48 protein-coding genes are annotated in these 40,965 nt (G+C 64.1%); 37 read left to right on the forward strand and 11 right to left on the reverse strand.

Annotation, left to right across the window (positions count from 1 at the left end; genetic code table 11):
* Positions 1–304: 304 nt before the first annotated feature.
* From CBW50_RS11465 to CBW50_RS11545, 17 genes are all read left to right on the forward strand, one after another.
* Positions 305–643, forward strand: a complete 339-nt coding sequence (locus CBW50_RS11465; RefSeq protein WP_086145668.1) for a flagellar hook-basal body complex protein FliE — start codon at positions 305–307, stop codon at positions 641–643.
* Between the two features lie 60 nt (positions 644–703).
* Entirely contained in the window at positions 704–2,440 is a 1,737-nt protein-coding gene (gene fliF / locus CBW50_RS11470) for a flagellar basal-body MS-ring/collar protein FliF (RefSeq protein WP_086145669.1), read from the forward strand.
* Complete coding sequence (locus CBW50_RS11475; protein ID WP_086145670.1) at positions 2,418–3,458, forward strand: flagellar motor switch protein FliG; 1,041 nt, start codon at positions 2,418–2,420, stop codon at positions 3,456–3,458. Before fliF ends, CBW50_RS11475 begins: the two co-directional genes overlap by 23 nt.
* Positions 3,455–4,144: a flagellar assembly protein FliH gene (gene fliH, locus CBW50_RS11480; protein ID WP_086145671.1), complete on the forward strand. Its 690-nt coding sequence runs from the start codon at positions 3,455–3,457 to the stop codon at positions 4,142–4,144. The genes CBW50_RS11475 and fliH overlap by 4 nt, the downstream gene beginning before the upstream one ends.
* The gene (gene fliI, locus CBW50_RS11485; RefSeq protein WP_086145672.1) at positions 4,141–5,451 is read left to right on the forward strand and encodes a flagellar protein export ATPase FliI; all 1,311 of its coding nucleotides are present in this window, start codon (positions 4,141–4,143) and stop codon (positions 5,449–5,451) included. The genes fliH and fliI overlap by 4 nt, the downstream gene beginning before the upstream one ends.
* 8 nt (positions 5,452–5,459) lie before the next feature.
* Positions 5,460–5,897: a flagellar export protein FliJ gene (locus CBW50_RS11490; protein WP_086145673.1), complete on the forward strand. Its 438-nt coding sequence runs from the start codon at positions 5,460–5,462 to the stop codon at positions 5,895–5,897.
* A gap of 89 nt (positions 5,898–5,986) precedes the next feature.
* A complete protein-coding gene (gene fliD, locus CBW50_RS11495) occupies positions 5,987–7,414 on the forward strand; it encodes a flagellar filament capping protein FliD (protein WP_086145674.1) in 1,428 nt (475 codons plus the stop codon).
* 51 nt (positions 7,415–7,465) lie between these two features.
* Positions 7,466–7,855 (forward strand): flagellar export chaperone FliS, encoded by a 390-nt coding sequence (gene fliS / locus CBW50_RS11500; RefSeq protein ID WP_071324102.1) that lies wholly within the window; start codon positions 7,466–7,468, stop codon positions 7,853–7,855.
* A 31-nt stretch (positions 7,856–7,886) separates the two neighbouring features.
* Positions 7,887–8,165, forward strand: coding sequence for a hypothetical protein (locus CBW50_RS11505; RefSeq protein ID WP_226935566.1), 279 nt, complete (start codon positions 7,887–7,889; stop codon positions 8,163–8,165).
* 2 nt (positions 8,166–8,167) lie between these two features.
* On the forward strand, positions 8,168–9,316 hold the full coding sequence (locus tag CBW50_RS11510; RefSeq protein ID WP_172404738.1) for a flagellar hook-length control protein FliK: 1,149 nt from the start codon (positions 8,168–8,170) through the stop codon (positions 9,314–9,316).
* A gap of 11 nt (positions 9,317–9,327) precedes the next feature.
* On the forward strand, positions 9,328–9,792 hold the full coding sequence (locus CBW50_RS11515) for a flagellar basal body-associated FliL family protein (protein ID WP_319017130.1): 465 nt from the start codon (positions 9,328–9,330) through the stop codon (positions 9,790–9,792).
* A 33-nt stretch (positions 9,793–9,825) separates the two neighbouring features.
* Entirely contained in the window at positions 9,826–10,569 is a 744-nt protein-coding gene (locus tag CBW50_RS11520; RefSeq protein ID WP_086145678.1) for a FliA/WhiG family RNA polymerase sigma factor, read from the forward strand.
* A 55-nt stretch (positions 10,570–10,624) separates the two neighbouring features.
* On the forward strand, positions 10,625–11,539 hold the full coding sequence (gene motA, locus CBW50_RS11525) for a flagellar motor stator protein MotA (RefSeq protein ID WP_034757817.1): 915 nt from the start codon (positions 10,625–10,627) through the stop codon (positions 11,537–11,539).
* Positions 11,523–12,527: a flagellar motor protein MotB gene (locus CBW50_RS11530; protein WP_253251929.1), complete on the forward strand. Its 1,005-nt coding sequence runs from the start codon at positions 11,523–11,525 to the stop codon at positions 12,525–12,527. Before motA ends, CBW50_RS11530 begins: the two co-directional genes overlap by 17 nt.
* Before the next feature lie 16 nt (positions 12,528–12,543).
* Entirely contained in the window at positions 12,544–12,834 is a 291-nt protein-coding gene (gene flgM, locus CBW50_RS11535; protein ID WP_086145680.1) for a flagellar biosynthesis anti-sigma factor FlgM, read from the forward strand.
* Entirely contained in the window at positions 12,831–13,271 is a 441-nt protein-coding gene (gene flgN, locus CBW50_RS11540; protein ID WP_086145681.1) for a flagellar export chaperone FlgN, read from the forward strand. The genes flgM and flgN overlap by 4 nt, the downstream gene beginning before the upstream one ends.
* Positions 13,258–14,013: a glycoside hydrolase family 73 protein gene (locus tag CBW50_RS11545; RefSeq protein ID WP_086145682.1), complete on the forward strand. Its 756-nt coding sequence runs from the start codon at positions 13,258–13,260 to the stop codon at positions 14,011–14,013. The genes flgN and CBW50_RS11545 overlap by 14 nt, the downstream gene beginning before the upstream one ends.
* 7 nt (positions 14,014–14,020) lie before the next feature.
* On the opposite strand, the gene flgA is transcribed toward CBW50_RS11545, so the two are convergent.
* Positions 14,021–14,617, reverse strand: coding sequence for a flagellar basal body P-ring formation chaperone FlgA (flgA, locus tag CBW50_RS11550; RefSeq protein WP_226935564.1), 597 nt, complete (start codon positions 14,615–14,617; stop codon positions 14,021–14,023).
* Between the two features lie 305 nt (positions 14,618–14,922).
* On the opposite strand from flgA, the gene flgB reads away from it, so the two are divergent.
* The 13 genes from flgB (at position 14,923) to CBW50_RS11615 (ending at position 26,062) form a co-directional block, all read left to right on the forward strand.
* The gene (flgB, locus tag CBW50_RS11555) at positions 14,923–15,285 is read left to right on the forward strand and encodes a flagellar basal body rod protein FlgB (protein WP_086145709.1); all 363 of its coding nucleotides are present in this window, start codon (positions 14,923–14,925) and stop codon (positions 15,283–15,285) included.
* An 8-nt stretch (positions 15,286–15,293) separates the two neighbouring features.
* On the forward strand, positions 15,294–15,710 hold the full coding sequence (gene flgC / locus CBW50_RS11560) for a flagellar basal body rod protein FlgC (protein WP_086145684.1): 417 nt from the start codon (positions 15,294–15,296) through the stop codon (positions 15,708–15,710).
* A gap of 3 nt (positions 15,711–15,713) precedes the next feature.
* The gene (locus tag CBW50_RS11565; protein ID WP_086145685.1) at positions 15,714–16,367 is read left to right on the forward strand and encodes a flagellar hook capping FlgD N-terminal domain-containing protein; all 654 of its coding nucleotides are present in this window, start codon (positions 15,714–15,716) and stop codon (positions 16,365–16,367) included.
* 57 nt (positions 16,368–16,424) lie between these two features.
* On the forward strand, positions 16,425–17,603 hold the full coding sequence (locus tag CBW50_RS11570; protein WP_086145686.1) for a flagellar hook protein FlgE: 1,179 nt from the start codon (positions 16,425–16,427) through the stop codon (positions 17,601–17,603).
* 25 nt (positions 17,604–17,628) lie between these two features.
* The gene (locus CBW50_RS11575; protein ID WP_086145687.1) at positions 17,629–18,357 is read left to right on the forward strand and encodes a flagellar basal body rod protein FlgF; all 729 of its coding nucleotides are present in this window, start codon (positions 17,629–17,631) and stop codon (positions 18,355–18,357) included.
* A gap of 42 nt (positions 18,358–18,399) precedes the next feature.
* Positions 18,400–19,188 carry a flagellar basal-body rod protein FlgG gene (flgG, locus tag CBW50_RS11580; RefSeq protein ID WP_170909686.1) on the forward strand — a complete coding sequence of 263 codons (789 nt, stop codon included), beginning with the start codon at positions 18,400–18,402 and terminating at the stop codon, positions 19,186–19,188.
* 11 nt (positions 19,189–19,199) lie between these two features.
* Positions 19,200–19,862 (forward strand): flagellar basal body L-ring protein FlgH, encoded by a 663-nt coding sequence (gene flgH, locus CBW50_RS11585; protein ID WP_086145710.1) that lies wholly within the window; start codon positions 19,200–19,202, stop codon positions 19,860–19,862.
* A 9-nt stretch (positions 19,863–19,871) separates the two neighbouring features.
* Complete coding sequence (locus CBW50_RS11590) at positions 19,872–20,984, forward strand: flagellar basal body P-ring protein FlgI (RefSeq protein ID WP_086145688.1); 1,113 nt, start codon at positions 19,872–19,874, stop codon at positions 20,982–20,984.
* Between the two features lie 18 nt (positions 20,985–21,002).
* Positions 21,003–21,398, forward strand: coding sequence for a rod-binding protein (locus CBW50_RS11595; protein WP_319017129.1), 396 nt, complete (start codon positions 21,003–21,005; stop codon positions 21,396–21,398).
* Positions 21,399–21,479: 81 nt separating this feature from the next.
* Positions 21,480–22,841 (forward strand): flagellar hook-associated protein FlgK, encoded by a 1,362-nt coding sequence (gene flgK, locus CBW50_RS11600; protein ID WP_086145689.1) that lies wholly within the window; start codon positions 21,480–21,482, stop codon positions 22,839–22,841.
* A gap of 10 nt (positions 22,842–22,851) precedes the next feature.
* Entirely contained in the window at positions 22,852–23,763 is a 912-nt protein-coding gene (gene flgL / locus CBW50_RS11605) for a flagellar hook-associated protein FlgL (protein ID WP_086145690.1), read from the forward strand.
* A gap of 5 nt (positions 23,764–23,768) precedes the next feature.
* Positions 23,769–24,812: a hypothetical protein gene (locus CBW50_RS11610; RefSeq protein WP_086145691.1), complete on the forward strand. Its 1,044-nt coding sequence runs from the start codon at positions 23,769–23,771 to the stop codon at positions 24,810–24,812.
* A 149-nt stretch (positions 24,813–24,961) separates the two neighbouring features.
* On the forward strand, positions 24,962–26,062 hold the full coding sequence (locus CBW50_RS11615) for a glycosyltransferase family 9 protein (RefSeq protein ID WP_157792479.1): 1,101 nt from the start codon (positions 24,962–24,964) through the stop codon (positions 26,060–26,062).
* Here CBW50_RS11615 and CBW50_RS11620 read toward each other — a convergent pair.
* Both CBW50_RS11620 and CBW50_RS11625 read right to left on the reverse strand, forming a co-directional pair.
* Positions 26,047–28,215 carry an EAL domain-containing protein gene (locus CBW50_RS11620; RefSeq protein ID WP_172404740.1) on the reverse strand — a complete coding sequence of 723 codons (2,169 nt, stop codon included), beginning with the start codon at positions 28,213–28,215 and terminating at the stop codon, positions 26,047–26,049. The genes CBW50_RS11615 and CBW50_RS11620 overlap by 16 nt on opposite strands.
* A 118-nt stretch (positions 28,216–28,333) precedes the next feature.
* Positions 28,334–28,786 carry a hypothetical protein gene (locus CBW50_RS11625; protein ID WP_086145693.1) on the reverse strand — a complete coding sequence of 151 codons (453 nt, stop codon included), beginning with the start codon at positions 28,784–28,786 and terminating at the stop codon, positions 28,334–28,336.
* A 194-nt stretch (positions 28,787–28,980) separates the two neighbouring features.
* Here CBW50_RS11625 and CBW50_RS11630 point away from each other — a divergent pair, with 194 nt between their 5' ends.
* Positions 28,981–29,460, forward strand: coding sequence for a PACE efflux transporter (locus CBW50_RS11630; RefSeq protein WP_086145694.1), 480 nt, complete (start codon positions 28,981–28,983; stop codon positions 29,458–29,460).
* On the opposite strand, the gene CBW50_RS11635 is transcribed toward CBW50_RS11630, so the two are convergent.
* Entirely contained in the window at positions 29,424–30,317 is an 894-nt protein-coding gene (locus CBW50_RS11635; protein WP_086145695.1) for a LysR family transcriptional regulator, read from the reverse strand. The genes CBW50_RS11630 and CBW50_RS11635 overlap by 37 nt on opposite strands.
* Before the next feature lie 94 nt (positions 30,318–30,411).
* Between CBW50_RS11635 and CBW50_RS11640 the strand changes: the two genes are divergently transcribed.
* Positions 30,412–30,615 carry a DUF3460 family protein gene (locus tag CBW50_RS11640; RefSeq protein WP_086145696.1) on the forward strand — a complete coding sequence of 68 codons (204 nt, stop codon included), beginning with the start codon at positions 30,412–30,414 and terminating at the stop codon, positions 30,613–30,615.
* A 49-nt stretch (positions 30,616–30,664) separates the two neighbouring features.
* Here CBW50_RS11640 and CBW50_RS11645 read toward each other — a convergent pair whose 3' ends face one another.
* Together CBW50_RS11645 and CBW50_RS11650 are read right to left on the reverse strand one after the other, a co-directional pair.
* Complete coding sequence (locus CBW50_RS11645) at positions 30,665–31,237, reverse strand: DUF882 domain-containing protein (protein ID WP_086145713.1); 573 nt, start codon at positions 31,235–31,237, stop codon at positions 30,665–30,667.
* Between the two features lie 426 nt (positions 31,238–31,663).
* Complete coding sequence (locus tag CBW50_RS11650) at positions 31,664–32,500, reverse strand: EAL domain-containing protein (protein ID WP_086145697.1); 837 nt, start codon at positions 32,498–32,500, stop codon at positions 31,664–31,666.
* 233 nt (positions 32,501–32,733) lie between these two features.
* On the opposite strand from CBW50_RS11650, the gene CBW50_RS11655 reads away from it, so the two are divergent.
* Positions 32,734–33,546, forward strand: a complete 813-nt coding sequence (locus CBW50_RS11655; RefSeq protein WP_086145698.1) for a class II glutamine amidotransferase — start codon at positions 32,734–32,736, stop codon at positions 33,544–33,546.
* A gap of 98 nt (positions 33,547–33,644) precedes the next feature.
* On the opposite strand, the gene CBW50_RS11660 is transcribed toward CBW50_RS11655, so the two are convergent.
* Positions 33,645–34,175: a GNAT family N-acetyltransferase gene (locus CBW50_RS11660; RefSeq protein ID WP_086145699.1), complete on the reverse strand. Its 531-nt coding sequence runs from the start codon at positions 34,173–34,175 to the stop codon at positions 33,645–33,647.
* Positions 34,176–34,476: 301 nt separating this feature from the next.
* On the opposite strand from CBW50_RS11660, the gene CBW50_RS11665 reads away from it, so the two are divergent.
* Complete coding sequence (locus tag CBW50_RS11665) at positions 34,477–35,532, forward strand: sulfate ABC transporter substrate-binding protein (RefSeq protein ID WP_301178809.1); 1,056 nt, start codon at positions 34,477–34,479, stop codon at positions 35,530–35,532.
* 221 nt (positions 35,533–35,753) lie between these two features.
* On the opposite strand, the gene CBW50_RS11670 is transcribed toward CBW50_RS11665, so the two are convergent.
* A complete protein-coding gene (locus tag CBW50_RS11670) occupies positions 35,754–36,239 on the reverse strand; it encodes a hypothetical protein (RefSeq protein WP_086145700.1) in 486 nt (161 codons plus the stop codon).
* A gap of 172 nt (positions 36,240–36,411) precedes the next feature.
* Between CBW50_RS11670 and CBW50_RS11675 the strand changes: the two genes are divergently transcribed.
* Entirely contained in the window at positions 36,412–36,630 is a 219-nt protein-coding gene (locus CBW50_RS11675) for a molybdopterin-binding protein (protein ID WP_034757699.1), read from the forward strand.
* Between the two features lie 57 nt (positions 36,631–36,687).
* Here the strand turns inward: CBW50_RS11675 and CBW50_RS11680 are convergent, their stop codons facing one another.
* Both CBW50_RS11680 and CBW50_RS11685 read right to left on the reverse strand, forming a co-directional pair.
* Positions 36,688–37,107 (reverse strand): DsrE family protein, encoded by a 420-nt coding sequence (locus CBW50_RS11680; RefSeq protein WP_216356346.1) that lies wholly within the window; start codon positions 37,105–37,107, stop codon positions 36,688–36,690.
* A 47-nt stretch (positions 37,108–37,154) separates the two neighbouring features.
* Positions 37,155–37,700, reverse strand: coding sequence for a LytTR family DNA-binding domain-containing protein (locus tag CBW50_RS11685; protein ID WP_172404741.1), 546 nt, complete (start codon positions 37,698–37,700; stop codon positions 37,155–37,157).
* 243 nt (positions 37,701–37,943) lie between these two features.
* Between CBW50_RS11685 and CBW50_RS11690 the strand changes: the two genes are divergently transcribed.
* Positions 37,944–38,822 (forward strand): serine hydrolase, encoded by an 879-nt coding sequence (locus tag CBW50_RS11690; RefSeq protein WP_086145702.1) that lies wholly within the window; start codon positions 37,944–37,946, stop codon positions 38,820–38,822.
* Between the two features lie 67 nt (positions 38,823–38,889).
* Here CBW50_RS11690 and CBW50_RS11695 read toward each other — a convergent pair whose 3' ends face one another.
* Positions 38,890–39,825 carry a DMT family transporter gene (locus CBW50_RS11695; RefSeq protein WP_086145703.1) on the reverse strand — a complete coding sequence of 312 codons (936 nt, stop codon included), beginning with the start codon at positions 39,823–39,825 and terminating at the stop codon, positions 38,890–38,892.
* Between the two features lie 119 nt (positions 39,826–39,944).
* Between CBW50_RS11695 and CBW50_RS11700 the strand changes: the two genes are divergently transcribed.
* Positions 39,945–40,844 (forward strand): LysR substrate-binding domain-containing protein, encoded by a 900-nt coding sequence (locus CBW50_RS11700; RefSeq protein WP_086145704.1) that lies wholly within the window; start codon positions 39,945–39,947, stop codon positions 40,842–40,844.
* The last annotated feature ends 121 nt before the right edge of the window (positions 40,845–40,965 follow it).

Here is a 40,965-nt window from a genome sequence, read left to right on the forward strand (position 1 = left end):
CAGATTTGCAGTGCGCCATTCCGCTTACCTGATTCCGGTTTTTATGGCAGTTTTCAGCCCCTCTTGATTGCCGCCTGTAGAAACTTTTATCAGTTATTTATTGTTTATCATGGCCATGTGAATCGATGCGCAGGTTTGCTGGGTTTGTTTCAATCTGCTTGCGGCGGATGGTGTGGCAACTGATAAAACTGATGGGCCCTGGGAATCGGGCTGGAGCGAAAGGCGTGCAGCGCCGATTTCGCTGGAATGGCAACACCAGTATTTCTGATTGATACGTCACCGCATATTGAAAGTAGAGGGCAAGATGAGCAACGAACTCGCAGGTTTGATCAAGGCCGATCTGGCAGCACTGAGCAACGACGCGCGCGCCCTGGGTGCCAGCATCGCGCCGGCGGCCCACTTCGGCGGGCCGGAACAATCCGGCTTTTCCTTTGCACAAAGCATGAAAGACGCCGTCGGCAAGGTCAACAACGATGACCGCATGGCCGCGCAAAAAATGAGCGACGTCGACAGCGGCAAGAGCGATGACCTGGTCGGCGCCATGCTGGCCAGCCAGGAAGCGGGCCTGTCCTTCTCCATGTTGATGCAGGTACGCAACAAGGTCATGGGCGCCGTCGATGAACTCATCAAACTGCCTCTGTAATCTTCACGTCCTGATCCACGCCCAGCCTCCCAGCGAAAGTTACCCCAAGTGATTACCCCCATGAAGTCCGCATTTGCGCGCTGGCGCCTTGGCGCCCAGCCCGCCATCCCGCCCGCCCTGCTGAAAAACCTGGTTCCCATCGTCGTGCTGGCCATCGGCATCACCGCCATGGTGACCATGTATGCCTGGCGCGACCAGGCCAACTACAAGCCGGTCTTCGGCGCGCGCGAAAAAGTGGCCGTGACGGACATGATGGCCACCCTGGACGCCGAGCACATTCCCTACCGTTTGCATCCGGACAGCGGCCAGGTGCTGGTGCCCGACGCCATGCTGGGCAAGGTGCGCATGCTGCTGGCCTCGAAGGGCGTGACGGCGCAGCTGCCGGCCGGCCTGGAGCTGATGGACAAGAATGACCCGCTGGGCGTGTCGCAATTCGTGCAGGATGTGCGCTTCCGCCGCGGCCTCGAAGGCGAATTGTCGCAAAGCATCATGACGATGGACGCGATCGCTTCGGCGCGCGTCCATTTGTCGATTGCCAAGTCGACCTCGTTCGTCGCCAGCGACGGCGACAAATCGTCCGCCTCCGTGGTCGTGGCCCTGAAACCGGGCCGTACCCTGGCGCCGGAACAGATCGCCGCCGTCATCAACATGGTAGCCGGCAGCGTGGCCAGCTTGGCGCCCACGCGCGTGAGCCTGGTCGACCAGGGCGGCAACCTGCTGTCCTCGCACATCGACCTGGCCGACGGCTTCGACGCCTCGGCGGCCGGTAATGAAGGTGCGAAACGTTTCCAGGATGAAATCCGCCGCAACGTCACGGGCCTGCTCGGCCCCGTCATCGGCGAAGACAACTTCAAGCTCAGCGTCACGGCCGCCGTCAACAACGACCGCGTGGATGAAACGCTGGAAAAATACGGCGAAGCCCCGAAAGTGACCAGCGAAGCGATGCGCGAAGAGCAGGAGCGCAACCGCACCGTGGCCGGCGTCCCCGGCAGCCTGTCGAACCGTCCGCCGGCCGCCGCCGTGCCTGCGCCCACCGATGCGGCGGGCAATCCGCCAGCCGATGGCGCACCGAAGCCGGCCGATGACGGTACGGCGCGCAAGAACGCCACCACGCGCCAGTACGCGTACGACCGCAGCATCACGCAGATCAAGCGCAGCCGTGGCCGCCTGGAAAAACTCAGCGTCGCCGTCGTCCTCAACAGCGCCGCCGCACCGAATCCGAAGACCGGCTGGACCCCCGCCGAACTGGGTAATATTGAAAAAATGCTCAGCAGCGGCCTGGGCATCAACGCCCAGCGCGGCGACAGCCTGAGCCTGACGGCCCTGGCCTTCCCCGCCAAGCCGCCCGTGGCGCAATGGTGGGAAGAGCGCGATACCGTCGTCGACTTCAGCAGCTGGCTGCTGTACGCGCTCGGCGCCGTGCTTGGCTACTTCCTGATCCTGCGTCCGCTGATGCGCCTGCTGACCTCGCGCCTGGCGCCGCCCGTACTGAAGCAGCTCGATCCCGCCCTGGCCCTGAACGGCGCCGGCGCCGGCGCCGCCGCTGCAAACGGCGCGGCCGTGGCCGGTGCGCCAGCCCTGGGCCTGAGCGGCTTGCCGGCCCTCGAAGGCGAAGCGGCCGCCGGCGGCGGCATGCCTGTCGTGCCGCTGCTGGAAAACTATGACTTGCCGCCGCCCGGCTCGGCGGTCGACGTGATGGTCGACCACCTGAAAGTGCTGGCGGAAAAAGAACCCGAGCGTGTCGCCGAAGTCGTCAAACAATGGATGCAGAAAAATGGCCGAACTCAACAACAATAATTTCCCGGACGACGCAGAAGTCGAAAACGTCAGCCTGAGCCCCGTGGAACAGGCCGCCATCGTGCTGCTGAGCATGGGAGAAGAACAGGCCGCCAATGTGCTGCGCTGCCTGTCGCGCGAAGAATTGCTCGAAGTCACGCAAGTGATGTCGCGCATGAGCGGCATCAAGGTCGAAGCCGTGAAAACGGCCATGCAGACCTTTTTCGACGACTACCGCCAGCAAAGCGGCGTGCACGGCGCCTCGCGCAGCTACCTGAAGCGCTCGCTGGACATGGCGCTGGGCAGCGATATCGCAAATAGCGTGCTCAACAACATTTACGGCGATGCCATCCGTCCCAAAATGGCGCGCCTGCAGTGGGCTTCGCCAAAATGGCTGGCCGAATACATCGTCAACGAACACGTGCAGATGCAGGCCGTCTTCCTGGCCTTTTTGCCGCCCGCGCTGGCCGGCCAGATCCTCGACGCCCTGCCCGCCGAAGGCCGCGACCTGGTGCTGCTGAACCTGGCGCGCCTGGACGAGATCGACCGCGACCTGCTGGTCGAGCTCGACGAGCTGGTGGGCCGCTGCCTGGGCACGCTCGACACGCAAAGCACCAGCGTCGAAGGCATCCGCCAGGCGGCCGAGATCCTCAACCGCATGCCGGGCAACCGCGCCGCGCTGGTCGAGCTGCTGCGCGCGCACGACCCGGACGTGGTGTCGGAAATCGAACTGAGCATGTACGACTTCCTGATCCTGGCCACGCAGAGCGACGTCACGCTCACGCGCATCCTGGAAGACGTGCCGATGGAACAGTGGGCCATCGCGCTCAAGGGCGCCGAGCCGTCGATCCGCGAAGCCGTGCTGAAAACCATGCCGCGCCGCCAGGCGCAAAGCTTCGAAGACATGATGCGCCGGTCCGGCCCCGTGCCGCTGTCGCGCATCGAACAGACGCGCCAGGAAATCATGGCCACCGTCAAGGGCCTCGCCGATGCGGGCGAGATCGAAGTGCAACTGTTTGCCGAAGCGGTGATTGAATGAAGCACTTCCGCTCGTATCGTTTCCCGCCCCTGTCGCAATTCATCGCCGCCGGCCAGCGCGCCGCCAGCGAGGACACGGACGGCCAGTGGCAGGCATCCATCTCGGAAGGCTTCGAACAGGGCCAGCGCGACGGCTACGAAGTGGGCCTGGTGCAGGGCCAGCAGGATGGCTACGACGCCGGCCGCAGCGACGGCGTGGCGCAGGGACGTGAAGAGGGCCGCAATGAAACCCTGGTGGCGCTGGACCGCCTGGCGCGCCCCGTCGACGCGATTTTGCGCGACCTGAAGAAAGTGCGCGCCGATTACCGCGAAGCGCAGCGCAAGGAAGTGGTCGACCTGGTGGCCAAGGTGGCGCGCCAGGTGATCCGCGCGGAACTGGCCTTGCAGCCGGTGCAATTGCTGGCCCTGGTCGACGAGACCCTGGCCTCGATGCCGCCCACGCGCGAGGAAATCGACGTCTTCCTCAATCCGGAAGAACTCAAACGCATCAGCGAACTCGATCCGAAGCGCGCCAAGCGCTGGAACCTGATCGCCGACGCCCGCCTCGACGCGGGCGAATGCCGCATCAAGGCCGGCGACAATGAAGTCGACGCGGGCTGCCATCAGCGCCTGTCGGCCTGCATGGAGCAGGTCAGCAGCCACCTGGCGCTGGCCGCCGAACACGCGGACCAGGGCGCGCCTGCATGATCGCCGACACGCTGCGCAGTTTCGAGATCGGCGATATCCCGGTCGCGACACCCACCGGCCGCCTGGTCGGCGCCTCCGGCCTGCTGCTGGAAAGCGCCGGCTGCCGGCTGCACACGGGCCAGCGTTGTCAAATTGAAACAGTCAATGGCGAATGGCTCGATGCGCAAGTCGTCGGCTTCCGCGAAAAACTCTCTTACCTGATGCCGTTCAAGAAGGCCACGGGCCTGACCACCGGCGCGCGCGTGCTGCCCCTGCCCGACAAGGCCAGCCTGCAGATCGGCCAGTCCTGGCTGGGCCGCATGGTCAATGGCCTGGGCGAGCCCATCGACGACCTGGGCCGCCTCGGCGGCGAACACATCCTGGAAGTGACGCCGCCGAAGATCAATCCCCTGAAGAAACAACCGGTGGTCGAGCCGCTGGACGTGGGCGTGCGGGCGATTAACAGCATGCTGACCCTGGGCAAGGGCCAGCGCGTGGGCCTGATGGCCGGCTCCGGCGTCGGCAAGAGCGTGCTGCTGGGGCTGATCACGCGCCAGACGGTGGCCGATGTCGTCGTCGTCGGCCTGATCGGCGAACGGGGGCGCGAAGTGCGCGAATTCGTCGAAAAATCGCTGGGCGCCGATGGCTTGAAGAAAGCCGTGCTGGTGATCGCGCCGGCCGACGAGTCGCCCTTGATGCGCATCATGGCCACCGAACTGTGCCATTCCATCGCCGCGCATTTCCGCGACCAGGGCAAGCACGTGCTGCTGCTGGTCGATTCGCTCACGCGCTACGCGATGGCGCTGCGCGAAGTGGCGCTGGCCCTGGGCGAGCCGCCGGCCACGCGCGGCTATCCGCCGTCCGTGTTTTCGAACCTGCCGCAGCTGGTGGAAAGCGCCGGCAACGGCGCCCACCCCGACGGCAGCATGAGCGCCATTTATACCGTGCTGGCCGAAGGCGACGACCAGCAGGATCCCGTGGTCGACACGGCGCGCGCGATTCTCGACGGCCATATCGTGCTCACGCGCGAACTGGCCGAGCGGGGCCACTACCCCGCCATCGACATCGCCGCCTCGATCAGCCGCTGCATGGCGCAGGTGATCACGCCCGAACACATGCAGGCGGCGCGCGCGCTGAAGGCGTCGATGGCGCGCCACGCGCGCGTGCGCGACCTGATCCCGCTGGGCGCCTACGTGCCCGGCGCCGACCCCGTCACCGACCGCGCCGTGCAACTGCACGCGCCGATCGAGGCCTTCCTGTGCCAGGGCACCAAGGAAGAGGCGCCGATGGGGCCGTGCATCGAACAACTTGAACAGATCATGGCCTAGGAGCAAACGTGAGCGACGCGCATACCATACGCAACCTGACCACCCTGGTCGGCCTGCGCAGCACCGAGGTGGAACGCCTGCAAGGGGAAATGGCGGCGCAGACGGCCGTGCGCGAGCGCTACCAGAAAAACCTGGAACGCCTGACGGGCCTGTACACGGATAGCGGCCCAAGCGGCGCCCTGCCCCTGGCCCTGTCCGTCAATTGCGGCAACTTCAAGCAGGCCGTCATGCAGATGGCCGACCAGCACCGCACCGATTTGCACCTGCACGAGGCCAACATGGCCATTTCGCAGCGCGCCCTGAACACGGCCTGGGCCAAGCGCGAGGTGCTGGACCAGGTGCTGACGCAAAAACAGAAACATGTTGCGAATGAGCAACAACGCGTTGATGCCAAGCGGCAAGATGAGCTGGCAACCCAATTCTGGTTCCGCGGGCAGGTAAAATAATGTTTGTGTAAGTTTCTTTCAGGAAAACTTCACAAAACGGGAATGGGGGTCGCCTTGTACCGGTATATCCCTTTATTCAGGAGTCTGGCATGGCAAACGTAATTACTGCACCGCAATACGATCCGCTCGTCACTGCAAAAAACCTGGCAACCAAATCGGTCGCGGCGCAGCAGGACAAATTGACTAAGCAAACCGCACTGGCCAATAACACGGCCGCGGCGCTGAACAACCTGAAGCTGGCCATGAGCGCCTTCCAGAGCACGATGACGACCATGAGCAGCAGCAACAAGTCGCTGCTGAGCCAGTCCGCCACCTTCAGCAATACCGCCTATGGCAGCGGCACGGCCGATGCCACGGCAGTCGCCGGCAGCTATTCCTTTTTCGTGCAGCAACTGGCCACAGCCAGCCAGACTTCGTACAGCGGCCTCGCCAGCAGCCCCGCCGCCGGCAGCGGCACGCTGGCCGTGCGGATCGGCGATCCGCTGGCCCCCGTCACCGCCGACAACAGCTTTGACATCGACCTGAGCGCCGCCGACAAGGATGCCGACGGCAACCTGACGCCGCAGGAAATCGCCGCCGCCATCAATGGCAACAGCAAGAACAACTCGCGCGTGACGGCTTCCATCGTCACCATCGGCAACCAGGCGCAGCTGGTATTGACATCGAACCTGACGGGCAAGGAAAACGCCGTCACGCTGGACGCGTCGAGCGTGACGAATACCGCGCTGACCAAGGCCCTGGTGACGGACGCGGCCACCAACATCAAGGAAGTCGTCAAGGCGCAGGACGCCATCGTCTGGCTGGGCGCAAAGGATACCGGCACACAAATCACGCAGGCGTCGAATACCTTTACCAACGTGACGGGCGTGAAGATGACCTTCACCAAGGCCATGAACACGGGCGACGCACCCGTGACGGTCACGGTGGCAACGGACAGCGGCGGCACGGCAACCAATGTGCAGGCATTCGTCGATGCCTACAACAAACTGAAAAGCGTGCTGGACGGCCTGGCCAGCTCCGGCGATCCGGACAAGAACGTCGCGGCAGGCATCTTTGCCCACGATTCCGGCCTCAATGCCCTGCGCAGCAATTTGAACAATCTGCTGCGCCAGAGCGTCGGCGGCGTATCGCTGGTCTCCTACGGCGTGACCGCCAACCGCGACGGCACGCTGAGCCTGAATACGGCCAAGCTGACGGCCAAGCTGGCGTCGAATCCGGGCGACCTGGATAAATTGTTCGGCAACAATAGTCTGTCGGCCCCATCAGGCGTATTAGGCAGCTTGGACAAGGCACTGGGCCAATGGAGCAACATCACCAAGGGCCAGCTGGTGCAGCGTCTCGATGCGAACACCAGCTTGCAGAAGTCGCTGAGCAAAAGCACCGACCTGCTGACGACCCAGTACAACACGGCCTACAAGCGTTTCCTGGATCAATATACGCGCCTGCAAGTGATGCAGGAACAGATGTACAAGACGGTCGACATGTTCGACGCCATGTTTGGCAACAACAAATCCTAAGGCGAGCGTGCCTGCCGCGCCGCCGCAAGTTTACACAGTGAGAAATAAGACATGTTAAACAATGAAGCTTACGGCAACTACCATGCAGTCAACCTGGATGCCCAGACCTCGCGCGCCTCGCCGGTGGAGCTGGTGCTGGTCCTGACGGACGGCCTGCTGGAAGAACTGGCGCGCGCGCGCGGGCATATCGTAGGCAAGCGCTACGAACAGAAGGCCATCAGCCTGGATAAATGCACGCAGATCATCAATGGCCTGTCGAGTTCGCTCGATTTCGACAATGGCGGCGAGGTGGTGGTCAACCTGGCGCGCCTGTACGACTATTGCGTGGCGCGCCTGTACACGGCCGGCATCAAGCTCGACCCCGCCCTGATCGACGAAGTGACGACCTTGATGACCACCATCAAGCGCGGCTGGGTGGGCGTCCAGGCCAACAATGCCTAGGCGCGCCGTACTGCAGCAGTTGAACCGGCAATTGAGCGCCGCCATCGCGCAAGCGGATTGGGAAGCAATGGGAAAACTGTCTGCCAGCCTGGCGAAAAACATCCCGCTGCTGGCCGAACGGGGCGCCTGGAATGCGCTGGAACAAACAGAATTGTTGCAATTGCGCAAAAATCACGCGCAAGCGGTTAAAATTTGCTCTGAGGAAAAAGAACGCCTGGGTTTGCACCTGGGTGCATTACAGGCAAATAAGGAAGGTTGGGTCGCCTACGCCGCGCTCGGCGAATACGACCCGGACGGGAATCAAGCATGATCATGAGTTTCAATACAACGCCGGCAGCGCCGGCATCGACAGGCAACGCGGCGCAGCCGCAAGCGGCATTGCTGCCTGGCCTGCCTGGCAATGCGGCGCCCGCGGGCAACGCGGCCGCGCCATCGGCCCTGCCGCTGTTTGCCCAGGTGCTCGACATCGCCGGCGCCGTCACCCCGGATACGGCCGCGCCCCCCGGCGACAGCCTCCCGCAGGGCACGGCCGGCAACGACAGCGACAGCAAGGCCGACAGCGACCTGCCTGCCATGGCCGCGCCCGTCATCGGCTTGCCGCTCGCCGCGATGCCCGTTCCCGTGCCCCCACAGACGGACGCGGCAGCTGCCGAAGCGCGCAGCGCCGCGGCGCAAACGCAGGTGCAGGCCAGCGCGGCGCAAGCCAATCCCGCACTCAATATCAGCCTGCATCCGGCAGCCATCACCCTCGCCGCCCAAGCTACGCCGCAGCCGGCGGGACGCGATACGCGCGAACCGGTGGCCGCCGCCAACCCGGTGCCCGCGGCCAAGGGTGGCGCGGCCAGTGCGCCGGCGCAACCGTTCGAATCGCTGCTGCAGCAAAGCGCTCCGGCAGCCGTGGCCGCCGTCCCGGCCGCCCGCGATGGCGAGCGTGCCGCGTCACCGGCACCGAACAACCTGGGCCTGACGGCTGCGGGCGCGAACACCGCCCCCGCAACGAACGGCGCCGACACCATCAAGCTCAACGGCCCGGCCCAGCAGTGGCAAGAACCGCTGCGCGAAGCACTGGGCGAACGCCTGCAGACGCAGATCGGACGCAACAGCGAACATGCGGTGATCCGCCTCGATCCGCCGATGCTGGGCCGCATAGAAATTTCCATCCGCCACACGGCCGGCGCGCTGCAGGTCAACGTCTCGGCGTCGAATTCGGAAGTATTGCGCCAGTTGCAAGGCATCGGCGAGAACATGCGCAGCGACCTGGCGCAGCGCCAGTACACGGAGGTAGCCGTGAATATCAGCGCCACCCCGCGCAGCCCGGCCGCCCAGGCGTTCGCCGAGGGCGACGCGCGCGGCCAGCGTCAGCCTGGCCGCCAGAATGACGACGCCGAGCCGGGGCGCGCCCTGTCCGACGGCAGCACCGCCGCTACCACTTACGCCATGCATGAGCGAGAGATTGCCTGATGAATATGAAAATGAAACTGTTAGCCGGCTTCGTCGCGGTAGCCGTGCTGGCCGCCGGCGCGGCCGGTGGCGCCATGTGGTACCTGGCCAAGCCCGTTGCCGCGCCAGGCGCTGTTGCCGAAGTGAAAGCCCCACCGCCACCGGCCACGGGCAAGAAGGCGCGCAAGTTCATCACGCTCGACAAGGTCATCGTGATGCTGCGGCGCGGCCCCGGCGAAGGTGAAACGCATTACCTGTCGGCCGACCTGGTGATCGCCACCACCGAGGAAAAGGAAAAGCTGACCAAGGACCACTTGCCGCTGATGCGCTCGATCGCCGTCAGCACCCTGTCGAGTTTCCCGCTGGACAAGGCGCAAACCATGACTGTGGAGCAATACGCCGAGCAGATCAACAAGGCATTCAATGTCAGCTATGAACGCGAACAGATGGAAAAGCCGTTCACGGAAGTCATGGTCGGTAAGCTGATCATTGAGTAAGCCAACACGCCAGCCGACCTAGTGGGAGATCCCTTGGCCTATGTAGAGCAATACCAGGAAGCGTATGGCGCCGGCGAATACGCCGCCGCCAGCGCTTGCGCGGCCGTGCTCAGCATTGCTGAAGAGCAACAACATCTGGTGGCGTATGCCCCCTTGGTGAAACGCATCGTGCGCCAGCTCAATTCGCAAGTATCGGGCGCCATCGACCGTGATGACATGGAACAGATTGGCCTGATGGGCTTGCTGGAAGCGCTGCGCCGCTACGGCGTGCCCGACCAGTCTTTCGGCAGCTATGCCAGCCTGCGCATCCGCGGCGCCATCCTCGATGAACTGCGGCGCCAGGACTGGCGCCCGCGCGCCGTGCGCCAGGAAAGCCACCGCCTGCGCGACAGCGTGCGCGCCCTCACCCGGCGCCTGGGCCGCGAACCGCTGGAAGCGGAAATCATGGCGGCCCTGAAACTGACGCCGGAAGCGTATCAGGAGTACCAGCTGGCGGAAAACGCCGAACTGATCGCCAGTTTTGACGAAGTGCTGCAGGAAAGCCTGGGGCAGGCTGACAGCGCGCCCAGTCCGGAAGAGCAATTGATGGTGCGGCGCAGCCTGGAACAGGCCCTGCGCGCGCTCGACGAACGCGAGCAGCGCGTGGTGCAGATGTATTACGAATTCGAACTGAGCTACAAGGAAATTGCCGCCGTGCTGGACCTGAGCGACGCCCGCGTCTGCCAATTGAACAAGGCGGCACTGGGCAAGATGAAAGCCATGCTGCAGGACGCATAAAGTTAAGCAACATCCATAAATTGACGCAGCACAATGACGCAGAAAGGCAGTTGACATGGTAATTATCGGTATCTTAATCGTGATGGGGTGTGTATTCGGAGGCTTCGCCCTGATGGGCGGCACCGTCCACGCGATCTGGCAACCGGTCGAGTTGATCATCATCATCGGCGCCGCCGTCGGCGCCCTGGTGCTGGGCAATCCGAAGCATGTACTCGGTGAAATGCTGCACCAGATGCGCAAGATCGTCACGCACAAGAAGCAGGGCTCGGAATTCCAGCGCCAGTTGCTGCTGCTCATGTATGAACTGCTGCAAACGGCCGCCGGCGGCCTGAAGGCGCTCGACGCCCACGTCGAGGCGCCGCGCGAAAGCGCCCTGTTCCAGCGCTATCCGCTGGTGCTGGAAGAGCCGAAGCTGCTTGCTTTCATTGTCGACAACTTCCGCCTGATGGCCATGGGAAAGATCAACGCGCACGAGCTCGAAGGCGTGCTGGAGCAGGAACTGGAAGCCATCCACGACGAATTGCTGCAACCGTCGAAGTCGCTGCACAAGATCGCCGAAGCCATGCCCGGTTTCGGTATTCTGGCGGCCGTGCTCGGCATCGTGATGGCCATGAATTCCGTGGCCGACGGCGCCGATGCGGCGGAAATTTCGGAAAAAGTGGGCGCCGCCATGGTCGGCACCTTCATCGGCATCTTCTTTTGCTACGGCGTGCTCGATCCGATGTGCAACATGATGAAACAGCTGGTGGGCGAGGAAGGCTCGACCATGGAATGCGTGAAGGTCGTGCTGGTCACGCACGTGGCGGGCAAGCCGCCCCTGCTGGCCATCGATGCGGGCCGCCGCCTGGTGCAGCTGAACATCAAGCCGAGCTTCGCCCAGCTGGAAAGCTGGATCAATGCGCTGGAAGATGGCGGCGCGGAACAAGAGCAAGGCCAAGGCCGGGGAGGCCGCCGTGCTAAAGCCGCATGAGAAACATGAACAGGCCATCATCAAGCGGGCCGGCCGCAAGCATGACGACGACGGCCACGGCGGCGCCTGGAAGGTAGCATTCGCCGACTTTTGCCTGGCCCTGCTGTCGCTGTTCCTCGTGCTGTGGCTGATGGCCGCGCGCGAGCAGCAGGCGATGAAGGAAATCATGATGGATGCGTCGGCAGGCAGCCGCCAGGGCGAAGGCCAGGGCGTCATGCCGGAACAGAAAGGCGGTCCGCGCGGCAGCCTGATCGAGCGCTTCCCCATGCCCCGCAAGGGTACGGGCGACACGCGCACGGAAGGCAAGCAGACGCAGGACGGCAAGGCCGGCGCGGCGCCGCAAAACCAGACCAAGGTCAGCTACCAGTCGCCGGAAGACCTGCTGGCCCTGTCGCGTGCGCTCGACAAGCTCAGCGACGAAGCTGGACTGAAGAGCAATCTGCAATCGGTGATCACGCCGTACGGCTTGCGCGTCATGCTGCACGATACGGACAAGCAAGGCATGTTCGTGCGCGGCAGCGCCGTGCCGACCGACCGTTTCCGCAAGCTGCTGCGCCAGATGGGCCCCGTTTTCGCCCAGATGGACAACCAGATGCTGATCGTCGGCCACACCGATTCGATGCAATACGCCAATACCGGCTATGAAGGCTATTCGAACTGGACCCTGTCGGCCAACCGCGCCATGTCGGCGCGCGCGCAATTGTTGATCGGCAGCATGAGTCCGGACAGCGTGCTGCAAGTGGTGGGCATGGCCGACCGCGCGCCGCTGGACGTAAAAAACGCCAGTGCCGGCATCAACCGCCGCATCGAGCTGTTAATATTGACGCGCGGCCAGGCCGACAGCATCGCCGCCATGTTCGGCATGGCGGGGCAACACGCGCAAGGCGAAGAACTGCAGGTGGGCGAGCCTGACTCCGGCACCTTGCAACGCCTGCGTGAAAAACTGGGCTTGCCCGCAAAGAAGGAACGGGATGAGCATGCAAATTAAAGGCAAGGGACAACGTATGAAAATCTCCTCCGGCAATACCGGCGCCACCGTGCGCAGCGGCGCCGTGGCGCCTGCCGAGGCGATCGCCGAGAACGCGGCCGCCGGCGCGGTGTCGCCCGGCTCCGCGGCAGGCGAGCAGATGCAGTCGGCCGTGCTGCAACCGGCCATGGCCGCCCTGCGCGCCATGCCCGAGATCGACCATGAACGCGTGGCCATGCTGCGCGACGCGCTGGCCAAGGGCGAGCTGCCGTTCGACCCGTCGAAACTGGCCGGCCTGATCCAGCGTTTCCATGGCAGTGAATCGTGACCGCGCCGCGCAAAGGCATCACGCGCCAGGAAGCCGTGCAGCGTGTCCTGCTGGGTATTGCGGATGATCAACAGGGCTATACTGCCCTGCTGGCCTTGCTGGAAGAACAATTCCAGGCCACCTTGCACCACCAGAGCGCGCAACTGACGGCGCTGGCCGACCGGGTCATCGCCGCCGTCGAGCAGCTCGATGCGCGCCGCCGCCAACGCGTCAGCCTCGTTACGGCCCTGCTGGGCCCAAAGGCGGAGATGGCGCAATTGTTTGCGCTGCTGCAAGACGATGCGCGCAGCAAGGCCGAGACCGACTGGGCCGCGCTGGAACAGATGGTGCTTGAATGCAAGCGCCTGAACAGCCGCAACAGCGAATTATTAACAGAGCAGTACAGCATCATGCAGCGCGTGCTGCATGGCGAGGAAGATACCTATGCGCCAGGCTGATTTCCTGACCACCCGCGCCACCGCGGCCACCCCGTCTACGGCGGCCACGTCCGCTGTGCAGAGCAATATGCGCGCCACCAGCGCCGCCACCTCCGCCGGCGGCAGCTTTGGCAGCGTGTTCCAGCAGGTACAGGGCGAAGTGGCCCGCTTCATCGAACAGGGCGGCGGCAGCGCCACGGCGCTCAGCCCGCAGGGCCGCGCCTACCTGGAGCAGAGCCAGCCCGTGAATGTATTGGGCAGCATCAGCCAGGGCGGCGAGATCGGCGAAGTGCAGCAGCAATTCCTCGCCTCGATCAAGCCGTGGACGCAAGAAGCCGGCGCCCGCCTGGGCGTGGCGCCGGAGATCGTCGCCGCCCACGCGGCGCTCGAATCGGGCTGGGGCCAGCGTCCCCTGCGCCAGGGCACGGGCGCGGACACGCATAATTTGTTCGGCATCAAGGCCGGCGGCAAATGGCAGGGCGACGTGGCCAGCAACCTGACCACCGAATACGAAGCGGGCAGCGGCACGGCCCTGAAGAAAACCGAGCGTTTCCGCAGCTACCCGGACCAGGCCAGCGCCTTCCGCGACTATGCGCAAGTACTGCTGGAAAACCCGCGCTACCGCGCCGCCCTGAACACGGGCGCCGATGCGGGCGCGTTCGCGCAGGGGCTGGCGCGCGGCGGCTATGCCACCGACCCGAATTACGCCGCCAAGCTGACGCAGCTGGCCACGCGCCTGCAGCGCACGGCCGCCGCCGACTAAGCCTGCCTCAACGGCCGGGAATCTCGGCCGGTTCCACCACGCCCGCATCGACCACCCTGGCACGTATCACCGTGCCGCTGGTGGCGTTGCGCACCCTGATCACCTCCCCTTGCGCGCCCGCGTCCAGCGCTTCGCCGGCCATGCTCACCTCCACCTGCTCCTTGCGCGCGACGATGCTGACCGCACTGCCCCGTTTGATCAGCACGGGCGACGCCAGCTGGCCTTGCCGCAGGACTTCCCCGGCGCGCAGGCTGCGCCGGCTTGACAGGCCGACAACACCAGGCAGCGAAGAGATACTGTCCGGCACCATCGTCACGTCGCGCCGCGCCAGCGCCAGGTCGCCCGCCTGCAGCGGTGTATTCGCCGTCACGGCGCTGCCGGTCACGGCGACCTGGGCCGTGATGGCGCCCCGCACCAGCAGCTCGTAACGCCAACCGTTGCTTCCAGGACACACTGCAACAAAACGCATGCGCTGCGCCGAGCGGCTGTCGGCCGCTTCCAGCGCCACCGGCGCCGCGCATGCAGGAATGGGGCGCGTGCTTTTCACGACGGTCACCTGGAACTGCGGTTCCAGCAGTCCAGCCGAGGCCGCCTGCTGTGCCAACTGCTCCCGCGCCAACTGTTCCACACGTGAAAATATATTGTCGGCTGGCAATTCTGCCCATCCTGCACTACTATATAGGCTGGTCAGTAAAAATAGGCCCGGAAGCAGCATGTGACGACGCGGCGCCTTGTTTCGGATCACGGTAATACTGTCGAAATGAATCATTGCTAACCTTAATCAAAGATACTGAAGCGGCATGACCTTACCATGCGTCAACATGACCAGGCTGGGATTTTACCTCTGCACTAACTATTTTCTGGCCTGAACTGCAAAAAGCACGATCGAATTCAACACAAAGGATGACCATGGGGATTAATTTCAAGGATGCGCTGGGCGTACATGCCGATGCACTCGCACTGCGTGCCGACCGTACCCGCGTACTGGCGGCCAACATCGCCAATGAAAACACGCCCGGCTTCCAGGCCATGGACATGGATTTCGGCAGCGCCCTGCAGCAATTGCAGGACAACGAAGCGGGCCTGCTGTCCACCGATGACGATGCCAGCGCCCTGTACCGCGTACCCTACCACCCCAGCCGCGACGGCAACACCGTCGAAATCGGCGTCGAACAGGCGGCCTTCTCGCAGAATGCCACCGAATTCCAGACCAGCCTCACTTTCGTCAACATGAAACTGAAGGGGCTGTCCAAGGCCATTTCCGGACAATAAGGAACAGCATGAGCTTCCAGGACATTTCCAAAATCGCCGGTTCGGCGATGGCGGCGCAAACCGTGCGCCTCAATACCATCGCCAGCAACCTGGCCAATGCCGATTCCGTCGCCGGTTCCGAAGGCGAGACCTATCGCGCGCGCAAGCCCGTGTTTGCGGCCGTCATGGATGGCAGCGGCGCCAGCGGTGCGGGCGGCAGGGTGCAGGTGCTTGACGTGGTGCAAAGCGACGAGCCGCTGCGCAAGGTCTACGAGCCGGGCCACCCGATGGCCAATGCCGATGGCATGGTGTACTACCCCAACGTCAATCAGGTGGCCGAGATGACCGACATGATGTCGGCCTCGCGCGCGTTTGAAACGAATGTCGAAGTTCTGGGTCGCATCAAGTCGATGCAGCAATCGCTCCTCAAATTAGGTGAAGCATAAGCCATGGAAACGAATCTCTTTACAAACAATACCAGCAACGGCGGCAACAGCAGCAATGCCGTCAAGTCGCAAAGCAACGCCACCCAGGACATGTTCACCAAGCTGCTGGTGGCGCAGATCAAGAACCAGGATCCGCTGGCGCCTACCGATCCGAGCCAGTTCGTCAATCAATTGACGCAGCAGGCGCAAACGGAAGCGATGCAGAACCTGTCGGCGCTGACCAGCGCCAATGCCAGCGTCTTGCAATCGATGCAAGTACTGGCCCTGGGTGCGCAAGTGGGCTCCGAAGTCATGGTCAACAGCGAAACGGTCCAGCTCGACAAGAGCAAGGTCAGCGGCAGCATCGCGCTGGCCGCCGGCACCACCAAGACCACCGTGACCCTGAAAGGGATCGACGACAAGGAATACAAGATCGAACTGGGCGCCAGGGCCGCCGGCACCGTGCCCTTCACCATCGACCCCGTGGCCTTGGGCTTGCCTGCTGGCACCTACAGCATGAAAGTCACCACCAACGGCGCCGAAAAGCCATCGGTCGACATCGCGGGCAAGCTCAACAGCGTGCGCCTGTCGTCCGGCGGCAGCATGATTCTGAGCGTATCGAACCTGGGCGAAGTCAACCCTGGCGCGATCACCGGCTTTAACGGCAAGACGGCCTGATCCGCTCGCCCCTTCGTTCCTGAACACTAATCTCGTCCTTCACTAAAGGAAGTCAACATGAGTTTCGACATCGCCCTGTCCGGTATCCAGTCCATCAACCAACAGTTGAACAGCACCAGTAACAATATCGCCAACGCCGGCACCTATGGCTTCAAGAGCAGCCGCGCCAACTTCTCGGCCATGTACGCCGGTTCGCGCGCCACGGGCACGGAAATCGGCTCACTGACGCAAAGCATGTCCCTCACTGGCGGCGTGCTCAACACGGGCCGCGCGCTCGACGCGGCCATCGATGGCCGCGGCTATTTCGTCACCCGCGATTCGCAAAACACCATGACCTACAGCCGCGTCGGCATCTTCTCGGCCAGCAATGAAGGCAAGCTGATCGATGCGAACGGCCGCCTGGTGCAGGGCTATGCCGCCGTCAAAGGCAGCACCACCCTGGGCGCCATGGGCGACATGCTCATTCCAACGGGCCAGATTCCCGCCGTCGCATCGACCAAGCTGGCGTATGCCGCCAACCTGTCGTCCGAATGGACCATCAAGACCGTTCCCTTCAACAAGGGCAGTGAATTGAGCTACAACAGCGCCAAGTCCTCGATCGTCTACGATTCGCTGGGCGGCAAACATGCGCTGGGCCAGTACTTCGTCAAGACGGCGGCGGGCGTGGACGTGCACTACACCTTGGACAACGTCGATCTGGCGCCTGTGACGAGCATGACGTTCGACACGTCCGGCAAGCTGTTGACCGGCACGCCGGTCACGCTGGCGCTGGGCACGCCGCCCGGCGCCGCGGCGCTCTCGATCGCCATCGACTACACGGGCACCACCCAGTTCGCCGGCGAAGCGACCACCTCGACCGACCGCGCCGACGGCTATGCCTCGGGCACCTACACGGGCGTGGAACTGGCCGATGACGGCTCCGTCGTGGCAAAATACACGAACGGCCAAAAGCAGAGCATCGGCGTGATCGCCCTGGCCACCTTCCCCGACGAAGGCGCATTGACTGCAGTCAACGATACGAGCTGGGTCTCCTCGACCACCTCCGGCACCGCCATGTACGACCGTCCGGGCGTGGGCATGGCCGGCAAACTGGTGACAAGCTCGCTGGAACAGTCGAACGTCGACATCACCTCCGAACTGGTGGGCCTGATGACGTCGCAGCGCAACTACCAGGCCAACTCGAAGGTCATCTCGACCGAGAACGCGATGCTGCAATCGCTGATGCAAGCGCTGTAATCGCCGATACGCAAGGGTAAAGCTAATGGATGCGCTGATTTATACCGCCATGAGCGGGGCCGACCGTGCCCTGCGGGCACAGCAGGTACACGCCAACAATCTGGCCAACATCGAGACGGGCGGCTTCCGCGCCAATCTCGAGGTGTCGACGGCCCAGCCGTTGCAGAACGGCTACGGCTACGACGACCGCCACATGACGCAGACGCAGTCGAGCGCCGTCGGCACGCGCACGGGCGCCATCAAGGAAACCGGACGCGAACTCGACGTGGCCGTCACCGGCAACGGTTTTCTCGCGGTGCAGTGGCAAAACGGCGAAGCCTACACGCGCGCCGGCGCCATGGACCTCGATGAAACGGGCGCGCTGACCATCAACGGCCGGCCCGTGCTGGGCGAAGGCGGTCCGATCACGATTCCCGAGCACACCAGCCTGGCTATCGGCGCCGATGGCACGATTTCCATCCAGGTGCCCGGTACGGCGCAGATGCAGACCGTCGACAAGCTCAAGCTGGTGAATGCGGAATCGGGCGAGCTGACGAAGAACGAGGCTGGCCTGATCGTGGCGCGCAGCGGCGAAGACCTGCAGGCCGACCCGACGGTGCGCCTGCGCGACCGCCACCTGGAAGGCAGCAACGTCTCGGCCGTCGAGGAAATGGTCGCCACCATGAGCCTGAACCGCAGTTTCGAGATGCAGATGAAAGTGTTCAAGGCCAGCGATTCCATGACGGAATCGGGCAACCGCCTGCTCGGCAGCTAAAAGCAAGCAGTCCTACGCGACGAAATATTCAAGGAGCAATACATGAATCCAGCAATGTGGATCAGCAAGACCGGCGTGCAGGCGCAAGACGCCAAACTGCAAGCCATCGCCAACAACCTGGCCAACGTCAACACGGTCGGTTTCAAGCGCGACCGCGTCGTCTTCGAAGACCTGTTTTACCAGGTCGAGCAGCAGCCGGGCACGCAGCGCGCCGACAACACCCTGTCGCCATCGGGCGTACAGCTGGGTAACGGCACGCACATGGTGGGCACGCAGAAAGTGTTTACCACCGGCAGCCTGCAAACGACGAGCCGCGAATTCGACGTGGCCATCACCGGCAACGGCTTCCTGCAGGTGCTGCGCCCGAACGGCGAAGCGGCCTACACGCGCGCCGGCCAGCTGGGCATCAATGAAAATGGCGTGATGGTCAACGCCCAGGGCCTGCCCCTGGTGCCGCAGATTACCGTGCCGAACAACGCCACGGCCATCACCATCGGCGAAAACGGCATGGTCACGGCCACCGTGCCGGGCAATGTCAACGGCACCCAGCTGGGCCAGCTGAACCTGACCAGCTTCGTCAACCCGACGGGCCTGCTGGCACTCGGTGAAAACCTGTTCCAGGAAACGGCATCGAGCGGCACGCCGACGGAAGGCCGTCCCGGCGAAGGCGCACTGGGCAAGCTGAAACAGTTCGCGCTGGAAGGCTCGAACGTGCAGGTGGTGGAAGAAATGGTCGACATGATCGCTGCCCAGCGCACCTATGAAATGAATACCAAGGTGCTGTCGGCCGCCGACAATATGCTGCAATACCTGGCGCAAGCGGCACGCTGATGACTGCCGCCATGAAAGCCACGGCGGCCCTGCTGCTGGTGTTGACGACCGGATGCGCCAGCCGTCCGACCACACCGGTGGCGCCCAGCTTTTCCGACACGCCGCTGCCCGTGGCGCCGCGCAGCGCTGCGCGCGGCGGCGTGGGCGGCGGCGTTTTCAATCCCGATGCGGGCCTGGACCTGATCTCGGACAGCCGCGCCTTCCGCGTGGGCGACGTCGTCACGGTAGCCCTGCAGGAAACCACGCAGGCCAGCAAGAAGGCCGGCACGTCGTTCAACAAGGGCTCCTCCGTCGGCGTGAAGGCGGCCAACATCCTCGGCAAGACTCTTCCCAAGACGGGCATCGACCTGTCGGCCGACCGCAACTTCGCCGGCGACGCGACCAGCACGCAGCAAAATGCGCTGTCCGGCGCCATCACCGTGATCGTGCAGGAAGTGCTGCCGAACGGCTTGCTGCGCGTGCAGGGCGAAAAGACGCTGACCCTGAACCAGGGCGAGGAATTCGTGCGCCTGCGCGGCTACCTGCGCGCCGCCGACATCGATTCAAACAACCAGGTGTCATCGTTGCGCATCGCCAATGCGCAGATCGCCTATTCCGGCCAGGGCACCCTGGCCGAAGCCAATACACCGGGCTGGCTGACGCGCTTCTTCGTCGGTCCGTGGATGCCGTTTTAAGGTCACATCATGAAATTTCGCTCCGCCCTGCCCCTCGCCGCCATGCTGGCCGTCCTGTCCGGCCTGTCCATGCCCGCCTCGGCCGCACAGGTGCTGCGCAACCTGGTCAGCATCGAGGGCGTGCGCGACAACCCGCTGGTCGGCTATGGCCTCGTCGTGGGCCTGAACGGCAGCGGCGACACCACCCAGGTAAAGTTTTCCAGCCAGTCCGTGGTCAACATGCTCAAGCAGTTCGGCGTGAAGATGCCGGACGGCGCCGAAGCGAAAAGCAAGAACGTGGCCACCGTCATGGTCAGCGCCGTATTTCCCCCCGGCTACCGCCGCGGCCAGGCCATCGATGTCACGGTATCGTCCCTGGGCGATGCGAAAAGCTTGCGTGGCGGCACCTTGCTGCTGACGCAGTTGCGCGCGGCCGACAATGAAATCTATGCGCTGGCGCAAGGCAACGTGGTTGTCGGCGGCCTCAACGCCACCGGCAAGAGCGGCTCGTCCGTGACCGTCAATACGCCCACCTCGGGCCGCATTCCCAACGGCGCCAACATCGAGCGCGAGATTCTCAGCGACTTTTCCACCAAGCCTTCCGTCACCCTGAACCTGCGCCACCCGCATTTCGAGACGGCCATCAATATCGTCGAAGCCGTCAACCGCCGCTTCGGCGCCGTCGCCACCACGCGCGACGCCACCAGCGTGGACGTGCTGGCGCCGGAAAACCCGACCCAGCGCGTGGCCTTCATGGCCAAGCTCGAAGCGCTGACCGTCGACGTCGGGGTCGACACGCCGAAAGTGGTGTTCAATTCGCGCACCGGCACCGTGGTCATCGCCGAAGGCTTGCGCGTGAAAGCGGCCGCCGTCACGCACGGCTCGCTGAAAGTGATCATTTCCGAAAGTTCCGCCGTCAGCCAGCCGGCGCCGTTCGGCCGCGGCCAGACCACTGTCACGCCGCAGTCGAAAGTGTCCGTCGACCAGGGCAACGGCAATATGTTCAAATGGCCTGCCGGCGCCAAGCTGCAGGCTATCATCGACGTGGTCAACAGCCTGGGCGCCTCGCCCGATGATATCATGGCAATTTTACAAGCCCTGGACCAGGCCGGCGCCATCGAAGGCGAACTGGTGGTGATCTAACGTGGCACTGAAAGCTGAATGAACATGCATATCAACGACAGCAGCGGCGCCCTGCCCTCGGCGCTGGACGACCGCTCGCCCGCGGCGGCCACCCCGGCCGATCCCCGCTACGCGGCCAAGGCCACCGAGGCGGCCGTCAAGTTTGAAGCCTTCTTCATCTCGCACATGCTGCGCCAGATGCGCTCGGGCACGCGCGAGATGGCGGGCGAGGACAGCGTCTTCAAGGACCCCGTCAACAGCGACATGCTGGAAATGGCCGACAACCTGGTGGCCGACAAGATGGCCGGCCAGCGCGCCTTCGGCATCGCCGACGCCATCCTGCGCCAGCTGCTGCCGGCGCCCAGCGCCCCCGTGTCCGCCCGCGGCGCTGTCAAAAGCGACAATATTGCGGCGCCGCTTAATAAATCCGTCTGAAGCGTCGCCTGTTGTAGCTAACAACGATACCAGGCCTGTCCTCCGGCACGCGCCCCACTCTTCACGAAAGAAACTTGCCCAATGAGCATCATCAGCAATGCATTGTCAGGCAGCATCGCCGCCCAGGCCGCCCTCACCGCCGCCAGCCAGAACATCGCCAACCTGCAAACGGCGGGCTATACGCGCCAGGGCGTGCTGCTGTCCTCGCTTGGCGCCGGCATAGGCGTGCGTTCGGCCGGCAATGGCGTGGAAGTGTCCGCCCTGCTGCGCTTTGCCGATGCCTACAAGAGCCAGCAAATGTGGCGGGCCGCGTCCGACCAGGGCGCCCGTTCGCAGACTCAGCCTTACCTGACGCAGCTCGAACGCGTGATGGGCGACGATGCGTCGAGCATCAGCAACGGCATCGACGGCTTTTTCGCCGCCCTCAACGCGGCCGCCGTCGATCCGACGTCGACACCGCTGCGCCAGCAGATCATCACCTCCGCCGACGCCATGTCGCAGCGCTTCAACAGCATCAGCACCGTCATGAGCAACCAGTTGCTGTCGGTGCAGCAGCAACGCGCAGCGATCGTGCCGCAAGCCAATACTACGCTGCAAAATATCGCCGCGCTGAACCAGCGCATCAGCACCTCCACGGCATCGGGCACGAATGTGTCGTCGCTGATGGATGCGCGTGACCAGCTGATCGACGGCCTGGCCTTGCAAATGGGCATCGAAGTCCTCGACCAGCCGGACGGCTCGCGCAATGTCGCGCTGAAATCGGGCCAGCCGCTGGTCATCGGCAGCATGGCCGGCACGCTGAGCAGCGCCATGACGAACACCGGTGAACAGACGCTGAGCCTGGATTTTGCCAAGTCGTCGTATACCCTCGATATGGTCGCCATCGGCGGCCAGATGGGCGGCCTGGGCGAATTCGAGAAAAATACCCTGAAACCGCTGCAGCAGTCGGTACAGGACATGGCCAGCCAGTTGGCTGCCAACGTCAACGCGCAACTGGCCCTGGGCAAGACCATGGCCGGCGCGGCGGGCGGCCCTCTGCTCGTCTACGCGAATAACAAGCTGAGCATCACCGCCGGCTTCAATGCCAAGGATCTGGCCCTGTCTCTGACGGGCGCGGCCGGCGACAGCGGCAACTTGCAGAAATTGATCGATATCAAGAATCAGCCGGTCACGGTGAACTGGGTCGGTTCAGTCCTGCTGAGCGACGCGGACACGCAGCTGGTCGGCAAGCTGGGCATCTACAGCCAGCAGAACCAGGCTTTGCTGAAGACGGCCAATACGGTGCGCGCGCAAGCGATCGACGACTGGAAATCCACCAGCGGCGTGAACAAGGACGAGGAAGCGATGAACCTGGTCGAATTCCAGAATATGTACCAGGCAAACATGAAGGTCATTTCCGTCGCGAACACCTTGTTTGATGCCACTTTGGCAATGATGGGTTAAGGAGAAGATCATGCGTGTCGCCACCAGCCAGTACCAATCGCTGATCAATATTTCGCTTCAGCAAAATCAGGAGCGCATCAATTACGTGACCCAGCAGATGGCGTCGGGCTTGCGCATCCAGTTGCCGTCGGACGACCCGATCGGCAATGTGCGCATTTCGCGCCTGACGCGCGAGCAAGCCATGGTCAAGCAGTACCAGGACAATATCGCCACCGTGAAAGTGCGCCTGCTGAAGAACGAGAACTATCTGTCGAGCATGGTCACCGACATGGGCCAGGCGCGCGACCTGCTGGTCTGGGCCGCCGACGGCGGCAATGCGCCCGACGACCTGAATGCGATGACGCAATCGCTGACCGCCATGCGCGACAGCGTGCTGTACACGGCCAACCTGAAGGACCAGGAAGGCCGCTTCATGTTTTCAGGCACGGATACCGACAAGCCGGCCATCGCCTTCAATTCCGCTGCGCCCGCCGGCTCGCGCTACAGCTATAACGGCAACACGGCCACGCAGACCGTGGTCGTGGGCAATGGCGTGACGCAGGCCGCCAACGTCGATGTCAGCAAGCTGGAGGTCTGGCTGAACAAGATCGACCAGGCCATCGATACGCTGAGCAAGCCCGGCGTGAGCCCCAACGATCCGGCCGTGCGCACCGTGGTTGGCGCCGCGCTCGATGGCACCGATGATGGCATGGACTTGCTTTCTGGCAAGATCGCCATCTTCGGCGGCGCGCAGAACATCCTCAGCACGCTCTCCGGCAATCTGGGCAATGTGTCGCTGTCGAACGACATGGCCTTGTCCGATTTGAAGAAAACCGACATGGGCGCGGCCGCTCTTGAACTGACCGGCTACCAGACGGCCATGCAGGCCACGTACAAGGCCTATGCCAAGGTTGGCACCATTTCCCTGTTTGATCTTCTCTGACCATCATGCAAATCGCTCAGACCTCCTCCTCTTCCGGCGTCAATGCCAAAGGCGCCGGCACCGCCCGCGTCGTCGATGACGCGTCCCCCGCCGTCAGCGGCAGCGCCAGCGCGCGCAGCGAGGCGCCGGCAGCGAGGAGTTCGACGGCGAGCCTGAAGCGCGGCCTGAGCAACTGGGATCACCAGTTGCAGGGGGAAATTTCCAACGCGCAGCAAACACTCGATTACCTGGAGCGCAGCAGCAGCCAGCTGCAGGCGCTGAAAAGCGAGCTGGCGGCCAAGCTGGCCGCGCGCCAAGGCCGCGAGGGACAGGTCGAAGCCAGGGTGCGCCAGTTCAGCAATACCTGGCGCCAGCGCGCCAGCGCCTCGGGCGGCACGCTGGACTCGCAGCTGAGCTACACCAGCCCGCGGCCGGCACAGCAGAACTTCAGCATCCGCGGCCTGACCATGGCCAGCCTGCAGGAAGGACCGCAGGAAGTGCTGGCCTTCTCCGTGGGCGGCGCGAACCAGGCCTTGCGTTCGGTCAATATCGAACCGGGTCTGAGCGAGAGCGAAATCGTGTCCCGCTTCGACCGTGCACTGATGCCATCCGGTATCGGCGTCAAGCTGGGCGAGAATGGCGAGCTGGTGTTCAGCACGTCGGAAGCGTCGTGGGCCAATGTGCGCGACAGCCTGTCCGTGCGCGGCAGCGGCATCCGCTATCCGACCGGCCAGATGAGCCGCGTGCGCACCGATGCGGAACCGGCCGCCATCGCGCCGGAAGAATGGAATACCGGCGACGTGGAAGCCCTGCGCGCCACCTTGCAGCAAGTGGTGCAGGCGCTGGCGCAGCTGCAGGCGGCGCGCAGCTCCGTCAGCCTGGCCCTGGCGCAAGCCACGGGCCGCGTGGCCCGCGCGCAACCGGTGCAAGTGAGCGTCAGCATGGATACGCTGGCGGAAAACTTCACAGAAAAGGCCAGCCAGCCCGGCTATGAATCGTTGCTGGCGATCAGTTCGGCATTGGTCGGCATCAGCCGCGAGCGCGTCGTCGCCCTGCTGGGCCTGGACTGACTCCCTGCCGCCGCGTGCGCCGCCTTGGCCACGCGGCAATAAATTGACACGCCCCCTAGCCCAGGACCGTGGAAATCCGTAAGATGCAGCGGTCGCTGACGCTTTCACCAGGACGCCAGCGCATTCCGTCATCCACCTCCGGAGTTCCCTTGATAAAAACCGCCGCCCGGCTGATCAGCTACGCCCTGCTGGGCAAATCCGACAAGCAGCCCCTCGATATCGCCAAGGTGCGCAAGGTATTGATTTTGCGCAATGATAAGATCGGCGACATGATCGTCACCACGCCGTTGCTGCGCGAGCTGAAGAAAAACTACCCGCACTGGCAAATCGACGTGGCCGCCAGCAGCGCCAACCGCGCCGTGCTGGCCGACAATCCGCATGTCAACGACATCATCATCTGGGACAAGCAGCCGCTGCTGCGCGACTTGCGCAGCACCATCGCCGACCTGCGCCGGCGCCGCTACGACGTCATCTTCAACCCCTACAACCGCTTTTCGATTCCCTTGCTGTTGCGCATCAAATGGCTGGGCGCGCGCTATCTGACGGGCTTCGCCATTCCCAAGTACGGCAGCTCGACGGCCAAACTGGGCATGTTCGACCACACGGTGCCGTGCGACCGCAGCCGCCATATCCTGCACAGCTTCTTCGCCACGTTCGCGCAGTTCGGCTTGCGCGATATCGACATGCGCTACGAACTGTTCGGCGTGGACGCCCACGCGGCGCGGGTTGACGCGGCCTGCGACGCCCTGCTGCGCGACTATGCGGGATTGTTTTGCCTCAATTTTCAAGGCAGCAATGCGCAGCGCACGGTCAGCGTGGCCGATGCCCGGCGCTGCTGCGCCGCCCTGGCGGCGCGCTATCCGCGCCATGCGCTGCTGGTGATCGCCGCGCCGGGCACCGAGGCGCGCGCGGCCGAGATCGTGGACGGCGCCGGCCACGCCAATGTGATGCTGGCGCCGCCCACCGGCCACGTCCTGGAGCTGGCGGCCCTGATACGGCGCTGCGAACTGGTGCTCTCGCCCGACACGTCGGTGATCCACCTGGCGTCCGTGTATGACAAGAAAATCGTCGGCTACTACATCCGTACCGACAACTACCGCTGGTTTTATCCGGCCAGCCGCCACTACCGCGTCATGGTGGCGCCCGGCCTGACCCTGGAAACGGTCAGCGCGGACGCCACCCTGGCTGCCGTCGACGAGCTGATGGCCGGCGATACGCCGCTGCAAGCGACCGTTCAAGCAGCGGGCTGAGCGGCTACCAGGGCCGCGAACTGCCCTGCCGGCAAGGCCCGGGAAAACACATGGCCCTGCGCATAATCGCAGCCGGCGGCCCGCAGCAAGTCGCGCTGCGTGGCCGTCTCCACGCCCTCCGCCACCACCTTCAGGCCCAGGCCCTGCGCCAGCGTGATGATGGCCACGCACATGGCCAGGTCCGCTTCGCCATGGCCCAGTTCCCGCACCAGCGAGGGATCGAGCTTGAGCACGTCGATATCGCCCCGCTTCAGGCATGCCAGCGAGGCGTTGCCGGCGCCAAAGTCGTCGAGCGCCAGCGCCAGGCCCATGCCGCGCAGCTGCCGCAGCCGCTCGCCCACCTGGCGGGCATCGTCGAGCAGCACGCCTTCGGCCATCTCGATGGCGATGGCGCCCGGCGCCAGGCCCGCCCGCGCCAGGGTCTCGCCCCAGCCCTCGTAGCAGGCGGCGTCGCAGTGAAATTCCAGCGCCGACTTGTTGATGCTGATCTGGAAGGCGGCGCCATACTCGGCTTGCCACTGCTGCGCCTGGCGCACGGCCTGGCGAAACACCCAGTCGCCGATATCGGTGATCAAGCCGTTGGCTTCCGCAAAGGCGATGAAATCGGCGGGACACAGCAGGCCGCGCTGCGGATGGCGCCAGCGCAGCAGCGCTTCGGCCCGCTCGATGCCGCCGCCCTGCAGCCCGATGATGGGCTGGTAATGCAATTCGAACTGATTTTGTTCCAGCGCAAGGCGCATTTCGCGCACCGTGCTGCGGCGCAGTTCTGCCGCCTGCTGCATGGCCGGCGTGAAGTAGCTGTAGCGGTTGCGCCCCGCGCTCTTGGCCGCATACATGGCCTGGTCGGCGTGGCGCAGCAAGGTGGCCGTCGCCTCGGCATCGGCCGGATACAGGGCCACGCCCACGCTGGCCGAGATCTGCGCGCTGTCGCCGTCAAGCGTGAATGGCGCGGCCAGCGCCGCCACCAGCTCCTGCAGCACCCGTTCGATGCCGCCCGGCTGCGCCACGCCGGCCAGGATGACGGTGAATTCATCGCCGCCCAGGCGCGCCACCGTGTCGGTCACGCGCACGCGCTCGCTGATGCGCCGCGCCGCCTGGCGCAGCAGCATGTCGCCCTTGGCGTGACCGAGGCGGTCGTTGACTTGCTTGAAATGGTCGAGATCGATGAACAGCAGGGCCAGGCTTTTGCCGTCGCGCCTGGCGCGCCGCGCCTCGTTGTGCAGGCGGTCGAGAAACATGTGGCGGTTCGGCAAGCCCGTCAGCTGGTCGACGTTGGCTTGCCGCCAGATGCGCTCGGACGCGATGCGCTGCGCCGTGATGTCGCTCACCAGCGCCAGCGCGCCCAGGTAGCCGCCGCTGGCATCGAAGATGGGATTGGTGGCCAGGGTGGCCCATAGGGCGCTGCCGTCGCGGCGCAGGAATTTGAATTCATGGCGTTCGGCGATGCCTTCCTCGCGCCGCGCGATATTGCGCTCGAGGATGGCGCGCCCCTCCTCGTCCATGAAGGAGGCCAGCGGCTGGCCCAGCATCTCCTCGATCTGGAAACCCAGCATGTGCGCCATCTTCGGGTTGACAAAGCTGGTCAGCGCCTGCGCATCGATTTCCCAGATGCCCTCTTCGGCACTGTGCACGATGCGCCGGAAGCGCTCCTCGCTGCGTTCGAGCGCGGCCAGCCTGCCTTCGGCCTGCTCGAGCACCAGGCGCAGCGCCTGGCCGCCGGGATCGGCGCTGCCAAGCAGACTCATCGGTAAACAGGGTTCCGGCGCACCCGGACGCAGCCTGATCTGCAGCTGGATGCGTTCCGGTTCGCTGCTGTTGAGCACGCCCTGCACGAACTGCTCGTAATCGTGGCCGAAGGCTTCGTGCACGTAGGCGCGGAACAGCACGTGGCCGGGCCGCTCGCGCTGCAGGCCGAACAGCTCGGCGGCCACGAGGTTCATTTGCAGGATCACGCCGTCGAGGCCCAGCACGAAATAGGCGACGGGCGCCAGCAGGTACAAATCGTTGAAATACGCCTGTTCGCGCTCGGCCTTCACCCGCTCCGGGCTGAAGACGCCATCGTCGAGCAAGGGCGCGGCCGGCCACGCCACGGGGTCGTAGCCACGCAGGGAAGAGGAATCCGGAGCAGAGACCGCATGCGGCGTAATGTCCATGGCTATCCTTTGCACCACCGCCCAGACAGTCTGGCGGATGCTGTCCCGAGACTAGCATGCGCAAGGCGCAGTGTCGAGCCACGCACGCCCGCCCGCACGTTTTACAACAGGGCCGGCCTCAGCGTCCCATGCCGCGCCGGCGCAGGCCGAAATCGTGTCCCACCACCAGCAGGGTGCTGGCGACCAGGCTGGACAGGCCCACTATGAGCTGGATCAATTTATCGTCAGGCAAGATCCACAGCGATGACGCCGGCGTCTCGCAGCCCGTGGCCGCGCTGATCAGGGGCGACACCCAGGCCGCGTCCGGCGTCACGTCGAGCACGACGGCGCCGTCGGCGCTCGTCTGCATATAGATGTCGCCCCCTTCGGCCAGGGTAAAGCAGATGCCCACGCCCGTTTCCGTGGCGCGGATATTGTCCTGCATGCTGCGGTTATGTTCCTCGATCCACACTTCCACGTCGTATGGCGTTTCCAGGTGCTCCCACGGGCGGGGGCGGAAACGCGGACGTTCGTCCGCGCTGGCGGGAGAATCCGCGATATCGGGATTGTTGCTGTCTGCTGCGCCTTGCATGCTCGTTGACCTTTTCTGCGGTGATGTTCTGCGGTGATGCGCGGGAGCGTTCGCCCGCCAGCCGCCATTATCCCCCGTTCGCGGCGCGCAGGGTATTCCCACAGCGAATCCATCAGAAAAACTGACAGCTATCAACTTTTAACATCAACATGTCTGACTTAAAATACGCGCCATCTCTTCTTTACAGGTTTTACATGCAAGGCATCAAACGCAAAATCGTCTACGTCACGGCCTTTGAAATCATCGGCATGGCCATTTCCACACTCTGGCTGACCCTGCTTTCGGGTGAATCGCCCACCAGCACGGGCCCGCTGGCGATCATGATCACCACCATCGCCGTGATCTGGAACCTGCTCTACAACACGGCCTTCGAATACTGGGAAATCCGCCAGGTGTCGCGCACGCGCACCGTCTGGCGCCGCATCCTGCATGCGATCGGCTTCCAGATCACGCTCGTCATCTACCTGATTCCGCTGATCGCCTGGTGGCTCAACATCAGCCTGTGGGAGGCCTTCGTGCTCGATTTCGCGCTGATGCTGATCATCCCGTGCTACAGCTTCATCTTCAATTACTTCTTCGACGGCCTGTTCGGCGTGCCCCTGTCGGCGCAGCAGCCGAAGGAAGCAGCGCCCGCTACTCAGGGCGCGAGAGTTTCCGACGCGGTCAGCAACTGAAGAAAGGACCGCGCCGCCATGCCCAGCGGCCGGTCCTTCATCCACACGAGGTGGATGGGCACGACCAGGCCATTGCCCGTGTTCTTGAAGGCCACGCAGCGCACCCTGCCCGCCGCCAGAGAATGGGCGATGGCCGAGGCGGCGAAATTGCCCCAGCCCAGCCCCGCCTCGACCATGGACAGCGCCATCGGCAGGCTGTCCGTGCGCCAGTAGGACAGTCCCACGACGGGACGCGCATCGGCCAGGTCGAGTTCCCGGCTGGCAACGATGATCTGGCGCAAATTGACCAGTTCCTCGATGTACACGGGCTGTCCCGCCGCGCTCGGTGGATGCTGCGTGGAAATAATCGCCAGCAAGGCGTCGCTGCCCACCAGCTGGAACTGTTCCTCGTGATTGATGCGCCCGCCGGCAAACGCCATGCAGGCGCTGATGCGGCCCCGGTGCAGCATGTCGAGCACGTCATCCTGCGGCGCCGTCAGCACTTCGATGTCGAGCAGCGGATGGCGCTGCGACAGGGCCTGCACGGCGGCAAGAAAAGGCGCATGGTCGAGTTCGGCCGCAATGCCCAGAGAAATGCGGCTTTCCAGCCCCTGCGACAATTGCTGCGCATGCAGGTGCAGCTGCTTGAGCTGCTCGGCAATCAGGCGCGCGTGGGGAATCAGGGCCGTGGCGGCCGGCGTGGGCACGGCTTCGCGCGCGCCGCGGTCGAACAGCACGATGCCCAGTTCCGCCTCGATGCTGGCAATGGCCATGCTGACGGCCGACGGCGCCCGCCGCAGGGCGCGCGCGGCGGCCGAGAACGAGCCGCCGTCGACGACGGCCAGGAACAGTTCGATGTTATGGCTGGACAGTTTCATGGGAAACGGAAAGAGGAAGCTGAAAGCGGGAAATGGGCGGCACGTTTCTGCCGCCAGCGATAAAATGGCAGAAATCTCGATAGCAGGAGGGGCCATGACTCATCCACTTCCCTACCGCCGCGGCGGCTATGTCTCGGAGTTTACCCGCTTTATCGACGGCTATCTGCGCAACCATCCCGAAGCGCAAACCAGCCAGCGCCGCGGCTGGCGCATCTGGTGGGAACGCCCCGTGAATTTCGACGAGTGGCGGCGCGCCGGCAGCGATAGCGTGCCGGAGCCGCCTTACCACTACGACTGATCAAACAAAGGCCCGGACAAACGGATTTATCCGGCGTTTGTCCTGTCGTTCAGCCTTTCCAGGTGCGCTGCAGACCGGTATCGGCATGGATCCAGCCGCCGCGCGGGCCGGAGCGGTAATAAAATCCCACGCCGCCCTGCTTGAAGCTGCGCACGAGCGAGCCGAGCACTTCCGCGTTCAGATTCGCCACGCGGATGTCGGCGGCGCGCCCCGAAATGTGCAGCGACTGGCGCGCGGCCGGCACGCCCGCTTCGCGCAGCTTGCCGTTCGATTCGGCCGTGCGGTAGCCCGACAAAATCTCCAGCGGCTGCTCGATGCCGTAGCGGGCCACGAACGCTTGCGTGCCCCACAGGGTTTCCAGCAGTTTCGGGTCGATGGGCGCCGTCTTCTTGCCGTTCACGTCGCGCAGCAAGTGGCACAGTTCCTGGTAGGCCGAATCGATGACTTCGCCATCTTTCCAGTACAGCAGCTTGGCCTTTTCATTGCTGGCCGGACGCACCACTTCCAGGGTGCGGGGCTTGAGCCAGAATTCCAGGTCCAGCGCCTGCGCGTCGAAGATGTCGGGCGGCGGTTCGAGTTCCGTGATCGGCTGGCGCGACTGCGAGGTGAGCGAGCGGTCCACGCTGGCCAGCTGCGTCGGCTGGGGCGGCACGCCCGTGCGCGGGGCGCGCGGCCTGGCGCTGGCCGAAGCCGCGGCGGGAGCGGCCGTGCGCGAGGCGCAGCCGATGAGAGGGGTAGCTACCAGGCCCAGCGCGGCCAGGCCCCTACCGTGGTGTAGAAAATTTCTGNGGCTGGGGCGGCACGCCCGTGCGCGGGGCGCGCGGCCTGGCGCTGGCCGAAGCCGCGGCGGGAGCGGCCGTGCGCGAGGCGCAGCCGATGAGAGGGGTAGCTACCAGGCCCAGCGCGGCCAGGCCCATACCGTGGTGTAGAAAATTTCTGCGCGATGCCATAGTCAGTCCAATGTAACGATGGGAATACTATAGCGTATTGTGCTGCGAAGAAAAACCCTCCATGCCTATCGTACGGGCCTGATTGCCCGCTTTTTGCGTCAGGCGGCGGCAGCGACGGGCGCGGCGCCCTCTTTCGCCTGCGCCAGCACCGTCAATGGCTTGTCAAGCAGATAACCCTGGGCTGCGATGGGCAAGCCCGTGGCGGCGGCGATGCGCTGCAGCGCGGCCAGCGCGGCCGGCGTGTCGAGGCGCTTGAAGACGACGCGGATTTTCGCCGCATGGCACACGGTGACGAAGCTGGCGACGGCCTGCTCGTCGCTGAGGTTGCCCGCGTCGAGCTTGAACGCGTGCGGGTGCAGCCGCTCCAGCATGCCTGTCGCTTCCTGCACGCTGGCCACGTTGATGGCCAGGCGAAAACCGTTGCGGCGGTAATTGTCGGCCACGTAATTGAGCAGCCAGCCCTGGTTTGGCGTGACGGCCGGCAATTGCAGCACGATGCGCTCGATGGGCAAGCCCAGCGCGTCGAGGATGCGCTGGAAGGCGTGGCCGTGATTGCTGCTGACGGCGCTGAGCAGGCGGTCGTGCACGTTCAGGTACAGGTCGGACTGCTCCGCCTCGCTCTGGCGGAAAAAATTAATCGCATGCAACATGCGGCACAGCCGGTCCAGCTCCACGGATTCGTCGTCGCTGGCCGCGTGGTCGAGCAAGCGCCACAGCGACAGGCCCTCGTCCGCCTTCGACACGCTGCGCGCCAGGCCCTCGAACGCCAGCAGCTTGCCGCTGCCCAGTTCGCGCAGCGGCTGGAAGGCGCTGGTCATGGTGCAATTGAAAAAGCGTCCCAGCGCCCTGCCCTCGTCATCGAGCCAGACGCTGGTGCCGGCCTGGGTCTGATGCGACAGGCGGGCCAGATAATTCTTCAGGACGGGAAATGGCATGGATGCTCCTTCGTAAGGCTGCGCCAGGCTGTCCTCGCGGGAAAAGCGGCGCCAAAGCGTGCAGACTAAGGCAAGGCGAACCAAAGGAGAACGAATGGTTTCGCCATTTGATATGCGCCCAGCATATAAAGAATGCGGCGGCCGGCGCATAACGATAGTCGGAAACATTCGTTCCAGCGGTCCGCCCCGGCCTTTACTGTGGGCGTGTACCGATATCGTCAGGAAGGGCCGCCATGTGCCAGTTACTCGCAATGAACAGCAGCAAGCCCGCCGCGCTGGGGTTTTCCTTTGCCGGCTTCGCCGAACGGGGCGGACGCACGGACGAGCACCGCGACGGCTGGGGCATCGCCTATCATTCCAGTAGCGGCTGCACCCTGCTGACGGACCACCTGGCCGCCGTCGACTCGCCGCTGGCCGCCACGGTGCAGCGGCACCCCGTGAAGGCAAGGAACATCGTCGCGCACATCCGCAAGGCCACGCAGGGCCGCATCGCCCAGGAAAACACGCACCCGTTCGCCCGCGAACTGTGGGGCAAGACCTGGTCCTTCGCCCACAATGGCGACCTGAAAACGTGGCGCGCGCCCGTCAACGCCCACTACCGCGCCAGCGGCGACACCGACAGCGAACAGGCGTTCTGCCACCTGCTGGCCAGCCTGCGCGCACGCTTTCCCCTGGGGGAACCCACGCGCGCCGCGCTGCGCGCCGCCATCGCCGACGTGGCCCGCGAAATCGCCGCGCACGGCAGCTTCAACTTCATCCTGTCCGACGGCGAACTGCTGTTTGCCCACTGTTCCACGCATCTGCACTATGTGATCCGCGAATATCCATTTTCCGTGGCGCACCTGATCGACTGCGAGCGCAGCATCGATTTCCGCCAGCACAACCACCTCGACGACCGCATCGCCGTCATCGCCACGCATCCGCTGACGCAGAACGAGGACTGGCTGGCGTTCGCGCCAGGCGAACTGAAGCTGTTTGCCCGCGGCGCCTTGCTGCCGCCGAACGAGACGGCGCCGCAAGGCGTGTACATCCAGATCAGTTACTGAGCGGATACTGAGCTGATACCGAGTCGTTACGAGGGAACATGTTCAAACGGAGGGAAGGGCCCGCCGCCGGATGGGCGGGCTGAAATGCAGGATAGCCGTCAGGCCGAATTGCAGTTGCAAAAGCGCTTGCGCTTGGGGTCGCCGCTAGCGATACCCGCGGGGTCAATCTGTTTCCAGCAAAAAATCGTTTCCACGCCATACGGCGAGCGCACATTGCCCGCCTCGACATAGCCCTGCTTGACGAAGAATTCCTGGCTCGTTGCCGTGCTGTGCAGCTGCAAGGCCTTGATGCCCCACTCCCTGGCCTGCACTTCGAGCCGCTCGACGAGGGCCTTGCCCGCGCCGCGGCCTTGCGCCTCCGGCAACAGGTAGCACAGGGCCAGCTTGCCGGCGCGCGTCAGCAGGCCCACGCCGACGACGGCGCCCGCCTCGACGGCGACGAGCGAAAAATTGGTGGGCGACGCGAACCAGCACGCCACCATCTGCGGTGTTTTATTGCCCAGCCAGGCTTCCAGGATGGCCGGATCGTCCCGATGATCGAGGCTGCAGCATTCGACGATGGAGCGTCGTAATACATTGCACGCCTCGAAAGCGTCGGTCGATGTTGCAATACGAATTTCAAGACTCATGTACGCTCACAAAATATTCCAGTTGCCGATGCAGGCGGTTTCACCGTGTATCGCGCGATTCGACTATACACCAAGCAGCGCGATCGGGTTTTTTCGCGCCACGCCACGGGACGGATTTGCCCATGACGGAAGCATTGCAGGCTAAGCCTTGACTGTCGTCTTGCCCACGAATCATTTCAAAAATCGATATCTGTTTTTTAGTGCAAACGGGAATGCGATCTAAGCATATTACGAAAAATTCGTTTCTTTTCCGGCCGGAATTTTAGACTATGTCTATCTGTTTTCACAACAAGAGAAGAATATGTCCCGACACAACGCCGCACCGACCGCCGTCCTGACGCTCACCCAACGCTCGCGCCGCTGGTTCCTGGCCGGCGCCCTGGCCGCCTCGGCCGCCGCCATGAGCCTGCCCATGGCCGCCAGCGCGGCCGAACCGGTGGTCTTGCTGAACGTTTCCTACGACGTCATGCGCGAACTGTTCAAGGACGTGAATCCCGCATTTATTGCAGAATGGCAAAAGAAAACGGGCGAAACCATTACCATCAAACAATCGCACGGCGGCTCCAGCAAGCAGGCGCGCTCCGTCGCCGATGGCCTGGAAGCGTCCGTCGTGACCATGAACCAGGCCAACGACATCGATTTGCTGGCCGACCGGGGCCTCGTGGTGGCCGACTGGGCCAAGAAATTCCCGAACAATGCGGCGCCGTTCTATTCCACCATGGTGTATCTGGTGCGCAAAGGCAACCCGAAACAGATCAAGGATTGGGATGACCTGGCCAAGCCCGGTATCAAGGTCATCGTGCCGAACCCGAAAACCTCGGGCAACGGCCGCTACACCTACCTGGCGGCCTGGGGCTATGCCGTGAAAAAAGGCGGCAGCGAAGCGCAGGCGCGCGACCTGGTGACCCGCCTGTTCAAGAACGTGCCCGTGCTCGACGGCGGCGGCCGCGGCGCCACCACCACCTTCACCCAGCGGGAAATCGGCGACGTGCTGGTGACGTTCGAAAACGAAGTGCAGCTGGTGCGCAAGGAATTCGGCGACAACTTCGAAGTCGTCTACCCGAGCATCTCCATCCTGGCCGAGTCGCCCGTGGCCGTCGTCGACAAGGTGGTCGACCGCCGCGGCATCCGCAAGGAAGCCACGGCCTACCTGCAATACCTGTACTCGGAGCCGGGCCAGGAAATTGCCGCCAAGCACTTCCTGCGTCCCCGTTCGGCCGCCGTGGCGAAGAAATACGCGGCCAGCTTCAAGCCGATCAAGCTGTTCACCGTCGACGACGTGTTTGGCGGCTGGAAACAGGCGCAAAAGAAACATTTTGACGATGGCGGCGAGTTCGACAAGATTTATCAACAGTGATCTGACCTGCATCAACAAAAAAACCGGGACTTGTCCCGGTTTTTTTATGGCCGTGCGCCAGCGTCCCACTCCAGCGCGCTGAACAGGCTGGCAATGGCAAGGCCGTCCGCCTCATGCGGGCCAGCGCCTGCCGTCCTGCCAAGGAAACGCAAGCCGCAGGGCGACACGGCGTCTTCCTCCGGCAGCGCGCCGGCGGGGGAACAAGCATGGCCGGCACATCCTTACTGTTTCGTCAGCACCAGCCTGAATTGCGGCAGCCAGCGCCCGTCCACCAGCATCTCGCTGGCCGCCTCATAGGCATCGGCCGATGGCGTCCAGCGCACGCGGTAGGTCAGCGCCTTGCCGCTGGCGTCCACGTACTGCGTGGCAGGAAAGTCGAGGGCGCCGTCGGCCGGCAACATCGTGCCGCGGCTGTAGGCGCCGCTGTTTTCCAGATACAGGAACGCTACCTTGCCTGCGGCGGGATCGTGGTAATACGTGGTTTCGCCCACGTAATCGGGCTTGCCGGGACTGCGCACCGTATGCACGTCGCGCAGCACCTTGCCGCCGTACAGCCACTGGAAACAGTGCTCGTCCGTTTGCTTGCCACCAGGAAATTCGCCCTTCCAGCAATGCCCGGCCAGGAAGGCCATCGGCTGCAGCGCCGCGATGGGGTGCGCCGGCACGGCAAACGAGGGCAACAGCAGCAGCAAGGGCAATGGGCGCATGGCAAACCTCCAGGGAGTTGCAGCCAAGTATAGGCGAATACCATGCTGGCGCAGCGCCGGCGCGCGCTTTGCGCATATCGATATGCGCATCGATTCGTGGTCAAAAGACCGCGCGCGCCGTACTCTGGCCTTGTCGCGCCGCACGGCGTATTACGGGCACAAAGGAAACAGCATGGCTATCTCGGAAGTGAATGTACGCAACCAGTTTCGCGGCAAGATCAAGGAAATCATCTTTGGCCCCGTGGTCTCGGAAGTGGACGTGGAAACGCCGCACGGCATCGTCACCTCGGTGATCACCTCGCGCTCGATCAAGGACCTGGACCTGAAAGTGGGCAGCGAAGTCATCGCGCTGGTGAAATCGACGGAAGTGTCGATCGCCAAGATCCAGTAACCCTTGCCACCCTTGACGCCGCGCCCCTTGCCATCCGGCAGCGGCGCGGCGTTTGCTTCAGGGCTTCAGATACACATAGCCTTCCTGCGCCTGCAACCGGCTCACCTCGGCCACGCCCGACGGCACGATGACGGCTTCGGGCAGCACGCGCTGACGGTCGATGTTGCGTCCTTGCAAGGTGTTATTACAGACGCGAAAGCTCACGCCTCGCTTGACCAGCTCGCGCACCACCGCGTCATACGGCGTGCCATTCCTGTCGCTGGCGCCGTCGAGCAGAAAGTCGATGCCGGGGCCGTGCGCGACGAGCACGATGGTGGCCTGCGGGCTGGCGTTCAGGTGATTGCGGATATTGTTCAGCGCAGCCATGGGATTGCTGCCGTCATTGAGGTGATACACCACCTTCTCCGCCTGCTGCGCCGCCGTGGCGGCGGTGCAGGCGAACAAGGCGAGAAGGATGGCGGCGAAGCAGCGGCGCAAGATAGTCATGAGAGGTCCGTTTCAGTGGCAGATTAAAAACATTGCCATCATATCAATTCCCGAACGAAGACGTAAACGTGCGGCTGACGGGCAGCTTTTCCGTGCTGCCCCCGCAGCAGCACCTGCATGCGCCCGGCGTCGATGCGTTCGGCCGCCTCGATGGCTTTCACGTTGACCATGGTGCCGCGGTGGATTTGCCAGAATTGATCAGGATCATGCCCGCCGAGCAAATCCTTCAGCGGCGCGCGCAGCAGCCGCCCGAAGGCCATGGCCATGGAACCGGTATCGATCGGCGTCAGCCGGACCAGCTTCATGGCGGCGTAGCGGCGCCCCCGTCCCTGGACCCGTTCCGCCATTTCGGGGCGTTTCAGCAGCAGCGATTCCTCGTCGAGGCTGCGGCACCAGACCGTATATTTCTTAACACGATGCGTGCTCCGTGGTCTGTGATTAGGCATGAACGCAGTCGACAGCGCCCCGCCTGCAGGCCATAGCGGGGGGCGACGAGGCACGAAGCGGCAGGCGTCAACGACGGAGCGCGCGGCGCCTGCCCGCCCCTCGCTGCCAATATTGCCGAAATAACATGAAGTTTCCATAGTGAAATCAATAATGGCGTAACAATTTTCACTACGGCAAGAATAGCCCCATTTATTTGCCAAATTGGCCGCAACGCCGCCTGCCGCGGGGCGATGCCGTAGACATCGCCTGATCTTTAATGGTATTGTCTATACTTGGCAAATATTGCCTCCAAGACACACGCCGCGTGCCCGCGGCACTGTCGCGGATTTGCGCGCAGCGCCCCTGATGGCGCCCCAAAACCTGCTTTCCCACATACTCCCATGCTCAAAAAAATGTTCGCCGCGGTGCTGATGACGCTTTCGACAGCGGCCATCGCCGTGCCCTTCGGTTCCCAGTCCATCCTGGTGGTCGAAGACGGCACAGGCAAAGTCTTGCTTGAAAAAAACTCCAACGTGGTGGTGCCCATCGCCTCGCTGACCAAACTCATGACAGCCATGGTCGTGCTCGACTCCAAGGCGAATATGCAGGAAGAGATCAGCATCGACCGCGAGGATGTCGACACCTTGAAACACAGCACCTCGCGCCTGCCCGTGGGCGCCACCCTGAGCCGCCACGACGTGCTGCAACTGGCGCTGATGTCGTCCGACAACCGCGCCGCCGCCTCGCTGGCGCGCACCTTCCCCGGCGGCCCCACGGCGTTTGCCGTGGCCGTCAACGCCAAGATCAAGGCCCTGGGCATGCGCCAGACCGTCATCGAAGAGCCGACGGGTTTGTCGCCGAACAACCAGTCGACGGCGGCCGACCTCGTCAAGATGGCCGTGGCCGCCTCGCGCTACCCGGAAATCAGCCGCATCACCACCGATTCGAAGGACGTGATCCAGATCAAGGGCCGCGACGTGGAATACCACAACACGAACCGCCTGGTGGGCGCCAAGGGCTGGGACATCGGCCTGTCGAAGACGGGCTACACGAATGAAGCGGGGCGTTGCCTGATCATGCGCATCAAGTCGGCCGGCAAGTTCGCCACCATGATTTTGCTCAACGCGCGCGCCAATTCCGTGCGCGCCATGGACGCCGTCAACATCCGCCGCATGCTGGCGGCCGAGAACGGCATCGAAGAGCCGAAGGTGATGCGCGCTTCCGTCAGCCGGCACAAGAAGGCGCCGGCCAAGCCATCCAAACGCCGCCGCGCCCGTTGAGCTATAAGTTAACCCTTGAAATGCCGGGGTCGGACCCTCAGGGTCCGACCCCAGTCCTTGCTTAGGGTTAAGCCTTGATTTGCCGGTTGGTCATCACCACGCCGGCAATCGTCACCGCGCCGCCCACCAGCATCGAGGCCAGCACCGGCTCGCCCAGCAGCGCCGCCGCCAGCACGATGCCGAACACGGGCACGAGGTTGTTGAACACGGCCGTGCGCGACGGACCCAGCGCCTTGACGCCCTCGTAATACCAGACAAAGCCGATCACCGTGCCGAACACGCCCAGGTAGCCGATGGCGGCCCACACCTGCCAGCCAAAGCTGTGCCACGGCACGGCCGGAAATTCCACGGCCGCCCCCACCAGCAGGAAGGCCAGGCCCCACATCGCCGCATACGTGGTGGCGGCGATGGGCGAGAGGCCCTTCAGCGCCACTCTGCCGATCAGGGTGTAGGCGGCCCAGCTGGAAATGCCGCAGAACATGAACACTTCGCCCATGCCGATGCCGCCGCCCTTGCCGTGCAGCACGCCGGCCAGGTCGCCACGCGTGATGACGATGGCCGTGCCGCAAAACGCCAGCAGGATGCCCAGCCACTTGAACGATCCCAGACGTTCGCGGAACAGCATGGCCGAGGCCAGCGCCGTGACGATGGGATTCAGCGCCACGAACAGGGCCGTGCGCCCCGCCGGCATGCGCGACAGGGCCGCCAGGAAGCACAGGTTATATAAAAAGATGCCCGTCAGGCCCAGCGCGGCCGTCGTTGCCAGCTGCTTGCGGTCCAGGCGCGGCAAGCCCCCTTCCAGCTTCCACGCCAGCGCGACGAGCAGCAGCACGGCCACGCCGAAGCGCCCGCTGGCGGCCGTCATGGGCGGCATCTGCTGGGCCAGCACCCTGCCCGCGATAAAGGTGCCGCCCCAGAACAGGGCGACGAAAATCAGTTTCAGGTAGACGAGCGGCGACTGCGCGGCAGGCAGGGCGGCTAAAGGCAAGGCGGATGAAGACATGGAAGTTCCTGTGAAGCCGCTTGCGCGGCGGGTGGCGTACATGCTGTACACTTATATACTAATACTAATATCAACTCATGAAATAATGAGCAAATACTCATAGCACAGGAAAACCACAGATGACCTTCACGCAACTGGAAATCTTTACCCTGGTGGCCGAGCTGCACGGCTTTTCCGCCGCCGCCGCGCAGCTGGGCATCAGCCAGTCGGCCGTCTCGCACGCGTTAAAAGCACTGGAAAAGGAGATGGGCGTGGACCTCATCGTGCGCCACCAGGCCTCGGCCGAGCTGACTGACGTGGGCCGCCAGCTGCTGGTGCGGGCGCGCGAAATCCTCGGGCTGTCCGAAGCCATGCGCCAGGAAGCGGCCGACGTGCTGGGCCAGCGCCAGGGCAGTTTGCGCATCGGCTCCTTCGGCCCTACTTCGTCCTTGAACCTGCTGCCGGCCATCACGGCGCAGTTCCGCCTGCGCTATCCGGGCATCGCCCTGCGCATCGACGAAGGCGCCGACCATGAAGTGGTGCAGTGGATACGCGAGCGCAGGGTCGATGTGGGCTTCGTCGTGCTGCCCGACGAGCGTTTCGATACGGCGCCGCTGGTGGAAGACCAGATGATGGCGCTGGTGCCGCGCAGCCACCGGCTGGCCGGCGAAACGGCCGTCACCCTGGCGCAGCTGTGCGAAGGGCCGTTCATCATGTCCGAGGCGGGCTGCGCCTGCCTGATCGAGCCGCTGTTCGCCAACGCGGGGCTGCAGCCCAATGTCCCCTACCGCATCAGCCAGGTGATTACCATCCTCGACATGGTCAGCCGCGGCGACGGTGTCTCCATCGTCGCCGAACTGGCCCTGCCGCAGCGGCTGCGGGAGCAGTATCCGGAGCTGGTGGCCCTGCCGTTAAATCCGCCCGTCAGCCGCAAGGTGGGCCTGGCCGTGCGCGACCGGCGCCAGAACACGCCGGCCACCAACGCTTTTTTCGACGTGGCGAAGCAGATGGCGCCGACCCTGGCGCCCCGGCGCGCCTGAAGGCCGGCTTAAAAGGTTTCCCACTCCTCGCTCGCTTCCGGCTTGCGCTGCGCCGCGGGCCTGGAGGCCGGCGCCTGCGCGATGCGCACCGGAGCCGGCGCGCGCGCCACGGGCCTGGCGG

The organism is Janthinobacterium sp. GW458P (assembly GCF_002127585.1).
Classification (GTDB): domain Bacteria; phylum Pseudomonadota; class Gammaproteobacteria; order Burkholderiales; family Burkholderiaceae_D; genus Janthinobacterium.

Coding starts and splice junctions, on each gene's coding strand:
- CBW50_RS11465 (WP_086145668.1), top strand. CDS start 305: ATGAGCAACGAACTCGCAGGTTTGATCAAGGCCGATCTGGCAGCACTG.
- fliF (WP_086145669.1), top strand. CDS start 704: ATGAAGTCCGCATTTGCGCGCTGGCGCCTTGGCGCCCAGCCCGCCATC.
- CBW50_RS11475 (WP_086145670.1), top strand. CDS start 2,418: ATGGCCGAACTCAACAACAATAATTTCCCGGACGACGCAGAAGTCGAA.
- fliH (WP_086145671.1), top strand. CDS start 3,455: ATGAAGCACTTCCGCTCGTATCGTTTCCCGCCCCTGTCGCAATTCATC.
- fliI (WP_086145672.1), top strand. CDS start 4,141: ATGATCGCCGACACGCTGCGCAGTTTCGAGATCGGCGATATCCCGGTC.
- fliD (WP_086145674.1), top strand. CDS start 5,987: ATGGCAAACGTAATTACTGCACCGCAATACGATCCGCTCGTCACTGCA.
- fliS (WP_071324102.1), top strand. CDS start 7,466: ATGTTAAACAATGAAGCTTACGGCAACTACCATGCAGTCAACCTGGAT.
- CBW50_RS11510 (WP_172404738.1), top strand. CDS start 8,168: ATGAGTTTCAATACAACGCCGGCAGCGCCGGCATCGACAGGCAACGCG.
- CBW50_RS11515 (WP_319017130.1), top strand. CDS start 9,328: ATGAAACTGTTAGCCGGCTTCGTCGCGGTAGCCGTGCTGGCCGCCGGC.
- motA (WP_034757817.1), top strand. CDS start 10,625: ATGGTAATTATCGGTATCTTAATCGTGATGGGGTGTGTATTCGGAGGC.
- flgM (WP_086145680.1), top strand. CDS start 12,544: ATGAAAATCTCCTCCGGCAATACCGGCGCCACCGTGCGCAGCGGCGCC.
- CBW50_RS11545 (WP_086145682.1), top strand. CDS start 13,258: ATGCGCCAGGCTGATTTCCTGACCACCCGCGCCACCGCGGCCACCCCG.
- flgB (WP_086145709.1), top strand. CDS start 14,923: ATGGGGATTAATTTCAAGGATGCGCTGGGCGTACATGCCGATGCACTC.
- flgC (WP_086145684.1), top strand. CDS start 15,294: ATGAGCTTCCAGGACATTTCCAAAATCGCCGGTTCGGCGATGGCGGCG.
- CBW50_RS11565 (WP_086145685.1), top strand. CDS start 15,714: ATGGAAACGAATCTCTTTACAAACAATACCAGCAACGGCGGCAACAGC.
- CBW50_RS11570 (WP_086145686.1), top strand. CDS start 16,425: ATGAGTTTCGACATCGCCCTGTCCGGTATCCAGTCCATCAACCAACAG.
- CBW50_RS11575 (WP_086145687.1), top strand. CDS start 17,629: ATGGATGCGCTGATTTATACCGCCATGAGCGGGGCCGACCGTGCCCTG.
- flgG (WP_170909686.1), top strand. CDS start 18,400: ATGAATCCAGCAATGTGGATCAGCAAGACCGGCGTGCAGGCGCAAGAC.
- flgH (WP_086145710.1), top strand. CDS start 19,200: ATGAAAGCCACGGCGGCCCTGCTGCTGGTGTTGACGACCGGATGCGCC.
- CBW50_RS11590 (WP_086145688.1), top strand. CDS start 19,872: ATGAAATTTCGCTCCGCCCTGCCCCTCGCCGCCATGCTGGCCGTCCTG.
- CBW50_RS11595 (WP_319017129.1), top strand. CDS start 21,003: ATGAACATGCATATCAACGACAGCAGCGGCGCCCTGCCCTCGGCGCTG.
- flgK (WP_086145689.1), top strand. CDS start 21,480: ATGAGCATCATCAGCAATGCATTGTCAGGCAGCATCGCCGCCCAGGCC.
- flgL (WP_086145690.1), top strand. CDS start 22,852: ATGCGTGTCGCCACCAGCCAGTACCAATCGCTGATCAATATTTCGCTT.
- CBW50_RS11610 (WP_086145691.1), top strand. CDS start 23,769: ATGCAAATCGCTCAGACCTCCTCCTCTTCCGGCGTCAATGCCAAAGGC.
- CBW50_RS11620 (WP_172404740.1), bottom strand. CDS start 28,215: ATGGACATTACGCCGCATGCGGTCTCTGCTCCGGATTCCTCTTCCCTG.
- CBW50_RS11625 (WP_086145693.1), bottom strand. CDS start 28,786: ATGCAAGGCGCAGCAGACAGCAACAATCCCGATATCGCGGATTCTCCC.
- CBW50_RS11630 (WP_086145694.1), top strand. CDS start 28,981: ATGCAAGGCATCAAACGCAAAATCGTCTACGTCACGGCCTTTGAAATC.
- CBW50_RS11635 (WP_086145695.1), bottom strand. CDS start 30,317: ATGAAACTGTCCAGCCATAACATCGAACTGTTCCTGGCCGTCGTCGAC.
- CBW50_RS11640 (WP_086145696.1), top strand. CDS start 30,412: ATGACTCATCCACTTCCCTACCGCCGCGGCGGCTATGTCTCGGAGTTT.
- CBW50_RS11650 (WP_086145697.1), bottom strand. CDS start 32,500: ATGCCATTTCCCGTCCTGAAGAATTATCTGGCCCGCCTGTCGCATCAG.
- CBW50_RS11655 (WP_086145698.1), top strand. CDS start 32,734: ATGTGCCAGTTACTCGCAATGAACAGCAGCAAGCCCGCCGCGCTGGGG.
- CBW50_RS11660 (WP_086145699.1), bottom strand. CDS start 34,175: ATGAGTCTTGAAATTCGTATTGCAACATCGACCGACGCTTTCGAGGCG.
- CBW50_RS11665 (WP_301178809.1), top strand. CDS start 34,477: ATGTCCCGACACAACGCCGCACCGACCGCCGTCCTGACGCTCACCCAA.
- CBW50_RS11670 (WP_086145700.1), bottom strand. CDS start 36,239: ATGCGCCCATTGCCCTTGCTGCTGCTGTTGCCCTCGTTTGCCGTGCCG.
- CBW50_RS11675 (WP_034757699.1), top strand. CDS start 36,412: ATGGCTATCTCGGAAGTGAATGTACGCAACCAGTTTCGCGGCAAGATC.
- CBW50_RS11685 (WP_172404741.1), bottom strand. CDS start 37,700: ATGGAAACTTCATGTTATTTCGGCAATATTGGCAGCGAGGGGCGGGCA.
- CBW50_RS11690 (WP_086145702.1), top strand. CDS start 37,944: ATGCTCAAAAAAATGTTCGCCGCGGTGCTGATGACGCTTTCGACAGCG.
- CBW50_RS11695 (WP_086145703.1), bottom strand. CDS start 39,825: ATGTCTTCATCCGCCTTGCCTTTAGCCGCCCTGCCTGCCGCGCAGTCG.
- CBW50_RS11700 (WP_086145704.1), top strand. CDS start 39,945: ATGACCTTCACGCAACTGGAAATCTTTACCCTGGTGGCCGAGCTGCAC.